Source organism: Geomonas anaerohicana, assembly GCF_016458305.1.
Lineage (GTDB): Bacteria > Desulfobacterota > Desulfuromonadia > Geobacterales > Geobacteraceae > Geomonas > Geomonas anaerohicana.
This window is the reverse complement of sequence record NZ_JAEMHL010000004.1, coordinates 283,367-339,689: the sequence shown is the minus strand read 5'-3', so window position 1 is coordinate 339,689 and position 56,323 is coordinate 283,367. Positions and strand designations below refer to the sequence as shown.

At 61.9% G+C, this 56,323-nt stretch carries 56 protein-coding genes and 2 tRNA genes (2 of these 58 cut by a window edge); 9 read left to right on the top strand and 49 right to left on the bottom strand.

All coding sequences use genetic code 11. From position 1 onward, the window contains the following. The 9 genes from hrpB to JFN91_RS10610 form a co-directional block, all read right to left on the bottom strand. On the bottom strand, positions 1-1,061 hold the start of the coding sequence (gene hrpB / locus JFN91_RS10650) for an ATP-dependent helicase HrpB (protein WP_199389183.1). Its footprint begins 1,417 nt before the window's first position; the window shows 1,061 of its 2,478 coding nt (coding positions 1-1,061); it begins with the start codon at positions 1,059-1,061; its stop codon lies beyond the left edge, outside the window. 4 nt (positions 1,062-1,065) lie between these two features. After that, positions 1,066-1,740, bottom strand: a complete 675-nt coding sequence (locus JFN91_RS10645) for an HAD family hydrolase (RefSeq protein WP_199389182.1) — start codon at positions 1,738-1,740, stop codon at positions 1,066-1,068. A gap of 233 nt (positions 1,741-1,973) precedes the next feature. After that, complete coding sequence (locus JFN91_RS10640; protein ID WP_199389181.1) at positions 1,974-2,873, bottom strand: phosphatase PAP2 family protein; 900 nt, start codon at positions 2,871-2,873, stop codon at positions 1,974-1,976. 137 nt (positions 2,874-3,010) lie between these two features. Continuing rightward, a tRNA-Glu gene (locus JFN91_RS10635) sits at positions 3,011-3,085 on the bottom strand. A gap of 38 nt (positions 3,086-3,123) precedes the next feature. Beyond that, positions 3,124-3,197 (bottom strand) — tRNA-Gln (locus tag JFN91_RS10630). A gap of 41 nt (positions 3,198-3,238) precedes the next feature. Further along, positions 3,239-3,793, bottom strand: coding sequence for a 2-oxoacid:acceptor oxidoreductase family protein (locus JFN91_RS10625; RefSeq protein WP_199389180.1), 555 nt, complete (start codon positions 3,791-3,793; stop codon positions 3,239-3,241). A 59-nt stretch (positions 3,794-3,852) separates the two neighbouring features. Then, positions 3,853-4,593, bottom strand: coding sequence for a thiamine pyrophosphate-dependent enzyme (locus tag JFN91_RS10620; RefSeq protein WP_199389179.1), 741 nt, complete (start codon positions 4,591-4,593; stop codon positions 3,853-3,855). 22 nt (positions 4,594-4,615) lie between these two features. After that, a complete protein-coding gene (locus tag JFN91_RS10615; RefSeq protein WP_199389178.1) occupies positions 4,616-5,686 on the bottom strand; it encodes a 3-methyl-2-oxobutanoate dehydrogenase subunit VorB in 1,071 nt (356 codons plus the stop codon). Between the two features lie 113 nt (positions 5,687-5,799). After that, complete coding sequence (locus JFN91_RS10610) at positions 5,800-6,003, bottom strand: 4Fe-4S binding protein (RefSeq protein ID WP_136524875.1); 204 nt, start codon at positions 6,001-6,003, stop codon at positions 5,800-5,802. Between the two features lie 193 nt (positions 6,004-6,196). On the opposite strand from JFN91_RS10610, the gene JFN91_RS10605 reads away from it, so the two are divergent. Continuing rightward, a complete protein-coding gene (locus tag JFN91_RS10605) occupies positions 6,197-6,703 on the top strand; it encodes a MucR family transcriptional regulator (RefSeq protein WP_199389177.1) in 507 nt (168 codons plus the stop codon). A gap of 193 nt (positions 6,704-6,896) precedes the next feature. Here JFN91_RS10605 and JFN91_RS10600 read toward each other — a convergent pair whose 3' ends face one another. Further along, the gene (locus JFN91_RS10600) at positions 6,897-7,685 is read right to left on the bottom strand and encodes a pseudouridine synthase (protein WP_199389176.1); all 789 of its coding nucleotides are present in this window, start codon (positions 7,683-7,685) and stop codon (positions 6,897-6,899) included. Between the two features lie 296 nt (positions 7,686-7,981). Here JFN91_RS10600 and JFN91_RS10595 point away from each other — a divergent pair, with 296 nt between their 5' ends. Continuing rightward, on the top strand, positions 7,982-8,953 hold the full coding sequence (locus JFN91_RS10595; RefSeq protein ID WP_199389175.1) for a YncE family protein: 972 nt from the start codon (positions 7,982-7,984) through the stop codon (positions 8,951-8,953). 280 nt (positions 8,954-9,233) lie between these two features. After that, positions 9,234-10,496, top strand: a complete 1,263-nt coding sequence (locus JFN91_RS10590) for a DUF445 domain-containing protein (RefSeq protein WP_199389174.1) — start codon at positions 9,234-9,236, stop codon at positions 10,494-10,496. Positions 10,497-10,655: 159 nt separating this feature from the next. Here JFN91_RS10590 and JFN91_RS10585 read toward each other — a convergent pair whose 3' ends face one another. From JFN91_RS10585 to dnaE, 3 genes are all read right to left on the bottom strand, one after another. Continuing rightward, entirely contained in the window at positions 10,656-11,462 is an 807-nt protein-coding gene (locus JFN91_RS10585) for a hypothetical protein (protein WP_199389173.1), read from the bottom strand. 589 nt (positions 11,463-12,051) lie between these two features. After that, positions 12,052-13,011, bottom strand: a complete 960-nt coding sequence (locus JFN91_RS10580) for an acetyl-CoA carboxylase carboxyltransferase subunit alpha (protein WP_199389172.1) — start codon at positions 13,009-13,011, stop codon at positions 12,052-12,054. Between the two features lie 51 nt (positions 13,012-13,062). Beyond that, positions 13,063-16,539, bottom strand: a complete 3,477-nt coding sequence (gene dnaE, locus JFN91_RS10575) for a DNA polymerase III subunit alpha (protein WP_199389171.1) — start codon at positions 16,537-16,539, stop codon at positions 13,063-13,065. 250 nt (positions 16,540-16,789) lie between these two features. On the opposite strand from dnaE, the gene JFN91_RS10570 reads away from it, so the two are divergent. Next, positions 16,790-17,488, top strand: coding sequence for a pirin family protein (locus JFN91_RS10570; protein WP_199389170.1), 699 nt, complete (start codon positions 16,790-16,792; stop codon positions 17,486-17,488). A 215-nt stretch (positions 17,489-17,703) separates the two neighbouring features. Here the strand turns inward: JFN91_RS10570 and hisS are convergent, their stop codons facing one another. The 3 genes from hisS to JFN91_RS10555 all read right to left on the bottom strand — a co-directional run bounded on the left by hisS (position 17,704) and on the right by JFN91_RS10555 (position 22,994). Beyond that, positions 17,704-18,951: a histidine--tRNA ligase gene (gene hisS, locus JFN91_RS10565; RefSeq protein WP_199389169.1), complete on the bottom strand. Its 1,248-nt coding sequence runs from the start codon at positions 18,949-18,951 to the stop codon at positions 17,704-17,706. 230 nt (positions 18,952-19,181) lie between these two features. Next, on the bottom strand, positions 19,182-20,561 hold the full coding sequence (locus tag JFN91_RS10560; RefSeq protein WP_199389168.1) for a GGDEF domain-containing response regulator: 1,380 nt from the start codon (positions 20,559-20,561) through the stop codon (positions 19,182-19,184). A gap of 75 nt (positions 20,562-20,636) precedes the next feature. Continuing rightward, positions 20,637-22,994 carry a DNA internalization-related competence protein ComEC/Rec2 gene (locus JFN91_RS10555; protein ID WP_199389167.1) on the bottom strand — a complete coding sequence of 786 codons (2,358 nt, stop codon included), beginning with the start codon at positions 22,992-22,994 and terminating at the stop codon, positions 20,637-20,639. A 370-nt stretch (positions 22,995-23,364) separates the two neighbouring features. Between JFN91_RS10555 and JFN91_RS10550 the strand changes: the two genes are divergently transcribed. Next, the gene (locus JFN91_RS10550; protein ID WP_199389166.1) at positions 23,365-23,820 is read left to right on the top strand and encodes a hypothetical protein; all 456 of its coding nucleotides are present in this window, start codon (positions 23,365-23,367) and stop codon (positions 23,818-23,820) included. A gap of 3 nt (positions 23,821-23,823) precedes the next feature. Here JFN91_RS10550 and JFN91_RS10545 read toward each other — a convergent pair whose 3' ends face one another. The 12 genes from JFN91_RS10545 to sppA form a co-directional block, all read right to left on the bottom strand. Then, entirely contained in the window at positions 23,824-24,711 is an 888-nt protein-coding gene (locus tag JFN91_RS10545; RefSeq protein ID WP_199389165.1) for a radical SAM protein, read from the bottom strand. A gap of 290 nt (positions 24,712-25,001) precedes the next feature. Continuing rightward, positions 25,002-26,249, bottom strand: a complete 1,248-nt coding sequence (gene glyA / locus JFN91_RS10540; RefSeq protein ID WP_199389164.1) for a serine hydroxymethyltransferase — start codon at positions 26,247-26,249, stop codon at positions 25,002-25,004. 129 nt (positions 26,250-26,378) lie between these two features. Further along, positions 26,379-26,825, bottom strand: a complete 447-nt coding sequence (gene rpiB / locus JFN91_RS10535) for a ribose 5-phosphate isomerase B (RefSeq protein ID WP_199389163.1) — start codon at positions 26,823-26,825, stop codon at positions 26,379-26,381. A gap of 2 nt (positions 26,826-26,827) precedes the next feature. Next, entirely contained in the window at positions 26,828-28,060 is a 1,233-nt protein-coding gene (gene fabF / locus JFN91_RS10530) for a beta-ketoacyl-ACP synthase II (protein WP_199389162.1), read from the bottom strand. 84 nt (positions 28,061-28,144) lie between these two features. Further along, entirely contained in the window at positions 28,145-28,378 is a 234-nt protein-coding gene (acpP, locus tag JFN91_RS10525; protein ID WP_012531540.1) for an acyl carrier protein, read from the bottom strand. Positions 28,379-28,515: 137 nt separating this feature from the next. After that, entirely contained in the window at positions 28,516-29,256 is a 741-nt protein-coding gene (fabG, locus tag JFN91_RS10520; protein WP_199389161.1) for a 3-oxoacyl-[acyl-carrier-protein] reductase, read from the bottom strand. Further along, entirely contained in the window at positions 29,256-30,188 is a 933-nt protein-coding gene (gene fabD / locus JFN91_RS10515; protein ID WP_199389160.1) for an ACP S-malonyltransferase, read from the bottom strand. Before fabD ends, fabG begins: the two co-directional genes overlap by 1 nt. A gap of 110 nt (positions 30,189-30,298) precedes the next feature. Continuing rightward, on the bottom strand, positions 30,299-31,279 hold the full coding sequence (locus JFN91_RS10510; RefSeq protein WP_215907350.1) for a beta-ketoacyl-ACP synthase III: 981 nt from the start codon (positions 31,277-31,279) through the stop codon (positions 30,299-30,301). After that, entirely contained in the window at positions 31,276-32,328 is a 1,053-nt protein-coding gene (gene plsX, locus JFN91_RS10505) for a phosphate acyltransferase PlsX (RefSeq protein ID WP_183347980.1), read from the bottom strand. Before plsX ends, JFN91_RS10510 begins: the two co-directional genes overlap by 4 nt. 53 nt (positions 32,329-32,381) lie before the next feature. Next, positions 32,382-32,564, bottom strand: coding sequence for a 50S ribosomal protein L32 (gene rpmF, locus JFN91_RS10500; protein WP_015721360.1), 183 nt, complete (start codon positions 32,562-32,564; stop codon positions 32,382-32,384). Between the two features lie 13 nt (positions 32,565-32,577). Next, complete coding sequence (locus JFN91_RS10495; RefSeq protein ID WP_199389159.1) at positions 32,578-33,114, bottom strand: YceD family protein; 537 nt, start codon at positions 33,112-33,114, stop codon at positions 32,578-32,580. A 148-nt stretch (positions 33,115-33,262) separates the two neighbouring features. Beyond that, complete coding sequence (sppA, locus tag JFN91_RS10490) at positions 33,263-34,144, bottom strand: signal peptide peptidase SppA (protein WP_199389158.1); 882 nt, start codon at positions 34,142-34,144, stop codon at positions 33,263-33,265. Positions 34,145-34,478: 334 nt separating this feature from the next. Here sppA and JFN91_RS10485 point away from each other — a divergent pair, with 334 nt between their 5' ends. Continuing rightward, positions 34,479-34,943, top strand: coding sequence for a metallophosphoesterase family protein (locus JFN91_RS10485; protein WP_199389157.1), 465 nt, complete (start codon positions 34,479-34,481; stop codon positions 34,941-34,943). Positions 34,944-34,953: 10 nt separating this feature from the next. On the opposite strand, the gene JFN91_RS10480 is transcribed toward JFN91_RS10485, so the two are convergent. The 12 genes from JFN91_RS10480 to JFN91_RS10425 all read right to left on the bottom strand — a co-directional run bounded on the left by JFN91_RS10480 (position 34,954) and on the right by JFN91_RS10425 (position 45,304). Beyond that, entirely contained in the window at positions 34,954-35,343 is a 390-nt protein-coding gene (locus JFN91_RS10480) for a hypothetical protein (protein ID WP_199389156.1), read from the bottom strand. Between the two features lie 219 nt (positions 35,344-35,562). Continuing rightward, a complete protein-coding gene (locus JFN91_RS10475; RefSeq protein WP_199389155.1) occupies positions 35,563-35,949 on the bottom strand; it encodes a response regulator transcription factor in 387 nt (128 codons plus the stop codon). Positions 35,950-35,965: 16 nt separating this feature from the next. Next, positions 35,966-36,931, bottom strand: a complete 966-nt coding sequence (locus JFN91_RS10470; protein WP_199389254.1) for an ABC transporter substrate-binding protein — start codon at positions 36,929-36,931, stop codon at positions 35,966-35,968. Between the two features lie 14 nt (positions 36,932-36,945). Then, a complete protein-coding gene (locus JFN91_RS10465; RefSeq protein WP_199389154.1) occupies positions 36,946-39,198 on the bottom strand; it encodes a porin family protein in 2,253 nt (750 codons plus the stop codon). Positions 39,199-39,212: 14 nt separating this feature from the next. Further along, positions 39,213-40,214, bottom strand: a complete 1,002-nt coding sequence (locus tag JFN91_RS10460) for a DmsE family decaheme c-type cytochrome (protein WP_199389153.1) — start codon at positions 40,212-40,214, stop codon at positions 39,213-39,215. Beyond that, positions 40,215-41,048 carry an ABC transporter ATP-binding protein gene (locus JFN91_RS10455; RefSeq protein WP_199389152.1) on the bottom strand — a complete coding sequence of 278 codons (834 nt, stop codon included), beginning with the start codon at positions 41,046-41,048 and terminating at the stop codon, positions 40,215-40,217. Between the two features lie 183 nt (positions 41,049-41,231). Further along, positions 41,232-41,666 (bottom strand): hypothetical protein, encoded by a 435-nt coding sequence (locus JFN91_RS10450; RefSeq protein ID WP_199389151.1) that lies wholly within the window; start codon positions 41,664-41,666, stop codon positions 41,232-41,234. Positions 41,667-41,705: 39 nt separating this feature from the next. Then, a complete protein-coding gene (locus tag JFN91_RS10445) occupies positions 41,706-42,110 on the bottom strand; it encodes a CoA-binding protein (RefSeq protein WP_199389150.1) in 405 nt (134 codons plus the stop codon). Positions 42,111-42,293: 183 nt separating this feature from the next. Beyond that, the gene (locus JFN91_RS22280; RefSeq protein ID WP_199389149.1) at positions 42,294-42,389 is read right to left on the bottom strand and encodes a twin-arginine translocase TatA/TatE family subunit; all 96 of its coding nucleotides are present in this window, start codon (positions 42,387-42,389) and stop codon (positions 42,294-42,296) included. An 8-nt stretch (positions 42,390-42,397) separates the two neighbouring features. Then, entirely contained in the window at positions 42,398-43,342 is a 945-nt protein-coding gene (locus JFN91_RS10435; protein WP_199389148.1) for a tetratricopeptide repeat protein, read from the bottom strand. Positions 43,343-43,362: 20 nt separating this feature from the next. After that, a complete protein-coding gene (locus JFN91_RS10430; RefSeq protein WP_199389147.1) occupies positions 43,363-44,169 on the bottom strand; it encodes a hypothetical protein in 807 nt (268 codons plus the stop codon). Beyond that, a complete protein-coding gene (locus tag JFN91_RS10425) occupies positions 44,147-45,304 on the bottom strand; it encodes an acetoin utilization protein AcuC (RefSeq protein WP_199389146.1) in 1,158 nt (385 codons plus the stop codon). Before JFN91_RS10425 ends, JFN91_RS10430 begins: the two co-directional genes overlap by 23 nt. Before the next feature lie 238 nt (positions 45,305-45,542). On the opposite strand from JFN91_RS10425, the gene JFN91_RS10420 reads away from it, so the two are divergent. Both JFN91_RS10420 and JFN91_RS10415 read left to right on the top strand, forming a co-directional pair. After that, positions 45,543-46,763: an ammonium transporter gene (locus JFN91_RS10420; protein ID WP_199389145.1), complete on the top strand. Its 1,221-nt coding sequence runs from the start codon at positions 45,543-45,545 to the stop codon at positions 46,761-46,763. 135 nt (positions 46,764-46,898) lie between these two features. Next, complete coding sequence (locus tag JFN91_RS10415; RefSeq protein WP_199389144.1) at positions 46,899-47,486, top strand: response regulator; 588 nt, start codon at positions 46,899-46,901, stop codon at positions 47,484-47,486. Positions 47,487-47,540: 54 nt separating this feature from the next. Here the strand turns inward: JFN91_RS10415 and JFN91_RS10410 are convergent, their stop codons facing one another. After that, entirely contained in the window at positions 47,541-48,839 is a 1,299-nt protein-coding gene (locus JFN91_RS10410; RefSeq protein WP_199389143.1) for an aspartate aminotransferase family protein, read from the bottom strand. 197 nt (positions 48,840-49,036) lie between these two features. Between JFN91_RS10410 and JFN91_RS10405 the strand changes: the two genes are divergently transcribed. Then, a complete protein-coding gene (locus JFN91_RS10405) occupies positions 49,037-49,309 on the top strand; it encodes a PilZ domain-containing protein (RefSeq protein WP_199389142.1) in 273 nt (90 codons plus the stop codon). Positions 49,310-49,363: 54 nt separating this feature from the next. On the opposite strand, the gene hypE is transcribed toward JFN91_RS10405, so the two are convergent. The 8 genes from hypE to JFN91_RS10365 all read right to left on the bottom strand — a co-directional run. Next, entirely contained in the window at positions 49,364-50,374 is a 1,011-nt protein-coding gene (gene hypE / locus JFN91_RS10400; protein WP_199389141.1) for a hydrogenase expression/formation protein HypE, read from the bottom strand. Between the two features lie 84 nt (positions 50,375-50,458). Continuing rightward, positions 50,459-51,550 carry a hydrogenase formation protein HypD gene (gene hypD / locus JFN91_RS10395; protein ID WP_199389140.1) on the bottom strand — a complete coding sequence of 364 codons (1,092 nt, stop codon included), beginning with the start codon at positions 51,548-51,550 and terminating at the stop codon, positions 50,459-50,461. Further along, a complete protein-coding gene (locus tag JFN91_RS10390) occupies positions 51,547-51,777 on the bottom strand; it encodes a HypC/HybG/HupF family hydrogenase formation chaperone (RefSeq protein ID WP_183347946.1) in 231 nt (76 codons plus the stop codon). The genes hypD and JFN91_RS10390 overlap by 4 nt, the downstream gene beginning before the upstream one ends. Before the next feature lie 177 nt (positions 51,778-51,954). After that, a complete protein-coding gene (gene hypF / locus JFN91_RS10385; RefSeq protein ID WP_199389139.1) occupies positions 51,955-54,228 on the bottom strand; it encodes a carbamoyltransferase HypF in 2,274 nt (757 codons plus the stop codon). A 21-nt stretch (positions 54,229-54,249) separates the two neighbouring features. Beyond that, positions 54,250-55,107, bottom strand: coding sequence for a hydrogenase nickel incorporation protein HypB (gene hypB, locus JFN91_RS10380; protein ID WP_199389138.1), 858 nt, complete (start codon positions 55,105-55,107; stop codon positions 54,250-54,252). Between the two features lie 15 nt (positions 55,108-55,122). After that, on the bottom strand, positions 55,123-55,296 hold the full coding sequence (locus JFN91_RS10375) for a twin-arginine translocase TatA/TatE family subunit (RefSeq protein ID WP_199389137.1): 174 nt from the start codon (positions 55,294-55,296) through the stop codon (positions 55,123-55,125). A 36-nt stretch (positions 55,297-55,332) separates the two neighbouring features. Beyond that, positions 55,333-55,818, bottom strand: a complete 486-nt coding sequence (locus JFN91_RS10370; RefSeq protein ID WP_199389136.1) for a HyaD/HybD family hydrogenase maturation endopeptidase — start codon at positions 55,816-55,818, stop codon at positions 55,333-55,335. Positions 55,819-56,107: 289 nt separating this feature from the next. Further along, positions 56,108-56,323, bottom strand: partial view of a nickel-dependent hydrogenase large subunit gene (locus JFN91_RS10365; RefSeq protein ID WP_199389135.1) — the 3' portion only. It continues 1,464 nt past the right edge of the window; only the last 216 of its 1,680 coding nucleotides appear in the window; its start codon lies beyond the right edge, outside the window; the stop codon is at positions 56,108-56,110.

Genomic DNA, 56,323 nt, shown 5'->3' with positions numbered 1-56,323 from the left:
GAAACCTTGATCTCGGGCGGAGTGAAAGGAAGGAGAGTGTTCTGGGTGTGCTCGGTCCAGAGGCGGTAGCAGACGCCGGGGGCAACCCTGCCGGCGCGACCGGCACGCTGCTGCGCGGAGGCGGCCGAGATGCGCATGGTATCGAGGCGGTTCAGCCCGGTTGAGGGATCGTAGCGAAGCTGACGGGAATAGCCGGCATCGACCACCACCCGCACCCCTTCGATGGTGAGGCTGGTCTCGGCAATGTTGGTGGCAAGGACCACCTTGCGGCGCTCGCCGGGGAGGATGGCCCGCTCCTGTGCCGCAAAGGGGAGGTCCCCATAGAGGACCGCGATCATCACCTGCGAGCCGAGTTGCCCCTGCAGGATGCTTTCGCAGCGCCTGATGTCCCCCGCGCCGGGCAGGAAGACCAGGACATCCCCTTCGGTCTCCGCCAGCGCCGTGATCACCCCGGCACAGGTCGTTTCGGCGAGCCTGGTCGCGGGCTCGGTCTTCAGATAACGGACGTCGACGGGAAACTGGCGGCCTGCGCTGGTAACCAGCGGGGCGCCCCCAAGGAGTCTCGCTACCGGCTCGGCGTCCAGCGTCGCCGACATGACCAGCAGGCGCAGATCCTCGCGCAGCCCGAGTTGAACGTCGCGGCAGAGGGCAAGGGAGAGATCGCAGGTGAGGCTTCGTTCGTGGAACTCGTCGAAGATCACCGCCGCCACACCTTCCAGCAGCGGGTCGCTCTGCAGGCGGCGGGCCAGTATCCCCTCGGTCACCACCTCGATGCGGGTGGCCTTGGAGACCTTGCGCTCGAAGCGGATGCTGTAGCCGACCGTTTTCCCCACCTCTTCACCGAGGCACTGGGCCATGTAGCGGGCGGCGTTCACGGCGGCCAAGCGGCGCGGCTCCAGCATGATGATCCGCCCGGCCAGTCGGGGCGCGTCGAGCAGTGCCAGCGGCACGCGGGTAGTCTTGCCCGCACCGGGGGGCGCCTGCAGCACGGCGACGTTCCCCTCTTGCAGCACCGCAAGCAGGTCCGGGAGTATGGTGTCGATGACGGCCGGTTTCAGCATGGGATCAGACGAGCAGGCGCAGACCCTCGAGGTCGACGCCGGCCAGCGTCTCCACCACGCGGCAGGCACCGGTCAGCCGCTCGCCGGGGTAGCTGTTGGTGACGGCCAGGACCTTCAGGCCGGCGCCGGTCGCCGAGGCGATGCCGGCCGGGGTGTCCTCGACGGCGATGGAGCCCGACGCGTCGACCTGGCCGGGGAAACGCTCCTGCAGCCGCTGCACGGCAAGACGGTAGCTTTCGGGATCGGGCTTGCTCGCCGCGACCTCGTCGGCGGTCACCTTGACGTCGAAGGCTTCGGTGAGGTCCAGTTGGGAGAGGATGGGCTCGATATCGCTACTGAGGGCGCCGCTGCAAAGGGCAAGCGGGAGGTTGCCGGAGATGGAACGGATCAGCTCAACCACGCCGGGGTACGGCGCGACGCCACCCGACACGATCTTCAGGAACGCCTCCGCCTTCCCCTTGATGAGCTCCTTGAGTTCCTGGTCGGAAAGCGCCCGGCCATGGACCCGGAAAGCCTCCCGGAAGGCGTCACGGTCGTCGAAGCCGATGTAGAGATCGAGGTACTCCTGCCAGGAATAGCCCAGGCCCAGCGGCACCAGCAGTTCCTGGAACGCCTTGTAGTGCAACGGCTCGGTGTCCACGATGATCCCGTCGAAATCGAAAACTACTGCCTTCAGCATGCGAAGCTCCTTAGCTATACCTGCGGATTGTAATAAATATGCGGAACAGTGACATCCCGCTGGCAAAAGTCCCCCTTGTCAGAGGGGGATTTAGGCGGATTTTCTTTTTTTTGGCGAAAGACCCCCCCCCTGCCCCCCTTTGACAAGGGGGGAGCGGCAGGTAGCGGAAGATTATCTCTAATCAGCCTCGTCCTCAGCCCCAGCGGACAGGGGCGAGGTTCGGGGGGCCAAGTCTAGAATTTCCCGAGCAGCGCCAGTGCGGGTGCGCCCTCGATGGACATGGGCGCCAGGGTCACGCTTCCGGCAGGGGCGTTACGATACCTCGTGACTGCGGCGCCGGCCAACTCACCGATGGCCGCTCCCAGCACCACGTCGCTGGCCCAGTGCTTGGTCTGGTACACCCGAGAAAATCCGGCCAGACCGGCGGCGGCATAGCAGGCCGCCTTGCCGTAGAAGTTGTCCGTCTTGTCGGCAACGACGTGGGCCAGGGCAAACGAGCTAGCCGTGTGCATCGAGGGAAGCGAATCATAGCCGTCCTTGAACTGGAACGGGCGATAGCTCGAACTGCTGTCGACCTGGTAGGGACGCCCCCGCCCGATCACCCCCTTGAGCAGAAAAGTGGCGCCGTCGGCCAACAGCAGCGCCTCCCCCATCTCCTCGCCCAGTTGCATGACCTTGGTCTGGTCGGTCACGGCACCGGCGCCGTAGAAGGCGGCGGCGACACCGAGGTGGAGCAGCGGGTTACCGACCGCGTTGCCGGCATCGGTAATGCCTCTCATCACCCCGTGATGCGAGCCGGCAAACTCATCGCGGATCTTCTCGTCGAAAAGGTAGGTCAGGCCGAACAGCCCGGCGGTCACGACGGTTCCGGTGAGATAAGGATCAACCGGCCCCTTCAGAAAGAGCTTCCCCTCTCCCGCAAAGCGCACCGCCTCTTCCTTGATGGCGGTCGTGCTGGTGAAGACGCTGTCGGCGGCATGAAGCGGCGTGACCAGCGCCAGTTGGCAGATGGTCAGCATGGCGAGAAGCAAAATGGGTAGACCGGCCAGGGGACGGCGGGAAATGCTGAGGATGGTGGGTGCAGACTGCTGCGTTGGCGAGGTTGTTTCTGAAACGGTCACTGTCTTGGTCATCGACCTTCTCCGTCCTATGTTATTTATCTCACTCTTCGAGCAACTCCCGGGAGGCAACGGCGACGACCACTGACCTGCGGCAGCACCGGCACAGCTTAAAAAAAAACAGCGCCCTGCTTCTGGCGCTGTTTTTAAGGTGGTGATCCCAAGGGGACTTGAACCCCTGTTACCGACGTGAAAGGCCGGTGTCCTAACCACTAGACGATGGGACCTGACTATGTAGCAGCTTGCAATGAAGCTGTGGTTGGTATGGCTGGGGTACAAGGATTCGAACCTTGGATGACGGAGTCAGAGTCCGTTGCCTTACCGCTTGGCGATACCCCATCGCGAGAGACCAGTTAAATACCAGAACTGGGATGCCAAAGTCAAGCTTCTTTTTTTGCCCTGGCCGCCTCGGCCCCGGTTTCTATCGCCTTGATGTTGGCGGGGATGAACTTGTGGTTGCGCTCGGGGAGCGCTTGGGACAGCGCGGCCGCAAGGGACGGGAGCTTGACCGCATCGGTGAGGGCGACGTAGGCACCGACCGCCACCATGTTCACCATGCGGAGATCACCCAGGTCGGTGGCGATCTCGTTCATGGGGACCGGCACGATCTGTATATCGGTCCGCCCCAGAGCAGAGACGTCGACCAGGGACGAGTTGACGATGAGGACGCCGCCGGGGCGCACCCGGGCGCCGAAACGCTCCAGCGATGCCTGGTTCAGCACCACCAGCACCGAGGGCTGCCCCACCACAGGGGACCCGACCGCGCCGTCGGCGATCACCACCGTGCAGGTGGCGGAACCGCCGCGCTTCTCGACGCCGTAGGCGGGAAAGTAACTGACGTTCTTACCTTCATCTATCGCTGCATAGGAAAGCAGGTTGCCGGCCAAAAGAACCCCCTGGCCACCGAACCCTGCTATCAAGACATCTTTACGCATCCGCGTCCCTCCGAAAACATCAGAACCTGTTCTATGTTCTACGTTCTAAGTTACCTGCGCTACGCCTCTTCCTTCTTGAACACGCCCAGCGGGAAGTAGGGGATCATCTCCTCACCTATCCTTGCGTTGGCCTTGAGGGGGTTCATGCCCCAGTTGGTCGGGCAGGCGGAGAGTACCTCGACGAAGGAGAACCCTTTGCCCTGGGCCTGGTAGCCGAAGGCCTCACGCATCACCTTCTTGGCCTCCAGGACGTGCTTGGGCGAATCCACGGCCACCCGCGCGGAGTAGGCGACGCCGCCCAACTGCGCCATCAACTCCGCCATCTTGATGGGGGAGCCGTCCTTGGACTTGTCACGACCGTAGGGGGAAGTGGAGGTCTTCTGCCCCACCAGCGTGGTCGGGGCCATCTGGCCGCCGGTCATGCCGTAGGTGGTGTTGTTGACGAAGACGACGGTGATGTCCTCGCCGCGGTTGGCGGCGTGAATGATCTCGGCGGTGCCGATGGCGGCCAAGTCGCCATCACCCTGGTAGGTGAAGACGAAGCTGTCGGGCCTGGCGCGCTTGACGCCGGTGGCCACGGCGGGAGCCCTGCCGTGGGGAGCCTCGACCACGTCGATGTCGAAATAGCCGTACAGGAAGACTGAGCATCCTACCGACGCCACACCGATGGTCCGGTCCTGCACCCCGTAAAGGTCCATGGCATCGGCCACCAGGCGGTGGATGGTGCCGTGATGGCAGCCGGGGCAGAAATGGGTCTGCACGTCCTTCAAACTCTGCGGTCTTTTAAAAACCTGTTGCATATCGATCAACCCCTTTCCCGGCCTAGCGCGCCGTCTCCTCGTAGTTCTTCCTGATCACTTCGAGCAGCTCCTCCGGTGACGGCAGGGAGCCGGCTCCCGGCGGCCTGCCGTAGAAGGAGACCTGCGCCGCGGCGCCTACGCTGAGACGTACGTCCTCGACCATCTGTCCGGTGTTGAGTTCCACCACCAGCACCTTGCCGGCCCTGGCCGCGGCCTGCGCCAGCGCCTTTTCGGGGAACGGGAACAGGGTGACGGGACGGAACAGCCCCACCTTCATCCCCTCGGCACGCGCCATGGTCACGGCCGTGTGGGCGATGCGGGACACGGAACCGAAACCGGCCACGATCAGGCGGGCATCGGCGGTCTCGTATTCCTCGGAGATGCACTCCTTCTCTTTCATGACCTGGTACTTGGCGTGCAGATGCCAGTTGTGGGCCTCCAGCTCGCCGTCGCCCAGGAACAGGGACTTGACCACGCGCTGCTCGGCGCCGCTCTTGCCGCGGACCGCCCACCCCTTGGCCGGGAGCTCGCGCACCGGTCGCGGGTTGGGGATGAGCGCCTCCTTCATCTGCCCGATGACGGAATCACCCAGGAGCATGACCGGGGTGCGGTACAGGTCGGCCAGGTCGAAGGCGTGCATGGTGAGGTCGTACATCTCCTGGACGGAGTTGGGGGCGAGCACCGGGATGTGGTAGCCGCCGTGGCCGCCGCCTTTCACGCACTGGAAGTAGTCGGACTGGGAGGCGTCGATGCCGCCCAGGCCCGGGCCGGAACGGGAGATGTTGATGATGACGCCCGGGAGCTCGGCTCCGGCCATGTAGGAGATCCCCTCCTGCTTCAAGGAGATGCCGGGGCTCGAGGAGGAGGTCATGGCGCGCGCACCGGTAGCGGAGGCGCCCAGGAGCATGTTGATCGCCCCGATCTCGCTCTCGGCCTGGATGAACTCGCCGTTCAGCGGCGGAAGTTCGCGCGAAAGGTATTCCGGGATATCGCTTTGCGGGGTGATGGGATAACCGAAGTAGTAGCGGCAACCGGCTTCGACCGCGCCCATGGCGGCGGCCTCGTTCCCCTTGACAAAAAGCCGTTTAGACAATTGACCCTCCCACAGATCCTGCCGTCCGAGGTACACCTCGGGCTGTCGACGCGGTCCGGGCCTGGGCCGGCCCGGGTCGAGCAATCAGCAGGCGACACTTTTTCAGTGTTAAATTACTTGAAGACAGTTATGGCAACATCAGGACAGATTTCGGCGCAGAGAGCACAGCCGGTGCACTGCTCCAGATTGGGAGCCTCAGCCGGTGCATATCCCTGGATGTTGACCTTCTCGCATAGCCTGATCAGCTTCTTTGGGCAAGCAATGGTGCAGATACCGCAGCCCTTGCAGCGCATTTCGTCTATTACAATTCTACCCATGCCTTATGTCCCCTCATTGTCTCGCGGCCTGCTCAGGCCATGCAATCAGCGCTGGAAACTAGCAGAAATTTGTGAAGCCAGTCAACTTTTTTGTTTACACATGTCATTTATCACTTGCTTTTAAACCTGTGTATAGTTTAATAATAAGCGTCTCATTTACGCACTCTAAAACTCTAAAAGGAGGAGCGAAACGATGGCATCATCACTGCTCGAATTGACGGCGACCATTGTCTCTTCACATGCCTCGGTTACAGAGATGTCAGGCGAAGATTTGCTTCTTGAACTGCAGAAGGTGCATGGCGCCCTGCAGAAGCTCGAAGTGGAGACCGGCGAGGGGGTGGAAAGGGGCGAAGGCAAAGGCCCGGCCGTTACCCTGAAGAAGGCCTTCCAGCCCGACCAGATAAGCTGCATGCTGTGCGGCAAGAGCGGCATGAAGACCCTCGCACGCCACCTGGCCCAGGTTCATGGCATCAAGCCCGGCGAGTACCGCAAGCAGTTCGGTATTCCCAGCAACCAGGCCCTGACCGCGAAGAACTTCTCCGAGGCGCGCAGAAGGATGGCGCAGGAGAAGGGACTGGCGGACAACCTGGCGAAGGCGCGCGCCGTACGGGCGGCGAAGTTGGCGGCCAAAGGCGGTGCTGAAAAAAAGCCCGCGAAGGCGCCGCGCGTGCCGAAACAGAAGCAGCAGATGAGCGCGTAACCCCAAATGTGATGATACCTATCTGCTTCCAGTGGGACGGCTCCGGCTTTCCGGAGCCCGCGCAGGACGATTGCGACGAGAACTCCTCCGCCTCGGCCTGAGTCCCATCACTGCGTGCAGGTTTAATATACCTATAAAAAAAGCCGCCCTCGGGCGGCTTTTCTTGTTTGCGCTGGCGGCACCCGGTGCAGGATTACCTGCGCGGTGCGATCTTTCTCCTTGCCACTACTCCGGTCTTTCTCGGCCCGCGGCCGGTACCGCTGGGAACCGTCTTCCGCTTCAGTTTCGCCACCTCCTCGGAGGTGAGGTGCCTGAATTCACCCGGCTTCATCTCGCCGATCTCCAGGAAGTCGTAGCGCGATCTCTTCAGACGCACGACGTTCAGCCCCACCGCCTCGCACATACGGCGCACCTGGCGGTAGCGTCCCTCGTGGATGGTGATGGAGATCCAGGAGTTGTTGTCGCTTTCGCTTACCGGAAGGACCTTGGCCGGGGCGGTCATGCCGTCCTCCAGCTTCACCCCTTCGGCCAGCTTCTGAATCTGAGCCGGCGAGACGTGTCCGCTCACCCGCACCAGGTAGCCCTTGTCCACTTCGTGACTCGGGTGCATCAGCATGTTGGCGAAAGCCCCGTCGTTGGTCAAAAGCAGCAACCCTTCGGTGTTGTAGTCCAGGCGGCCGACCGGGTAGACCCGCTCCTGCACACCCTTCAACAGGTCGGAAACGATGGGACGCCCCTCCGGGTCCTTCATGGTGGTCATGTAGCCGACCGGCTTGTAAAGGAGCAGGTAGACCCGCTTCTCGCCAACCGTGATCGGCTTGCCGTCCACGGTGATGGTATCGGTGTCGGTATCGGCCTTGGTGCCCAGCTCGGTAACCACGACGCCGTTCACGGACACCCGCCCGGCAGCGATGATGGTTTCCGACTCGCGGCGTGAGGCGATTCCCGCCTGTGAAAGTATCTTCTGCAAACGTTCCTGCATCTATTCTCCTTACCCGGATCTCCCCGGTTCTCTGAACGATGCTACTCATAACATGCTGCTGTAGCAACCGCAAGCTTTAACCCAACTCCGGCAGGTTGAGCCGGCAGCACCGGGCAAAAAGTAAATCCCCCCTGTCCCCCCTTTCACAAGGGGGGAACGTCAGGCCTCGCGCAGCGCTTCTTGGGCCTACCCATCGCCAGTATTATAGATTTCCAATCACACTCTGATACCCTTGGTTGGTTCCAAACCAGTGCCGCCGCAGCGCGGTGCCCTACCCCCACTAAAGGAGTTCTCACATGACCAATCCCCACAGAAGGAACGGACAACAGTACCTCTACTTTTCACAGAAAACCGGCGATAGCGTCTCGGTCATAGACATAGGCAAAGACAAGCCCAAAGAGGTGGAGACCATCAAGGTGGGCATTCAGCCGGAACAACTGGTGACCAACAGGAGCAAGACACGGCTCTTTGTCATCAACAGGGGGTCGGACAGCATCAGCATAATAGATACAACGACTGCTCCCATGGAAGTGATCGCCACCGTCGCGCTGGGAGCCGAGCCCTACGCAATAGCGGTTGATCCCGAACAGACGAGGGTCTTCGTCAGTTGCGGCCCGATGGACGCGGGCAGCATCAAGATCATCGATCTCACCGCCACCACGCCGGTGCTGCAAAGCTCCACCCCGGTGCGCGGCCTGTTGTTCAGGGGACTGGCGATATCACCCGACAGCAAGCGCCTGTTCGTGACCGGCGGCCCCAAGGAGGATACCATCAACGACAGCCTCTCCGTGTACGACATCACCGCCAGTGCACCGGTCCTGCTTGCCGCGGTGGAGGGGCAGAATGAAAGCCCCGAATTCGTCTGTGTCAATCAGGCAGGAACCTTTGCCATCGCGAGCTTCCGGCAGGGAGGCATCAACGTCTTCGACGCGGCCGCCACCCCGCCGGTGCTGCTTTCGACGGTGGGGAGCGGCGAGGTCAACGGCTCGGCCCTCAGCCCCGACGGCAGCCTCCTTGTCATGGGGTACGCCGAGCCCTCGGGGGGAGAGGGTAACTACGGCATTTACGACGTCTCGGCCATCCCGCTCGGCACCGGCCTCTTTTTTACCAGCAGCTATGCGCCCGGCCCAATGACCTTCAGCCCTGACGGGGCACGGCTGTACATGATGAGCGGCAATGAACTGGTCGCTTTCGACATGACCATGCACCCTCCTGAGGTAGCAGACCATGTCACAGTCACCGGACCTGCCGGCGGCATCACGTTATGATTGGCGACAATCTTCCGCTAGTCCCTCTCCCGGAGGGAGAGGGTGCCCAACGGGCGGGTGAGGGCTCTGCCGGCTCAGATAATCTGTTCTCGGCACCCCCCTCACCCTAGCCCTCTCCCGGAGGGAGAGGGGATATAAAAGCATGTGGCGGAAGATCATGGCCTAATCAGGTTTATTGAGCGACGCCATCTGGATATTGCCTTGTTTCAGGCAACCTGATAAAAAGGTGGGCCGCCGTCTATGGCAACAGACACGCCAGGAAACAAGGAGTAGAAGCTAGATGGATACCAGACAAGCAGCACTTACCAAGAACAAGACCATTGCCGGCACACTGCTGGTCGGCGCAGCCCTGCTTTTCATCGTGGCCCGCCTTAACCATGGCACCGGGGCCTGGGGCTGGATCGCCGCCTTCGCGGAGGCCGCCATGGTGGGCGCGCTCGCCGACTGGTTTGCCGTGGTCGCCCTGTTCCGGCACCCGCTGGGACTCCCCATCCCGCACACGGCCATCGTCGCGGAAAAGAAGGAGAGCATCGCCGACAACATGGGGCGCTTCATCCAGGAGAAGTTTCTCGCCACCGAGGTCCTGGTGGAGCGGATGCGCCAGTTCGATCCCGCCCGGCACCTGTGCAACTACCTGCTCTCCCGCGACAACGCCGAAGGGCTGGCGAGGGGGATCACCCGCGTCATCTCCGAGTCCATCGAATTCCTCGAGGACGAGCGGGTCAGCAAGGTAGTGAGCGCGGCACTTGCTGATCGCATCGACAGGTTCGACGCGGCAACCTCGGCAGGAAACCTGCTGGAAAGCCTGAGGAAAGAGAACCGGCACCAGGCGGTGCTGGACGAACTGCTGAAGCGCCTGGGTGGCTGGCTGGCGACCCCGCAATCGCAGGAGAAGGTGGCGCAGGCCCTCGACAACTGGGTGGACACGGAATTTCCGCTACTGAGCAAATTCATCCCGAACCGTCCCCAGTTCTCCCGTAACGCCGGCGAAAAAATCGTCGGGAAAGTGAGCGCGTTCCTGGACGCGGTCAACGCCGATCAGAGCCACGAACTGCGGCACGAATTCGACCGGGTGGTAGGTGACTTCATCCTCAAACTTAAAGAGGACGACGGGATGCGGGCCAAAGTGGCGCAACTGAAGCAGGAACTGGTCAACAACCAGCAGCTTGCCGACTACGCCAAGGGATTGGTCAGCGACCTGAAGTACTGGGTGGTGCAGGACCTGGGTCAGGACTACTCCAACATCCAGAGAAAGATTGCCGACGCGGCCGTTGCGCTGGGCAACACCCTCTCCCGTAGCGGCGAATTGAGCGATTCCATCAACGAGCATCTGGAAGACGTGGTGAGAAGGTACGCCGGCGACCTGAGGAGCGGGCTGGCCAAGCATATCTCCGGCACAGTGAAAGAGTGGGAGAACGAGGAATTCATCAACGAGATCGAATTGAGTATCGGGTCCGACCTGCAGTTCATCCGCATGAACGGCACCCTGGTCGGCGGCATGATCGGCATCCTGCTGCACGCAGCGTCCCTGCTGCTGGGGTAAAGGGGGAGCTGCCCACGGCCGACGAGAGATCGGCAGCAATCAGTAGCCAGCTTTAGTTCGACAAAAAAAGGGGGCATGGCCATCAAGGCCATGCCCCCACTTCATTTCATCTCGTCTCTCTACTTGCCGCACCTCATGCTTTGAGCATGACGGCGTAGCTTACTGCGGGAGAGGAATGTTGACGTTGCTCGGGGCCATGACAGAAGTCGAAAGGTTGCCGAAGGTAACGCTGGGAGCGTAGAACGCCCAGCTCTTAGCAGTTTCAGTGCCCATGAGCAGGTTCGGTTTTACCGTGAATACACCTTGGTAGTAGAGTTTCACCGCGGTCGTCTCGCCGATGATGATCGGAGCGGTCACACCGTGAGCAGAACCGTACTTGAAGGCACTGGTGCTATTGGCAAAGGTTACATACGGAGCCCTTTGCGGGGTCGGCAGGTACCAGAAGTTTTGCAGCGGAGTAACGGAGCGCCCGCCCATCGTGGACAGGTTCGCCATTACAGAGAATTTGGCACCTTGAGTCACAACGCCAGGAGCGCTCATCACTGCGGCAGTCGGATTCAGGGCCAGGGACACCGAGTTGTTATCCGGACGGGTGATGGAAACGCCCGTAGAAATAGCGTAGTCGGCAGGAACTTTGAAGCCGTCGGCGTTGGTGTTGTAGGTAAGAGCTTCGAAAACGTAGCCATTAGCCAGCGGAAGGGCAAAGCTGAAGGGAGCGCCGCCGGAAGGATGGTCGGCAACGACCCTGAAAGGCTGGCCGTTCAACCTGAGGTTCGGGTTGGTGATGACCACACGCACGTTCTCATAGGTCTGCAGTGCGGTGGTTTTCGCAGCCGCGCCATCAACAAATTTAACTGACACAACGCCGGTCGGAGTCCCGCTGTTAACGTCGGTTACCGAGCTACCGCCACCACCACCACAAGCTGCCAACATCAAGGCCACGACCAACAACATAAACTTCTTCATAAATACTCCTCCTCTTTAATGTATTTACAACAAGAATTACAGTCAGACATCGAGCAACAGAATCAGTAGGGGCTCCACCTCCTTTTCTAATTAGTAGTCAACAATAATACATAACAGCATTAGCACGCGCCTATGGTCCCTCGCCGCCTATCGGCACAGAGGAATCCCCGTCGAACTGGGTGCGCGGAAAGACCCACTAACTAATGATGCGGACAATCAGGTGCTTGCACAGTGGCAGGAAGAACCAACGCAAGATGTTCAGAGATTAACATGTTGGCCGCTGAGTGAACTGACCCGGGCAGCGCCATATCGCGGCAGGGAAGCGCGATATGACCACACTCTAATACTCCGACGTATACGACCCCTTCTGATATCAGTATCTTAGTAACTGAGATCACAAATACTGCAAGATCCATACAAAAAAGTAAGCGCGTGGTTAAAAGTGACCAATTGAAAAAAAACAGAATTGGTCTGACAACCGGGTGAAGAAATGGGAAGAGGCTGGCTAGTGGCGGGCGCAGACAAAAAGAAGGGGACATGACTTACAGCCATGCCCCCTTCACTTAATGCTTCTGACTTTTAGTTGCTTCTATTCGGCGAAGCGGCTCATCTTCCTGAACTTCTGGTAGCGCTGCTCGATCAGTTCGTCTGCAGCAATCGCTTTCAACTCCTTCAGGTTCCTGGAGAGCGCCTCGTGCAGGTTCTTCGCCATGGCCTCGTGGTCGCGGTGCGCGCCACCGGCCGGCTCGGGAACGATCTCGTCGATGACGTCGAGTTCCTTGATGTCCTTGGCTGTGAGTTTGAGCGCCTCGGCAGCCTGGGCCCCTTTGGTGCCGTCGGACCAGAGGATCGCGGCGCACCCTTCCGGGGAGATGACGGCGTACACGGAGTGCTGCAGCATGAGGATCCGGTCGCCCACGGCGATGGCAAGCGCACCGCCGGACCCCCCCTCGCCGGTGATGACAACGATGATGGGTACGGTGAGGCGGGACATCTCCCTCAGGTTACGGGCAATCGCTTCGGCCTGGCCGCGCTCCTCGGCGCCGATACCGGGGAACGCACCCGGGGTGTCGACGAAGGTGATGATGGGAAGCTTGAAGCGCTCGGCCATCTCCATCAGACGCAGCGCCTTCCGGTACCCTTCCGGGTTGGGCATGCCGAAGTTGCGGAACACCTTCTCCTTGGTGTCGCGCCCCTTCTGGTGACCGATGACCATGACCGGCTCGCCGTCGAGCCTGGCCAGGCCGCCCACGATGGCGTGGTCATCGCCGAAGTTGCGGTCGCCGTGCAGTTCCACGAACTCGGTGAAGATGAGGCTCAGGTAGTCGAGGGTGAAGGGACGGTTGATATGGCGGGCCACCTGGGCCGTCTGCCAGCGGGAAAGGTTGGCGAACATCTCTTCGCGCATCTTCTCGGCTTTCTCCTCAAGTTTGGCGACCTCGCTGGAGAGATCGACCCCCTCGGTGGAAAATGCGAGCAGTTCCTGGATCTTCTTGTCCAGTTCCGCCAGCGGCTTCTCAAAATCCAGATAGCTTTGCTGCAATGCCATATATCTCTATCTCCTTGCTTTCACATAAAAATAAACACAACCGTCCTGAGGCTACTCGAAGGACACGGCATTATAGCCGAAGAGGTTACTCACTTCCACTGTTAATTCTTCACTGGCCGCCACTTTGTATACATCGGAGAGCCGAATGGTGACTCGTGAACTGTTCTCTATGTCAAGGTGCAGGAAGCTGCGACAGATTCCCTGGTAGCGCGAGATGATGTCTTTGAGGGTCTTGAGCTTGCCGGGATCTGCTTCCTTGGCGTCGATGGTGAAGTTCACCCTGCGCGTCTCGCGCTCCACCAGGTCGCGCAGGAGCACGATGTCGCTGGCCATGATCTTGGCCCCCTTCTCGCCGTGCTCGACCGTGCCGGTGATGTGCACCGGGTCGTCGCCCTTGAGAAACTCGGAGCAGCGCGCGTAGACGTCGGAGAAGACCACCACCTCCAGCGAGCCGACCAGGTCCTCCAGGGTGACGAAGCCCATCCGGTCACCCTTCTTGGTCATGATCTCCTTGAGGCTCGCGGGAACGCCGCAGATCTTCACCTCGCTCTTGTCCTTGGCCTCGTTGATCGAGGAGCAGTCGACGTTGGAGAAGCGGCGCATGTCGGCCACGTAGCGGTCCAGGGGGTGGCCGGTGATGAAGAAGCCGATCGCCTCCTTCTCGCAGCCCAGCCGGTATTTCTCGTCCCACTCCGGGATGTCGGGGAGGCGGTTGCCGGAGCCGTTGGAACCGCGCTGGATCTCGGCCATGCCGAACAGCGATACCTGCGCGCTCTCGCGCTCCTGCTGCACGCGCTGTCCCTGGGCGGCGGCATCCTCCAGAACGGCCATGAGTTGAGAGCGTTTCGCCTTGGTGCAGTCGAAGGCGCCGCTTTTGATGAGCGCCTCGATCACCCTCTTGTTGCAGCGGCGCAGGTCGACCCTTTCGCAGAAGTCGAAGATGTCCTTGAAGGGCTCATCGCCACGGGCCTCCAGGATGGCCTCGATGGCCCCCTCCCCCACGTTCTTCACGGCGCCGAGGCCAAAGCGCATGGCGGTGTCGAGCACGCGGAAGGAGCGCAGCGACTCGTTGATGTCCGGCGGCAGCACCTCGATGCCCATCTCGCGGCAATCGCCGATGCTCTTGATCACCTTGTCGGTGTTGCTCATGTCCTCGGTGAGGAGGGCGGCCATGAACTCGACCGGGTAGTGTGCCTTCAGGTAGGCGGTCTGGTAAGCGACGAGGGCGTAGGCCGCGGAGTGCGACTTGTTGAAGCCGTACTCGGCGAACTTAGCCATGAGGTCGAAGATGGCGGCGCACTTCTTGGAGTCGAGTCCCAGCTTCTCGGACCCTTCCATGAACTTCAGGCGTTCTTTCGCCATCTGTTCGGCGTCCTTCTTACCCATGGCGCGGCGCAAGAGGTCCGCGCCACCGAGCGAATAGCCTGCCAGGGAACGGGAAATCTGCATAACCTGTTCCTGGTAGACAATGACGCCGTAGGTGTCCTTGAGGACGGGCTCCAGCTGCGGCAGGTCGTAAACCGTCTGTTTGCGACCGTGCTTTCTTTCGATGAAGTCATCGACCATGCCGGAGCCGAGCGGACCCGGACGGTAGAGGGCGCAAACCGCGATGATGTCCTCGAAGCAGGACGGCTTCAGCTTGACCAGAAGCTCCTTCATGCCGCTCGACTCGAGCTGGAAGACGCCGGTGGTGTTGCCGGCCTGCAGCAGCTTGTAGGTTTCCGGATCGTCATCGGTCAGGAGCGTGATGTCGAAGTTGGGATCCTTGCCGTTACGGATGTGCTTGCAGGCGTTGTCGATGACGGTGAGGTTCTTGAGGCCGAGGAAGTCGAACTTCACCAGGCCGACCTTCTCCACGTACTTCATGGAGTATTGGGTGGTCAGCGAGCCGGTCTTCTGGTCCTTGTAGACCGGGCAGAAATCTTCCATCTGCCTGGGCGCGACCACGAGGCCCGCGGCGTGGGTCGAGATGTGGCGGGCAAGCCCCTCCAGGCGCAGCGCGACGGTCATGACCTCGTTCACCTTCGGGTCGGCCGCCATCAGCTCCTTGAGTTTAGGCTCCTGCTCGATGGCCTTGTCGAGCGTAATACCCAAGACCTCGGGGACCAGCTTGGCGATCTTGTCCACGTCGGCAAAGGTGAGGTCCAGCGCGCGCCCGACGTCGCGGATGACGCCGCGGGCGGCCATGGTACCGAACGCCGCGATCTGGCAGACCTTCTCCCTGCCGTAGCGCTCGACCATGTACTGGATCACCTCTTCGCGGCGGTCCTGGCAGAAGTCGACGTCGATATCCGGCATGGAGATACGTTCCGGGTTCAGGAATCGCTCGAATAGCAGGTTGTACGGCATCGGATCGATGTCGGTGATCCTGATGCAGAAGGCGACCAGCGAGCCGGCCGCCGAGCCCCTGCCCGGCCCGACGGGGATGCCGTGGTCCTTGGCCCAGTTGATGAAGTCCGCAACGATGAGGAAATAGCCCGGGAACCCCATGTGCCTGATGCAGTCCAGCTCGATGCGCAGGCGGTCGTGGTAAGCCTGCTCCTGTTCCGGGGTCAGGTCCGGGTACTTGATCTTGATCTTCTCGAGACGCAGCTTGAGCCCCTCGATGGACTCGCGCTCCAGCTGATCATCCAGGGTTTCGCCCGGCGGCGCCTCGTAAGCCGGGAAGTGATAGGTCTTGAAATCGAACTCGTAGTGGCAGCGTTCGGCGATCTTGACCGTATTTTCCAGCGCCTCCGGGCAGTAGTGGAAGTCCCGCGCCATCTCCTCCGGGCTCTTCACGTAGAAGGCCTCGGTGGTGAAGCGCATCCGGTTCGGGTCGCTCATGGTCTTGCCGGTCTGGATGCAGAGCAGGATCTCGTGCGCCTTGGCGTCTTCCTTGTTGAGGTAGTGACAGTCGTTGGTGGCGACCAGCGGCAGGTTCAGCTCGCGCGCGATCTCCATCACCCGCCTGTTGGCGATGGTCTGCTCGGGGAGCCCGTTCTCCTGGATCTCCAGGTAGTAGCTCCCGGGGAACATGTCGGCGTACCAGATGGCGGCAGCCTTGGCCTCCTCCATCTTGTTCCTGCCGGCGAGATAGGCGATCTCTCCCTGCAGGCAGGCGGAGAGGCAGATAAGACCTTCCCGGTGCTTCTCCAGCAGTTCCTTGTCGATGCGGGGGCGGCGGTAGAACCCCTCCTTGTAGCCGGCTGAGCTGAGGTAGCAGAGGTTCTTGAAACCGGTCATGTTCTCGGCCAGCAGGATGAGGTGGTAGCTGGTGACCGGGTCTGCGGCGGTGGGGGCCTTCTTGTCGAGACGGGAGCCGGGAGCGATGTAGACCTCACAGCCAAGGATCGGTTTGACCCCCTTGTCCTGGGCCTTCAGATAGAACTCGAGGGAGCCGAACATGTTGCCGTGGTCGGTGACCGCCACCGCCGGCATGTGGTACTCCTTCGCCTTCTTGACCAGGTCGCCGATGCGGATGGCGCCGTCCAGCAGGGAGTACTGGGAGTGCAGATGAAGATGTACGAAATTGGCAGGTGAATCCATAAATCCGAGGCCCTAACGAGAAACCGAAACTGATTGAATAGAAAAGACAAAAGGAGCCGTGGCTCAGCGGGCTCCAGTTGCTGATGAGAATAAAAATAAGGGAAGTTTTAGCACTAGGGGGCTGCCGATGTAAAGGCCAAAGTATGACACACCGTTGACAAACCGAAGCCATATACTTTAATATCAAATCATACAAGGTCAAACGGTTTGGCTTTCGTAACGATTCGTGAAACTTAGGCAGGAGGACGCCATGATCACCGTCAGAAGAGCAAACGACAGGGGCCATGCCGATCACGGCTGGCTCAACACCTACCACACCTTTTCCTTCGCCGACTATTACGATCCGCGCCACATGGGTTTCAGGGACCTGCGGGTCATCAACGAGGACCGCGTGCAGCCGGGGGTGGGCTTCCCCACTCACCCGCACCGCAACATGGAGATCATCTCCTACGTGCTGGAAGGCGCGCTCGCGCACCGCGACAGCATGAGAACCGGCTCCGTCATTCGTCCCGGGGACGTGCAGCGTATGAGTGCCGGCACCGGCATTACCCACAGCGAGTTCAACGACAGCAAGGTTGACCCGCTGCACTTTTTCCAGATCTGGATTCTGCCAGAGCGGACCGGGATCACCCCGAGCTACGAGCAGAAATTTTTCCCGGACCAGGAAAAGCGTGGCCGCCTGCGCCTGATCGCTTCCCCGGACGGGCGTGACGACTCGGTTACCATCCACCAGGACGTGAAATTATACGCAACGCTCCTGGACCCGGGCGAGGAGATCGTGCATCACGTCCCGGCGGGACAGCATGCCTGGGTGCAGGTGGCGCGGGGCAAGCTGCTCGTGAACGGCCATCTTCTGGAGACAGGGGACGGGGCGGCAGTCAGCAACGAAGACCTGCTGCGCCTGACGGCGAAAGAAGCGGCCGAGGCGCTGGTGTTCGAACTGCCGTAAGCGGTCTGCAGATAAAAAGGGGACAGGCTACTTTACGGTAAAAAAGTAGCCTGTCCCTTTTTTGATGTGAGCGGTGACACTCCTCCCCCCGGAGGGGGGAGGTCGGGAGGGGGGAAAGGTTGTAGCTATCGCTCCCCCTCCCTAACCCTCCCCCTCCGGGGGAGGGGACTGTTACTCAATCCTCTGTACGAACCGCTCAGGTTTCAGAACTAAATTTACGCGTTGATTGCTGAACGAATGGCCTCTGCCTTCAGGTCAACCTCGTCCTGGGTGCCGCCGTCCATATTCTTCAAGGGGGCGGTGCCGCGGGCCATCTCGTCGCCGCCAATGATGAGCGTGAACCGGGAGTTGAACTTGTCGGCACGCCTCATCTGGCTCTTCAGGCTCTTCCCTTCGTAGTCGATCTCCACGGCGAGACCCAGGCGCTGCAGGGCGCTCATCAGACGGAAGGCCTCGGCATGAGCCTCATCACCTAGGGCGGCGATGAAGAGATCCGGCCTGCGGGAGAAATCTTTCTCAGCCAACAGCAGCGCCACGCGCTCGACACCCATGGCAAAACCGATACCGGGGATCTGCGGCCCGCCGATCGAGGAGATCAGGCCGTCGTAACGGCCACCGGCGGCGACGGCGCTCTGGGCGCCCAGCATGGTGGTGACCATCTCGAAGGTGGTTCTGGTGTAGTAGTCGAGGCCGCGCACCATGCGCTGGTTGATGCTGTACGGGGTGCCGACCAGTTCCAGGTGCTTGCGGGTCTTGTCGAAGTGATCGCTGCACTCGGCGCAGAGGTGGTCCAGCATCGAAGGGGCGCCCTGGGTGGCCTCCTGGCAGCCGGCGGACTTGCAGTCCAATGCACGCAGCGGGTTGGTATCGTAGCGACGCTTGCAGTCATCGCACAGTTGGTCGATGCGATCGAGCAGGAACTTCTTGAGCGCCTCGCGGTAGGCGGGACGGCAGCAGGGGCAGCCCAGCGAGTTGATCTGCAGCGACGGCTCGGTGAGCCCCAGTTCCTGGAAGAAATGGGTCAGCATGGTGAGCACCTGGGCATCGACCGTGGGAGCGGCAACGCCGGTGATCTCGGCACCGATCTGGTGGAACTGGCGGTAGCGCCCCTTCTGCGGGCGCTCGTAGCGGAACATCGGCCCCATGTAGTACAGGCGCGCCACCGGGTCCAGGGCGTGCATCTTGTGCTCGACGTAGGCGCGCATCACCGACGCGGTCCCCTCCGGGCGCATGGTGACCTTGTTACCCCCCTTGTCTTCGAAGGAGTACATCTCCTTCTCCACGATGTCGGTGGCATCGCCAATGGAGCGGCAGAACAGCTCGGTCTTCTCCAGGATCGGGATCCTGATCTCGGAAAGCCCGTAAAGCTCAAAAACCCGGCGTGCCGTGGCCTCGATGTGCTGCCACTTCTCGACCTCGCCCGGGAGGATGTCGTTGAAACCTTTGATGCCGGTGATTGCCACGGTTAACCCCTCTCCTCATTCACGAAATAAAAACCGAACAACTTAACGCAAAGCCGCGAAGGCGCTAAGCCGCAAAGAAAAACTGAAGCTGGGGGAAAAGCAAACCTGAAAGCCTTCGGTTTACCTTTGCGCCTCTGCGCCCCCGCGCCTTTGCGTTGAGGCTTTAAAAACAAAAAAACCGGCGTGACTACTGTCCGGTCTGTTGCAACGTAGTGTCAGCCCTTGCCCGGTCAGGGAGGGGTGACCAGCCTTTCGGCGTGGAAGGCACGGTTCTTACCGGCGCTCTTGCCGCGGTACATGGCCTGGTCCGCCATCTCCAGCAACTCGGCCTTGGTGGTGGCATCGTCGGGCGCGCAGGCGAAACCAAGGCTCACAGTGAGCCTGATGGCAAGGCCGTCGGCCTTGGCGAAGGTGTGCCCCTCGATGGTCTTCCTGATGCGCTCGGCAACGATAGCCGCCCCGTCCATCCCGGTTTCGACCAACACGATGGTATACTCGTCGCCGCCGTAACGGATCACCGCGTCGACGTCGCGCACGCTTTTTCTGACCAGCGAGCCGACCTCGCGCAGGACGCGACTGCCGATCAGGTGCCCGAAGTTGTCGTTCACCGACTTGAACAGGTCGATGTCAAGGAAGAGGATGCCTAAGTTGGAGCCGTAGCGCTCGCAGCGCTTTAGTTCCCGCTCCAGCACCACGTCCAAATAGCGGTAGTTGTACAGGCCGGTCAACTCGTCTATGTAGAGGAGGTCCTTGGCGATGTTGTAACGTGCGGCGTTGTCCAGGGCCAGCGACCCCTGGTCGAGCAGGAAAGAGATATGTTTGCGGTTGATGTCTCTGGGCAAGAGGGTGCCCGGATCGTTGAACAGGATGATCACCCCCTGCAGCTCCGCCTTCTGCCGCAGGTACACGCACAGTGCCTCGGTGACTCCGTTGCCGTAATCGGCATCGTCCGGGAGGAAGTTCCGCAGGAATACCAGGTGGGAGCTGCCGTCATCGCGCAGGTCACATTCGCTGATCACGGCCTGTCCCAGCAGGTGCGCGTTCAACTCCTCGATCCCCTTCAGTTCGCGCAGCATGAGCTGGCCGTTGTCACTGAAGTAACCAAGCGCGCGGGTGACACCTACTTCCTTGACCACGGCGTCGGTGAGCATCGAATATATGCGTTCGAGTTCCAGGCAGTTGGCGATGTTCTGGCTCACTTGGAACAGGTTGACCAGCCCCTTCAGCTCCAGGTTCTCGTCGAGAAGCCTGCGCTGTTCCATACAATGGGCGACTATGTGGCGGAACTCGTCCTGGTTGATTGGCTTGATGAGATAATCCGTGGCGCCGTTTTTGAGGGCGTAAATGGCGGTCTCCACGTTGGCGTGGCCGGTGACCATGATCACCGCGGTGGCAGGATCCAGCCTCTTGACCTCTGACAGAATGTCGAGGCCTGACACATCGCGCATCACCAGGTCGGTGACGACCAGGTGGTACCCTCCCCTACTGATCATTTCCAGCGCCTCCTCTCCGGAAGCGGCCACTTCGACGCTATAGCCATCTTCCTTGAGCAGGTCGGTATAGACCTCTCGGAAAAAGCTATCGTCTTCGACTAAAAGAATCTTTTCCATGCAAAGAATCTCCTGGATGGTCGGGTGATACAGGGGGCAATGCCAGCATAAACTAGCAGATAGAACTCTTGAGTGTCAATTAAAATGCCCATAAGGAGCCGATAATATGAGAACACCATCCGCTTTGCAGACCACCTCGATGGTTCCTTCCAGGTCGGTGCGGTAGATTCTGACGCCGTGACGTTGCAGTCTGTCCAGGGTCTCCGCCGCTGGGAGGCGAAAGGCGTTACGGTATCCTGCGGAGATGATCGCGACAGCCGGCCGCACCGCTGCCACAAAGGGTTCGCTGGAAGAATACCGGCTACCGTGATGCGCCACCTTCAACAGGTTGCTTCGCTGCAGAATACCCCGTTCAAGAAGTTCCCGCTCTTCACGCACGCCGATATCACCGGTGAAGAGAACGGAACTTTTGCCGTGGACCAGACGGAATACCAGGGAGCCCCCGTTCGTGTCCGCCTCCGGTGCCTGCCCGGCAACCGGCCACAGCGGTTCGAGCTGCGCGCCTCCCACCTGCAGTGGCGTCAGCTCCCCTCCAAGTTGCTGCACCGGAACGCCACGTGCGGTTGCAACCCATTTCAACTGCTGCAACTCAGGGGCAGCCAGGGTCTGGTGGTGGACGACCAACTCCCCCACCTCGAAATTGGCCGCCAGGTACACCCCCCCTTGCAGGTGGTCCGGATGGCCGTGTGACAGGACCAGGTAATCGATGCGCCGTACCGAGAGGGCTCGCAAGGCAGGGAGCAACAGGCGTGCCCCCACTTTCATGTCGCTGTCCGTGGCATTGCCGCCGCCGTCGACCAGCATCCACTTTCCGTCCGGCAAATGCACCAGCGCGGCGTCCCCCTGCCCCACGCTCAGAAAGTACAACCGCATGATGCCGTCGTTAGCCTGGGCAGCGGGCACCGCGCGCACAACCAGTGCTACCACCAGCGCGAACACGGTCGCATGACGCCATCCTCGCAACTTGATGAACGTCACTGCACAGAGCACCAGGCACGCCAGCAGAAGGTCCAGGCGATCCGGGACGTAAGCTGTAAAAACTGGGGCGCGGGATAATTGCTCTACCACCCGATCCGACCAGCGCACCAGGGTGGCCGCTAGGTGCAGCAGCACGGTGGCAGGCGTTTCCCACAGGCAGCCCAGGACCAGGGCACTGAAACCAAGAACTACTGCGCCGTAGCCCATGAGCGGCACCACCAGGAGATTGGCGACCAGCCCAACCAACGATATCCGTTGGAAGTAATAGGCAACATGGACAGAGGTGGCGACTATGGCTGCCACTGAAGCGATAAAAAGCAGCACCACCCACCGGATCACTTTCCCAGCCTTATCCTGCGCTTTGGACAGAGTCGGCGTCAGGACGGACAGCCCCCAGATAGCCAGGAAGGAGAGCTGAAAAGAGACGTCGAATGCCAGTTGCGGTGCCACAGACAGGATGGCGCAGGCGGCCAGCATGATGGTGTGCACGGGGTCTACTTCCCGTTTCATTTGCAGCGCGGCCACGACCACGCAGATCATCAGCACGCTGCGCAGCGTGGCGGGTGCCTGCCCGGAAAGGAACAGGTAGAAGACCACCATGGGCAGGGAGGCCAGCATGACCAGCGGTCTCAGTTTGAGGTGCAGGGCGAGCCATTCGGAGCGCCGGGCCAGGTAGTAGAGGAACTGGCACAGAGACAGGAACACGATGCCGACGTGGAAGCCGGAAATGGAAAGGATGTGGTTCACTCCGCTGCGGGCAAAAGCCTCCTGCAACTGCTCCGGCACGTCGCCCCGGTCGCCAAGGAGCAGTGCCTTCAGGACTCCACCCTCTGGCCCCGGTTCCACCCTGGTGATGAAACGCCCGAGCCTCTCAGCCAGCAGGTCGATGTCGTGCAGCCGCCCCTCGCCCGCTCGCAGCAGCACCAGGTCATCAGCCGTCAGCACAAATCCGGTGACATGCACCTGTTGATAGGCCAGCCTGCGCACCCAGTCGGACTCACCGGGCAGCCCCAGGTTGCGCGGTACACGGATCCGGGAAGAAAATCGTATCCTGTCCCCGATACGCAGTCCCGCACGTCCCTCTTTCACGAATACCAGCAGCCGCCCCGACGCCCCCTGTTCTCTCCCCTCATTGCTGACCCGCTCGACCTGCACATAGACCCGGCTCCCCCCTGTCGCGCCGGGTTCCGCCCGCGCGTCCAGCACCCCCTCGATCACCACCGGCCGGTCCGAGGCGAACCGCTCCAATCCCGGTAGCGGCAGCAGAAACGGCTGCAACGATAACTGGCCCCACGCGAAGAAGAGCAAGGTTAAAGCCAGCAGGAAGGGGGATCGCGAACGGGTGAAGGTGGCTGCCAGGGTAACGACAAGCAAGGCTGGCAGGGACCAGGTGGGGGGAAAGGTTTCAGACAGGTGGGTGGTGGCCAGACCTGCGATCAACGCGGCCAGCGGCACCAGCAGTGGTCTCTCCAGAGGTCACCTCCCCGCTTCCGAGTTGTGAGCGCCATCACCAAAACGATTAAAAACAACACACGTTATAGCAGATGGCAAAGGTTGCACAACGCCGTCTGTGCATTCCCATACTGCTGTTCAGAGTTCGCAATGCGCTCAACACCTCGATATTCCAGCACAAATCAAACATCGAACAAGCTCGTTGTGCAGGTTTAGCACAGACAAGCCCTTTCCGAGCCCATCGGGCACAGACCGAAACATCATCATTTTACATAATAAAATCAGACAGTTACGGCATACGCTCCACCACGGTCAGTTTTGGTACGCCAGTTGTAAAAGAAGGGGAAAACGGCACAACATCCGGGAGGACATCATGGCATACAGAGATCGCAGCACCAATGAAAGGTCTGGCTCTTACGCTTATACCATTATGGAAGTACGCCTGAGGAAGAAGGGGGCACCGGAAGGGACCAAGGACGACCTGCGCTACATGTCCGTGGACAGCCACTGGGACACCCTGCGCTTCGTGCAGGACAACATGGACCAGTGCGTGGGGAACGTGGTGCGACTCAAGCGGACCGAACCGGTGCGCCACACCGTGAACGAGAGCGCCGAACTGTTCCAGAGAAACCTGGAGCCCCTGGTCTCCACCCTGGCAGCAAACCAAGGGCAGGGCGTCATGGACAAGCTCTCCGCCTCACTGAAAAAAGCCCTGCTGCTGATGGTGATGGAGCGCTACCAGAGCGACCGCGAGAAGGCCTGCCGCGTACTCGGCATCTCCCGGGAGAAGTTGGAGAGCGAACTGAGGCTCTGCGGCGTGGCGAGATAGAACCTAGTAGTATTCCTCTTGATAAGAAGGGATCTCCGCGTACCAGCGGGGGTCCCTTTTTGCTTCCAGCAGAGCGGCGTCCACCGTATCGATGAGACGCTGCCGGTCCTTCGGATAGCTCCCGGCCAAGCTAAGGAAATTTGAGACGTGGTTGGAGCGCAGGATCGTTCCTTGCGGGGCCAGCCGCTCCAGCAGCGCGCGGGTCTCCAGCAGAATTTCTCCGTGGCTCAGCGGCTCGATCAGCTTCAGGAAGTCGTCGTTGTGGCGCTGGAACATGGTGAGCAGGGAAAAGTATTCCGGCGACAGCGCCGTGATCCACTCCGCGGTGGCGGCAGCATGCTCGGCGCTGCGCTTTCTCCCCGCAAGCCCAAGGATGGCGGTTATGGAAAGCTTCATCCCGGCAGCCTTTGCTTTGCGGCACTGCTCCAGCATCTGGTCCGGTTCGAATCCCTTGTCGATCAGCCGCAGGGTTTCCGCGTCGCCGCTCTCCAGCCCGTAGTACAGGATGCGGAGCTTTTTGGCCCGCAGGGCAGACAGATCCTCCTCGCTCTTGAGGTTCAAGCTGTTCGGGGAGGCGTAGGCTCCCACCCGGGTGAGGGAAGGAAAGACCACGGCAAGTTCATCGAGTATCCGCTCCAGTCCCTGCTGCGGGTAGATCAGGGCGTCACCGTCGGCCAGAAACACGCGCCGCACGCCCGGGCGGTAGCGCGGCGGGATGGACCTGATCTCCGCGAAGATCTCATCCAGCGAGCGGATCCGGAACTGCTTCATCTTGTACATGCCGCAGAATTTGCACCGGTTCTGGGAGCAGCCGATGGTGATCTGGAAGATGAGACTGCCGGCCTCGGAGGGCGGGCGAAAGAGCGGTTCGTGGTAGTTAAAAAAGTGCATCCTCGTCCCCCTGCTGAAGCATCAGGAGCCGGTTGGAACCGGCCGCGTCAACCATACCGGATTCCCCTCCACATTTTCCAGCTAAAACTCGCGGTCTCTTCCTTCACGACAGATATGGCCGAACAGAGTCCCCGCCCCCGGAGGGGGAGGGACAGGGAGGGGGCGCGCAGCGTCACGGTGGGGCTTCCCCCCTCCCAGCCTCCCCCCTCCGGGGGGAGGTGACCTATCCGGGAATAAAAAAGGGGGGTGCCTGAAGGCACCCCCCTTCCCTTTCAATTATGGCCGGCTCCTTACTTCAGGCGGTCGGCGTAGAGCGGGAAGCGCTTCATCAGCGCGTTCACCTGGGTCTTCACCGCGGCGAGTTTGGCCTCGTCATTGACGTTGCCGAGGACCTCGGCGATGAAGCCTGCCACCTGCTCCATCTCGGCTTCTTTCAGGCCGTGGCTGGTGGCTGCCGGGGTGCCGATGCGGATACCGGAGGTGATGAACGGCGAGCGGGTGTCGAAGGGTATGCCGTTCTTGTTGACGGTGATGCCGGCGCGGTCGAGTGCCTCCTCGGCTACCTTGCCGGTCAGCTCGGTCTGGGACAGGTCCACCAGCATCAGGTGGTTGTCGGTACCGCCGGAGGTGAGCTTAAAGCCGCGGCTCATGAGGCCGGCGGCGAGCGCCTGGGCGTTCTTCACAATCTGCTGCTGGTACTGCTTGAACTCGGGGGAGAGCGCTTCCTTGAACGCCACGGCCTTGGCGGCGATGACGTGCATGAGCGGGCCGCCCTGGATGCCCGGGAAGATGTTGGAGTTCAGGGTCTTGGCCCACTCCTCGCGGCACATGATCATGCCGCCGCGCGGTCCGCGCAGGGTCTTATGGGTGGTGGTGGTCACGAACTCGGCGTAGGGAACCGGGCTCGGGTGCAGGCCCGCGGCAACGAGGCCGGCGATGTGGGCCATGTCCACCATGACCACGGCGCCCACCTTGTCGGCGATGCGACGGAAGGCCTCGAAGTCGATGATGCGCGGGTACGCGGAGGCGCCCACGACGATCATCTTCGGCTTGTGCTCGACGGCGAGACGCTCGCACTCCTCGTAGTCGATGGTCTGGGTCTCCTGGGAGACGCCGTAGGGAACGATGTTGAAGAGCTTGCCGGAGAAGTTGACCGGGGAGCCATGGGTCAGATGGCCGCCGTGGGCGAGGTTCATGCCCAGCACGGTGTCGCCCGGCTTCAGCACGGAGAAGTAGACCGCCATGTTGGCCTGGGAACCGGAGTGCGGCTGGACGTTGACATGATCGGCGCCGAACAGTTCCTTGGCGCGCTCGATGGCCAGGTTCTCGACCTTGTCCACCTCGTGGCAGCCACCGTAGTAACGCTTGCCGGGATACCCCTCGGCGTACTTGTTGGTAAGAACCGATCCCTGCGCCTCGAGCACGGCCGGGGAAACGAAGTTCTCCGAGGCGATCAGTTCGAGGTTGTACTCCTGGCGCTCAGTCTCGTGCCTGATGACTTCCGCCACTGCCGGGTCGAATGTTTCCAGTACTGACATGTCTGACTCTCCTAGTGAAAAAGTGCTGTTGAAATGAGAAAACGGGACTCTGGGAGTCCCGTTCCGTGCTTTAGAATCGTTTGTCTTACCAGTGCCGCTGTGCTGACCCGCTCGCTTTTGGGTGATGCATCATCCCTTGAGTTCGCGCTCCACTTCGGCGATCTTGTCCAGCCGCTTCTGGTGCCTGCCCGCGGCGAACTCGGTGTCGAGCCAGGCCGCCACCATCTCGCGGGCCTTCTCGGTCTCCAGCACGCGGCCGCCCAGCACCAGGATGTTGGCGTTGTTGTGCTCCTTGGCCATGGTCGCCATGAAGACGTCGGTGGCCAGCGCCGCACGGATGCCGGGGAACTTGTTGGCCACGATGGACATGCCGATGCCGGTGCCGCAGACCAGGATCCCCTTCTCGGCGCTCCCCTCGGAGACGCGGCGGGATACCGCTATCCCGAAATCGGGGTAGTCGACGGAATCGCCGTTGTGGGTACCGAGGTCTTCGCAGGGAAGACCGCGCGCCTCGAGCATCTTCCTGATCTCGTTCTTGAGATCCAGCCCGCCGTGATCGCTACCGAGAACTATCATGACTAGACCCTCTTGAAGAGCAGCGACGCGTTGGTGCCGCCGAAGCCGAAGGAGTTGCTCATGGCGTACTCGAGCTTCGCCTCGCGTGCCGTGTTGGGCACGTAGTCGAGATCGCACTCAGGATCCGGATCGGTGTAGTTGATGGTCGGAGGCACTACCGAGTTCTGCATCGCCATCAGGGAGAAGACAGCCTCGACGCCGCCGGCAGCACCGAGCAGGTGGCCGGTCATCGACTTGGTAGAGGAAACCATCAGCTTGTAGGCGTGATCGCCGAAGACGGTCTTGATCGCGGTGGTCTCGCCGACGTCCCCGAACGGGGTCGAGGTGCCGTGGGCGTTGATGTAGTCGACCTGCTCCGGGTTGATGCCCGCAGTGCGCAGCGCCATCTTCATGCAGCGCGCCGCGCCCTCGCCGCCCGGGGCAGGAGAGGTCAGGTGGTAGGCGTCGCCGGACAGACCGTAGCCCACGACTTCACCGTAGATCTTGGCGCCGCGTGCCTTGGCCGCCTCGTACTCCTCGAGCACGACGATGCCGGCACCCTCGGAGAGGACGAAACCGTCCCTGCCCAGGTCGAACGGACGCGAAGCGCCGGCCGGGTTGTCGTTGTTGGTGGAGAGCGCCTTCATCACCGAGAAGCCGCCGATACCGAGCGGGGTCACGGTGGACTCGGTGCCGCCCGCGATCATGGCGTCGGCGTCGCCGCGCTGGATCATATGGTACGCGTCACCGATGGAGTGGGTGCCGGTAGCGCAGGCGGAAACGGAGGAGACGTTCGGGCCTTTCGCGCCGTACTTGATAGAGATGTGCCCCGGAGCGAGGTTGATGATCAGCATCGGGATGAAGAACGGGGAGACCTTCTTGTATCCCCCCTCCAGCAGCGCCGAATGGTAACGCTCGATGGCGGGAAGCCCGCCCAGGCCGGCGCCCACCAGGACGCCCACGCGCTCGGCATTTTCCTCGGTGATCTGCAGGCCGGAGTCTTCCATGGCGAAGTGGGCCGCAGCCAGCGCGTACTGGATAAAGAGATCCATCTTCTTGATCTCTTTCTTGTCGATGAAATCTTCAGCAACGAAATCCTTCACCTCGCCGGCGATTTTCACCGGCAGGTCGGAGGCATCAAAACGGGTAATGGGAGCGATGCCGGACGTGCCGGATACCAGTGCATCCCAGTTCTTGCCGTTCCCGGTCCCCAGCGGGGAAACCACGCCTACCCCCGTGACAACAACTCTTCTCATACTCTGAACTCTCCTTAGGTACTGTTGACTCATGGCCGCCCGGAGGCGGCATGAAAAAGGGGAAGCATAACTCCCCCCTCTCTACTAGGTGTGATCAGTGATGTAGTCGATTGCGTCCTGTACCGACTGGATCTTCTCGGCGTCCTCGTCGGAGATCTCGATTTCGAACTCTTCCTCAAGCGCCATCACCAGTTCTACGGTATCCAGGGAGTCGGCGCCCAGGTCGTCCATGAAGGAGGACTCGTTGGTCACCTGAGCCTCGTCAACACCAAGCTGCTCAGCGACTATCTCTTTAATGCGTTTCTCGATCGAAGCCATTCAATTACCTCCATTTGATTGTAACGTTAGACGTTATTTGATTTGTTGTGCCCAAGACTGCTATTTCATAGCATGAAAAGTAGAATTTGCAAAAGGTATTTTTGGCGCTGAAAGTAAAAACAACGCCGTCAGGCGACTCACATGTACATGCCGCCGTTCACCGAAAGAACGTGCCCGGTGACGTATGCCGCGGCGTCGGAAACGAGGAACAAGACCGCCCCCGCTATGTCATCCGCACTGCCGAGTCTGCCCATGGGAATCTGCTCCTGGAGCGCCTCCCTGGTCTTTTCGGAGAGCTCGGAGGTCATGTCGGTCTCGATGAAGCCCGGGGTGACCGCGTTGACGGTGACGTTTCTGCGGGCGAGTTCCTTGGCCACCGACTTGGTGAGGCCGATCATGCCCGCCTTGGAGGCGCAGTAGTTGGCCTGGCCGGGGTTGCCCATCTCGCCCACGACGGAGGAGACGTTGACGATCCTGCCGAAGCGCGCCTTGGACATCAGCTTCGCGGCCTCGCGGGTGCAGTTGAAGCAACCCTTCAGGTTGATGTCGAGCACCGCGTCCCAGTCCTCTTCCTTCATCCTGAGGAGCAGGCCGTCCTTGGTGATGCCGGCGTTGTTGACCAGGATGTCAACCTTGCCGAAGGCCTCCACTGACTGCTTGAAGAGGCTCTCAACCTCGGCGGCGACCGAAACGTCGACCTTGACCGCGAGAGCCTTGCCACCCGCGGCGACGATCTCGTCGGCGGTCCTGGCGGCGCCCTGCTCGGTGGTGGCGGTCACCACCACGGCGGCGCCCTCTTGCGCGAGTTTGAGGGCGATGGCCCGGCCGATGCCGCGGGAGGCACCGGTGACGACTGCTACCTGTCCGTTCAGGCTCATTACGCCACCTCCGTGATTGCTTTTACGCCTGCCGCGTCCTGCACGTTCACGCAGGCCGCTTCCTTGTCGATCCTCTTGACGAGGCCGGCCAGCACCTTGCCCGGGCCGATCTCGACGAAGTTGGTGACGCCGGCGGCGACGATGTTCTGGATGATCTGCTCCCAAAGGACCGGTGCACAGACCTGCTCCACGAGGAGCGGCTTGACGCGGGCCGCGTCGGAGTTCGGCTTCGCCTCGACGTTACTGACCACCGGGGCGGTCAGCGCGTGCACCTGCACAGCTTCCAGCGTCTGGGCCAGCCTGTCGGCGGCGGGCTTCATCAGCGCGCAGTGGAAGGGTGCGGATACCGGCAGCAGCATGGCCTTCCTGAACCCCTTGGCCTTGGCGATCTCGATGGCGCGGTTCACGGCGCCGGTGTGCCCGGCGACCACGATCTGGCCGGGAGAGTTGAAGTTGGCCGGGGATACCACCTGGCCCTGTGCCGCCTCGGCGCAGATCTCTTTGAGCACGTCCGCCTCGGCGCCGAGGATGGCGGCCATGGCCCCTACCCCGACCGGGACGGCGTCCTGCATGTAGCTGCCGCGGGCCCTGACGGTCCGGAGCGCATCGGCGAAGTCGAGCGCGCCTGCAGCGACCAGTGCGGAGTATTCGCCCAGCGAGTGGCCGGCCACGAAGGAGGGGACCAGCGGCGACTCCTCCTTGAGCACGCGGAATGCCGCGACACTGGCGGCCAGGATGGCCGGCTGGGTGTTCGCGGTGAGTTTCAGGTCCTCCTCGGGCCCCTCGAAGCAGAGTTTCGAAAGGGAGAAGCCGAGCGCGTCGTCGGCCTCCTCGAAGGCGACCTTGGCGGTCTTGAAGTTATCCGCCAGATCCTTCCCCATCCCGGCGTGCTGGGAACCCTGCCCCGGGAAGATGAATGCATAGGATTGCATAGGTAACCTCTTTTTTTCTTGTAATAGAGCGGCGGCATGCGGGCATCTACTCAGGAGCTGCCGACGCCCACACCCCTACCCCTCTCCCGGAGGGCGAGGGGACGAAGCACTTACCAGCGAACGAGCGCGGAGCCCCAGGTGAGGCCGCCGCCGAAGGCGTCGAGCAGCAGCAGGTCGCCCTCTTTCAGGCGGCCGGCACGCACAGCCTCGTCCAGCGCGATCGGGATCGACGCCGCCGAGGTGTTGCCGTAGCGGTCCAGATTGACGAAAACGCGGTCGCCGGTAATGCCGAGGCGCTTGCCGACGGAGTCGACGATCCTCTGGTTGGCCTGGTGCGGAATGAACAGGTTGACGTCGGCGGCGGTGAGACCGTTGGCCTCGAGTGCCTCCATGGCCACTTCGCCCATGGAACGGACGGCCAGCTTGAACACCTCGTTGCCTTGCATGGTCAGGTAGACCAGCCCCTCGTCCACGTTCTTGTGGCTGGCGGGGTTGCGGCTGCCGGCGCCTTTCTGGTACAGGATCTCCCAGTAGTTGCCGTCGCTGTGCATGTGGGTGGAAAGGATGCCGCTCTCCCCTTCCTGCGCCTCGAGCACCACCGCGCCGGCACCGTCGCCGAACAGCAGGCAGGTGTTGCGGTCGTTCCAATCCACGATGCGAGACAGCACCTCTGCGCCGATCACCAGGGCCTTCTTCACCTGTCCTGAGACGATGAACTTCTGTGCGGTGGAGAGGGCGTAGATGAAACCGGAGCAGGCGGCGGAGAGGTCGAAGCAGAAAGCGTTGGTGGCCTTGAGGGCCTGCTGCACGATGCAGGCGGTGGCGGGGAACGGAAAGTCCGGAGTGAGCGTGCCCACCACGATCATGTCGATTTCCTCCGCCTTCACCCCGGCGGCTGCCAGCGCCCGCTCTGCGGCGGCGATGGCGAAGGTCGAGGTGTATTCTCCCTCGGCGGCGATGCGGCGTTCCCGGATACCGGTCCTGGTGACGATCCACTCGTCGGTGGTGTCCACCATCTTCTCCAGGTCGAAATTGGTCAGCACTTTCTCCGGCACTGCGGAACCGGTGCCGGTGATTCTCGGTCTAATCATGAAGCAACCCTTTCTGTGGCGTCCGGGTTCTGGCCGGTACGCTCGCGAGTCTCGCCGGGGAAGCTCTCGTTGAGCTTTTCGGCCATGCGGCCATTGACCCCTTTGAGTGCGTATTCATGGGCAAAGCGGATCGCGTTCTTGATTGCCTTGGTGTTCGAGCCGCCGTGGCAGATCATGCCCACGCCGTTGATCCCAAGCAGAGGCGCGCCGCCGTACTCGGCGTAGTCTACGGTCTTCTTGAAATTGTTGAAAGCCTTGCGGCTTAGCAGGTAGCCGATCTGGGACAGGAAGCTGCGCTTGATCTCGGCCTTGAGCATCTTGCCCACCGCCTCGGCAAGCCCCTCGGAAAGTTTCAGCGCAACATTGCCGACGAAGCCGTCACAAACCACGACGTCGACCGAGCCATTGAAGATGTCACGACCTTCCACGTAACCGATGTAGTTGATGGGCTTGTCGCGCAGGAGGGCGCTGGTTTCCCGGGTGAGTTCGTTCCCCTTGCTGTCCTCCTCTCCGTTGGAGAGCAGGCCAACCCTGGGCTTGTCGACGCCCATGACGAACTTGGCGTACACTTCGCCCATGACGGCGAACTGGACCAGGTGGATGGGCTTGCAGTCGACGTTGCCGCCGACATCGAGAACGAGGGTCTTACCGGTAACGGTGGGAAAGAGTTGGGCGATTGCGGCGCGGTCGATGCCCTTCATCCGTTTCAGGACGAACATGCCGGCCGCCATGGTGGCGCCGGAGTTGCCGGCGCTTACCACTGCGACGGCCTCGCCACCCTTAACCAGCTCGAAGGCGACGCGGATGGAGGAGTCCTTCTTCTTGCGCACCGCATCGGAAGCGGAGTCGTGCATGCCCACGACTTCAGAGGCATGCCAGAGTTCGATGTCCAGCCCCTTGCAGTCGTGGCGGGCCAGTTCGGCCTGCACCTTTTCTACGTCGCCGACCAGAGTTACCGGGATGCCGAACTCTCTGGCGGCGGCTACCGCACCTTCTACTTCAACATGAGGGGCGTTGTCGCCCCCCATTACATCGACAGCAACTCTCATATTTCCCCTAGGGAGCGGATTCCGAACAGTCACGGCTTAGGTGAGACGAAATCCTAGAGCTCTTCAGCCTTGAGCACCTGACGTCCTTTGTAGGTACCGCAGGACGGGCAGACGCAATGCGGCAGTTTCGGGGCCTTGCACTGCGGGCAGGTCGAAACGGTCGGAGCGGTGAGGAAATCGTGTGCACGCCTCATGTTTTTGCGCGACTTGGAGGTCTTCTTCTTAGGTACAGCCATGGTGTTCTCCTTTTTACTTTTCTATCTTGATCTTCTTCAGGGCGGCCATTTTCAGGTTTATCTCGCCGCGATCACAGCCACATTCTCCGGCGTTCAGGTCAGCTCCGCACTCGGGGCACAGCCCGCGGCACGACTCGCTGCATAACGGTTTATATGGTACTTCCAGCGCGACCTGCTCGGCGATTTCGGGATCCATGTCGATCTCGTCGCCGCTGTAGGTGGCCGAAATGAGCTCCTCGTCGGAAAGCTCGACTTCCTCGTCCAGTTCCTCACCCTTGCTCTGGGTGTAGAAGATGGTGAAGTCGGAGGAGATCGGGTAATCGTACTCGGCCAGGCAGCGGGAACAGGTGAGGCGCACAGCACTCTCCACCTTGCCGGCGGCCCTTACGTGGTCGTACTCCCAGATCGCCGCGACCTGGGCGTTCACCGGAGCGGTGAAGACACACTCACCCGCTTTTTCCATCTCTACCAGCGCCGAGTAGTGTGAGGCAGGCTCCGACTCCGTAAGGTCGAGCTGCTTCTTTTTCACCTTATCTATCTCTATCTTCAAAGGAAGATCTCCCCTTTTTCAAAGTTTCCCAGTATATAGATGGCGGTTTTTTTGTCAAGGTAAATCTAAAGAGAGCGGAGGGGCCACAGGCAAGGGCTCAGCCACTGTCAGAAGCGGCACTAACGCGTGCTGTTTGCCTGCCGGACCACTACCAACCGAGACGATAATCGACGCTGACCCCGCTCTCCGAATCGGAGAGGACGCCGATGCGCTGGGCCGCGCTTTCCACCAGGTAATCGAGAGCACGCCCCTTCTTCTTGGGCAGGCGGATCAGCCTCGGCTCCCCCTTGACGCCGCCCAGGCGCGCCGCCTCGTCGATGGCGTCCTGCATGGAGCCGATGCGGTCCACGAGCTTCAAGGCAAGCGCCTGCTCGCCGGAGAAGATCCTGCCGTCGGCGATGCTCCTGACCTGCTCTTCCGGGAGCCTCCTCCCCTGCGCCACTGCCTTCACGAACTGGCCGTGGGTGGAGTCGATCACCCCCTGCAGCATCGCCTTTTCCTCGTCGGTCATGGTGCGCGAGGGGGAACCGGTGTCCTTGAACTTGCCGGTCTTGATGGTGAAGGCCTTCATGCCGACCTTGTCCATCAGCCCCTCGAGGTTGGAGAACTTCATCAAGACGCCGATGCTCCCGGTGATGGTGCCGGGGTTGGCATAGATGAGGCTGGCCGGTGCCGAGACGTAGTAACCGCCCGAGGCCGCGACGCTCCCCATGGAGACCACCACCTTCTTGCTCTTGGCCAGGTCCTTTACCGCCGCGTAGATCTCCTGCGACGGGCCGACAACTCCGCCGGGGGAATCCACCCGGAACACCACGGCCTTGGCATGGTTGTCCTTCTTCATGGCCCGCAACTGGCGAATGGTTTCCTGCCCGTCGACGATGACCCCTTTCAGTTCCACGACGCCGACCCCGTCTCCGCCGGAGAGGGTATCTTCGTCGCGTACCAGCGAGGTGACCACGGCGACGCAGGCGCTGAAAAGAAGGAACAGGCCGACAACGAAGGCGGCGATCCACAGCAGCATTTTTTTCATCGATACCTCCGTCTCGTTCAAATGCAGACATGTCCCCCCTCCCGTCAAGGGAGGGGGAGCACTTTACTCAAGTCACCAGCACCACAAACTGTATGTGACACTATGCCAAGAAAGGCGAATATTATTACCCCCTACAGGGTCAAACGTTTACAGCTTATTTTGCTTGTCTTTTACCGAGACTCTGTCCTATATCTGAACAGTAGGGTGACATAAAGCATTGCGCGCGACGCCAACAACTCTACACTATGCAGGGCACGGCGCAAAACCAAATATCCCGCGGCAGGGTCTCGGCTGAGTATCCTGCTGTCGTAGAAGAGATACGGGAAGAGGAACTATGAGAGTACTGGTAATCTCCGACAGCCACGGCAACTATGCCCATGCCTTCAGGGCCCACGAACTTGCCGGCCCGGTGGATCACATCGTTCATCTAGGGGATGGCTGCGATGATGCTCGCATGATGGAGGAGGTGCTGGAGGTGCCGGTGCACCGGGTGGCCGGCAACTGCGACCTGGACCGGCAGGTTCCGGCGGAACTCACCCTGGAACTGGGTGAATGCCGATTCCTGCTGACCCACGGCTACCGTCAGCATGTGAAGAGCGGCCTTTCTCACCTGATCGGGCGGGGGGTACAACTGGGAGCGTCGGTGGTGCTCTACGGCCACACCCACCTGGCCGACGTGCAGTCGGCGGACGGGATGCTGCTGGTGAACCCGGGCGCCCTCAAGGAGGGACTACCCGGGAGCTACGCCATCGTCACCGTCGAGGGGGCCACGGCAAAGGCCGAGATCTTCCCTCTCTAGTTTTCCCTCTCTAGCAGCCGCAACCGCAGTTGTGGCAGACCTTGCGGTTCTCGTCATCGGGAGCCACGGTCTCCGGTGCGAACGCGATGCGGTTCACCGCGCGCCGGATGTCCTCCTGAAGGTCAAGCCGCGGGCTCTGGCCGATCACATGCCCGATGCAGATGTTGCTGATGCCGTCCGACGGCGAGGCGATGCGAATCGAATTCAAAAGATCGCCGTAGCCATTCACCTCGATCACCTGCCCGGGGTCCTCCCCCAGTTCCAGGGTGATGCCGAAGCGCTGCAGTTCCTGCGCAAGCTCAGCGAAAAAGATATCAAAGGTAAATCCCGAAAGGATCGATTCCCACTCCGGTTTGCTCTTGCTGCGTCCGTAACAGGTAAGTCTCATCTGCTTTGCCATGCTATGTAACTCCTAAAAAAAAACCAGGGGCTAGGGGCTGGGGGCTAGGGGCTGGTAAAATCCGCCCGCGCCATCAGCAACGCCCGTCCCTGTAGTCAATTTCCTATCGATTCGCCAGTCCCCAGTCCCCAGTCCCCAGTCCCCAGTCCCCAGTCCCCAGTCCCCAGTCCCCAGTCCCCTAGCCCCTAGCCCCTAGTCCCTAGTCCCTAGCCCCTGCCTTTAACTTGCCGCGGCTTTTCTCTGCATCGAGCTGAAGATCATGTCCAGCACCGCCTTCTGCTTCGCCTCGTACTTGTTCAGTACCGCCAGACAGGTCCCCATGGGAAACTGCTCGTGCAGGTAGTCCGAGTCACGCCCGGAAAGGATCACGATGCGGTTCTTGTCGATACCGACCGAGAGGGCATAGCTGAAGATCTTGGAGCCATCCAGGGTCGGCATCTCCAGATCCACCAGCAACAGGTCCACCATCCCCTGCCTCAGTATGGTCAACGCCAGCAGCGGCTCCGTGCAGGTTATCACGTCCAGCAGCGGGTAGAGCGCCTGGATCTTGTCCTTGAGCGCTCCTACGAAAGCCGCATCGTCATCAACGATCAAAATTCTTCCCATCAATACCTCGATGTATCTACTTAAGCACCCGGGTCGCCGCGCTGAGCACCGGGAAGGGAACGTTCAGGTCAAGCAGCCGCGCCGCTTTCAGGTTGACGATCAGATCCACCCGTTTCGGCGTGACCACCGGCAGTTGCGACGGCTTCTTACCGCTCAGGATGCGCGCCACGTATTCGGCAGCCAGCTGCCCCTGTTCGACAGGGTCCGCCTCCAGGGACATCACAGCCCCCTTGTGTGCCGCGCCCGGCATCTGCGATATCACCGGTATCTTCAGCTCGTTGCAGCGGTGCACGATCTTTTCGAAGGAACGGCTCCCGGCGGTGCATTCCGTAACGTAAACGCAGTCGACCCTGGTGGCATAGAGGGTGGCCAAGGCTCCATCCAGGGCGCCAACCGAGCCGACGTTGGTTTCCACCAGGACGATCCCCGCTTGCGCGGCAATTTTGCGTGCCTCCTTAAGCTGCACCAGCGCCCCTTCCTCACGGTTGGCGCTGATGATGCCCAGGGTCTTGATCGGTTTGAGTTCGGTGGCGGTCTTGATCAGCGTGACCAGGGGGACCTTGGAACTCACCCCGGCACTGTTGCGCCCGCTGGAGGTCATGTTCCTGGCCACCCCGGTCTCCACGGGACCGTAGACGTCGGCGTAAACAACGGGAATATCCTGCGACTCGCGCAGGGCAGCAAGGGTGGCGGAGGTGCCGTAGGTGACGATGACGTCGGCGCCGATGGCGTTGAACTTCCGGACGCTGTTGGACCAGGAGATGAGGTCCGGGTTAGGGGTCTGGGTGATCACCTCGACGTTACTCTGATCGTACCCTTTCTGCACCAGCGCCTTCACGAACGCCTTGTGGGCCTCGCGGTAGCGCGGCAGGTCGCAGGTCAAGAGAGCCGCAACCAGCTTTCCGGCCGCACGGGAGTCCGCCGCGGGGATCACCGCGCCAAGCAGCAGGAGCAGAACTATGGAACGTAGCAGTGTCTTGATACGTTACCCCTTGGTCACCACTTGGCCGCGAGGCCGGCGACGATGGTGTGGACGGTGCCGTTGTAATTCTGGTAGGCGGACTTCAACTCGTTGTAGTCGTTCCACGTATATTCAAGCGTGGTGGAAAGCGCGCTCGTGAAGCGGTACTCGCCGCGTGCCGAAAGCGAACTGATCACGGTGTTCTGTTGGCTGATCTCCTTGATGCCGTCGGTGCTACTGGTGAGCGAAAATGTGGTGTCCGTCGGCGTGAAAGCGGCAGCAGATCTGATCTGCTGTGCCGCCACCGCCAGGTCGCTCTTTTCGCTGAGCGCATAGGAGACGTTGACGCCATAGACGTGGGATCTGCTGGAAAACTGGGAGGCGGCCTCGCTGCCGATGCGCACCCCCGTGAAGAGGATGCCCTGCTCGACCTCCTGGTGCAGGTACGAGTAGGTCGCCCCTAGCGTAAGCCCCCGGAACGGCACCCACCAGGCACCGATGTTGGCGTTCTCACTGTTGGTGCTCCGGGAGGTCAAAGGGGCCAGGGAGAAGGAGAGCGGCTCAAACGGGTAGTTCACCAGGTACTTGCGCACCTCGTCGTTCTGGTCGCGGCGTAGGATGGCGTGGCTGGTGAGCCCCCAGCGGTTGTTGACCGTGTAGGTGGCCAGCAGCTTCGCCTCGTGGCGCTGCTCGAAAGAGGCGCCGTAGGCGGGGTGGTCGGTGCTGGCATAGCTGTAGGTGGCGCTGGTCCTCAGTCCCTTCACCGGACGATAGTAGGCGGAGAGCGACCCGGTGTGGGTCGAGGTGCTCTCCGGCAGTCCCCAGGTCGTCTCCGACGGCAGGTCGGTCACGTTGTTCCTGCGCAGGAAATCGCCCCGGTACTCGCCCACCAGTGCGAGATGCAGCGTAGGGCGGTAGGAGACCGTACCGGTGACCAGGTCGCGGGTCGACTCACTGGGTGTCTTGGCGACTACCACCGGGTCGGCAAAGGCGCTGTTGCTGAAAGGCCCGCGCTTGTTGTGATCGATCTCCTGGCGCCGGTACTTTACGGCGAAGGTGTACTCCCGGGTGGGGGTATAGACCAGGTCCCCGGCGGCGTTTTGCAGGTAGCTCTTCATGTGCCGGGCGCCGCTGGTGTCGCTCAACTCGGAAAGGTTCTCGCGCTGCTCGAAGCTGTACGAGCCGGAGCCGACCAGGCCGCCCGCCAGCGAGGTGTGCAGCTTGACGGTGTGGGAAAAGAAGCTGCTGTCCGGGTTTTCGTTATGCTGCCGCGCACCGCCGGCAAAGTCGGCCGCGCCGTTGAAGTGGTTGCGGGGCTCGTAGGTCTGCACCGGGGTCGGCAGCCGGTCCTCGAAGTAGCGCACCTTGAAGTCGTAGACCAAGTCAACCGGGCCCAGGTGGGAGTCGAGCCCCACGTGCCCTTCCTGGACCTGCTGATCGACGGCGCGGCGCTGGGCGTAGATGGTGTTGGTGGCCCCTTCGAAGGCGGTATCGGCGAAGCGCTGCTGGATGGTCCCTTCTTTGACGTAGCGCCAGTAACCCAGGTTCACGTGCAGAGGGAAATTGTGCAGCCGGTAGCGAAAGTCCGCCCGATCCTGCACCACGCTCACCCCGTAGTTCGCCACCGGGTCCTGTACCGCCGTGTAGGTGGCAGGGGTGCGGGCATCGGTGCGGCCAGTGGTGAAGGAGGGGGAGAACAGGATCTCCCGGTCCAGGTTGTGATACAGGGACTCGGTCCGCAGATGGAGGCGGTAATCCCCCTTGTAGTCCATGAGCAGGTCGGCGTGGTAATCGTTCTCGTTCAGGTAGAACCCATCCAGCTCCAGGTTGGTATCCTTCTCCATGTGACGGTAGAAGAGCCCGCCGCTGCGGCTGGACTCGAGAAAGCCGTACTCCATCGCACGCCCGCGGTATCCCTCTCCGAAGACGAAGTTGTAGCCGAGCGATCCCCCCTTTTGCTCCAGCACCTCCACCTGGCGCTCGTCCTCCGGCAGCGGCACTCCCTCGATCTGCGGCTGGGCCGGGGGCACCTCGACTGCCGGGGGGGGCTCGGTGCCAACGGCAGGCGGCTGTTCCGTGGTGGCGGGAGGGGTCACGTCCGCGGGCTGCTCCTCGTCCGGGACGGTGCCGGCAGGTACTTCGGCGGGAGCATCCTTTTCCGTAGCGGCGGGCGCCTCCTGGTTCGCGGCCGGAAGCGGCTCCAGGTCCGCTGCAGCCACTCCCCCGGCGGCCAGCAACAGCAGCAGCAGAGGCGAGACGACGGTTTTTATGAGTGGTTTTTCCACCATCCGGCTCCTTTCTGTTACTGGCGTAGCGTGCCCCTGCCGGTTATGGCCGGGGACGGGGTATCGGTGCCGTGCACCTGGGAATGACAGTCCGTGCAACGGTTGACGAAGAGTTGCTTCAGCCCGGGCGTGTTGGTGGCCAGGTGCCCGGTATGGCACTGCAGGCACAGAAACGGCATCGCGGCGTTCAGGAGGTTGTTGTTGATCGACCCGTGCGGCGTGTGGCAGTTCATGCAGTTCTCGGTGACGTCACCGTGCTCGAAGGCGAAGGGGCCCTGCTTCTCCATATGGCACCTGGTGCAGGTCTCCTTGGGGGTGTTGCCCCGGAGCAGGCGGTCCTGCGTCGAGCCGTGCACCTCGTGGCAGTCCACGCAGAACATCTTCTTCTCCCTAAGCGGATGATGCGCGAACAGGGAGTTTTCCGCCTGCACCTCGGGGTGGCAGCTGAAGCACATCTCCGACATCTGCTGCCGGCTCACCTTCTGCTGCGGTCCCTGGTGCAGCTTGTGGCAATCGAAACAACTCACGTCGTGCAGCGCGTGCGGCCCGGCGTTCCAGTGGGACAGTACCGGCATGGATGCCGCCGAGTGACACTTCAGGCAGATCAGGGATTGGGCCTGGGGCGGGAGGTGCATGATGTCCAGGAAGGTCGAGGTGTCGCACTTCTTCTTGAGGCGGGTGTTCTCCTCGCGGTCGTCGCTCAGGTGCGCGATGGCGAGACTGCCGGGACCGTGGCACGACTCGCAGTTGACCAGCGGCAGCCCGGTTTCGGGCTTGATCTGTTCACCGTGGATGCTGTGGCTGAAGTCATCGGTGATCTTGTCGTGGGCGTGGCACTTGGAGACACAGTTGTTGGTGCCGACGTACTCGGCGTCGAGGCGGCCTACGATCATCTTCTCGTAGTCGCGGATGGGCAGGATGGGTTTGCTCTGCTTCAGATCGGCGCAGGAAACCGAAAGAAGGGGGAAAAGCGCCATGAGGATCACGAATTTGCCGCGGCGCAGAAAACGTGCTGCCATCTATTCCCCCCTTATCCCCTTGGTCGTGGTGTAGATGAAACCGCGCACGATGGGATTGTCGCTTTTCTTGATCTCGCGCGGCGTGCCGACCTCGACCACCGAGCCGCCGTGCATCATGGCGATCCGGTCCGAGATGTACAGCGCGAAGTTCAGGTCGTGGGTCACGATCACGGTGGTGTTCCTGGTGCTCTCCTTGAGCTTCAGGATGGTGTTGGCCAGTTCGTCCGTGGTGACCGGGTCGAGCTCGGCAGTCGGCTCGTCGTAAAGGATCAGGTCCGGGTTCATCGCCAGCGAGCGCGCGATGGCGACGCGCTTTTTCATGCCGCCGGAGAGCTCCGAGGTACGCAGCTCCTCCTTCCCGACCAGCCCGACCATTTCCAGCTTCTGCTTGATGATCTCCCGGACCTGCAGCTCCTTGCACACCCTCTTCTCACGGAGCCACAACCCCACGTTCTCCCCCACGGTGAGGGAGTTGAACAGGGCCGAGGACTGGAACACCATGCTGTAGCGGTAGTCGTGAGCCGTGGGCTTGGCGCCCTCACCGAAGATCGGGAGCTCGTCGATGTAGATCTCGCCGCTGTCCGGGGTCTCCAGCTTCACGATGTGTTTCAACAGGACACTCTTGCCGGTGCCCGAAGGACCGATGATGCTGAAGGTCTCCCCGGCCTTGATCTCGAGGTTGACGTCCTTGAGCACGTGGTTGGGCCCGAAGGATTTGTTCAACTGCTCGATCCTGATCCCCACGCCCCTGGTGTCATGCAGGTTCACGGCCTGGTGGCCGTTCTCTGCGTGAAAGAAAGAGCCGGGGAGGCCGTGCTTAAGCTTCTCGAACATCGGTATCCTTTTGAGAAAGAAGTGTCACGCCGACCACCGTGATAAGACCGGCTTTGCCAGTAAATTCTGTCACCTGCCGTTGCAAAGAAGCGCGCACATACTACCAGAGTTGTAAGCCCGCTGGCAAGGGGGAATATTTGAGGACACTTAACGTTTACACAATCTTCGCGGGACTGGTCTCAGTCAGAAAAGATAGGGAGAAGGATTGTCGAACTCCCGCCTCACCCTGAAGATGTAGATGTTCATCAGGATCAGGGCGATGGAGGCGAGCAGCGTTGAGGAAAGGAGGTCTCCCTCGGGGACGGGAGCATCGGCCAGGCGCGCGTACTCGGCCGCGGGGATCAGGGTGAGGTTGACCCAGGCATTGCAGATGTCGAGCAGGTTGTAACCGATCAGCAGCCAGACGGTGAGACGCTGCCGCTTGAGCACCCCGAGCAGCAGGTACAGCGAGATGAGACTGTCGCCGAAGACGAAGCGCTGCGCGGTTCCCCCTTGGTAAAGGGTCCCCATGAAGGGGAAGGGGTTGCCGTAACTGGAGAAGCAGAGCAGCAGCGAGAACGAGGTGAGCAGGACCAGGGGCCACAGCGAGGCGGGGCGCCTGCCGCTTTCATCGGGCATGGGGCACCCCGCCGTTTTTCCTGCCAACATGCAGCAGTATCAACGTTTCACCCACTTGACGTGTTCCTTCAACATGCAGCGGTCCATGACCACCTCGAGCCCGGCCTCGCGGGCGCGCCGCGCGGCGTCCTCGTGGACCACCCCTTCCTGCAGCCAGACCACCTTGGCTCCCTTGGCAATCGCCTGCTCCACGATCTCCGGGACGAACTCGGAGCGGCGGAAGACGTCGACGATCTCCACCGGCTCCGGAATCTCGGCGATGGTCGGATAGCTCTTCTCGCCGAAGACTTCGGCCACCGCCGGGTTGACCGGGATGATCCGGTAGCCGGCCCGCTTGAGATAAGCGGCGACCTCGTGACTGGGCTTGCCGGCGTCGGGGGAGAGCCCCACCACGGCGACGGTACGATACTTGGTCAGTATCTCTTTGATGTCAGGAACTTGCATAAGCACCTCCTTGAGACCAGCGTCAGATGCGTTGTTGTGACTGGTGTTTTCTCGGTGGGAAAGCGCACCTCCCCCTGGAGGGGGGAGGCTGGGAGGGGGAAACCGGATCGAGCCGCTACGTCCCCCCTCCCTGTCCCTCCCCCTCCGGGGGCGGGAACGCGTCGGCAACTTTCTCAGAAGCGATCACCGTTTGCGCATGCCGCTTATGGCGACGAAGAAGAAGATTACCACCATTACGCCGGCGATGAAGATCCAATCTGCCGGGCTGAATCCGAACATGACTCCTCCTACTGTTCCAGTTGCTGCAGTGTGGCCTTGGCCTCTTCAAACTCGGGATTGATCTTCAGGGCCTGGCGCAGGTAAAAACGGGCATCACCGGCGGCGCCCAGGTCCTTGCAGCAGAGCGCCAGCAGATACGGGATCTCGGCCATCGGGAACTCCAGGGCGAACCAGGCGTCGGCCATGACGTCGTTCAGGATGGCGGTCGCCTCCTGGTAGCCGCCGTCCTCACGCAGGGCCATGGCGCCCGCGATCGCCTCCAGGTAGTCGACCGCAGGTACCCGGGGCACCTCGCCCCGCTCGATCCTCTCCAGGCGCGCCCTCAGTTCGGCTTGGGCGGTCACCTCGACCTGCGGCAGCAAGAGGCTCCAGAGCGAGGCGGCCTTGTCGTACTTGCCCAACAGGAAGGAGACTTCGGCCAGGGTGGTGAGGCAGCGGGGCTGGTCGCCGCCCAGTTCACGGGCGCGCTCCAGGTAGCCTTGCGCCTTGAACAGGGTGACCGTGGAGAGGTGCAGCGCCGAGAAGCGGCAGGCCTGCTCCAGCAAAGTCGCCCCGATCTCCAGCGGGAAGTGCGCGTTCTCCGGCTCCATCAGGGCGAAGATGCGCAACAGCTTCACCCGCCGCTCCAGGTAGGGAACCTCGACGTCCTTCTCCCCGAGCATCAGGATGTGGCTGGCCAGCTCGGACACGTAGTGCGGATACCCCTTGAGCATCTCCGCGTAGAGTTCGCAGTAGCGGCAGCCCGGGTCCGTGCGCAGGGCCTGGTAGATGCCGCGCCCGACGGCGTCGTAGCCGGGAAGCTGTCCCTCCAGTGCCTGGTAATCGTCGTCCAGCAGCGGGATCGGCTCCGGCCCGACCGTGAAGACGACTTTGCCGTCCAGCCCGCTTATCTCGGTCCCCTGGGGGGGGCGGTAATAGGTTATCCCCGCGAGGGGGGTCATCTCTCTTTCCATGCAACGCACTCCTTTTTCCGCTAACGCTCCCGTCCCGGGAACGTGTTGACACCGGCGTGCACGCCGATGGTCTTGTAGATGCGCACCTCGTCCCAGGGCTCGTCGAGGATACCGTCGTGGATGGCCCAACTGCGCCCCTGCACGCTCTTTTCCATGCCCGGCCGCCGGAACGGGGTGGAGCCGTCCAGCCTCCGGTACAGGATGCCGCCAGGTGCGAAGCCGGCGTCGATCTCCTGCATCAGCCTCTTGCCCACCACATAGTCGAAACCGTACCCCTCGTAGCGGATGGCGTTGTCGTAGCTGAGCGGCTCGGCCACGATGAGCTGCATGCCCAGGCCTGCCACCAGGCGCTCCAGGCGCGGCAGGAACTCACCGAACATCCTCAGGCCGCGGCGGGTCTGGTTGGGAAAGAGCCCCGCCTCCATGGCGCGCTCTTCCTCCGCGAGGTTGCGCCCCAGGGTGGCAAACACGTTGTTTTTCCCATGCTCGTCCAGGTCGACGTCGAAGCGCGGCGCCGCCGGATCGGCAATGGTGCAGTAGGAGAGCTCCATCTGGCCGTGGTGCGTGTCGCACAGATCCAGCACGAAGGCGGGATCGACCTCGCCGGGGGTGCAGCGGGCGACCAGGCGCAGGAAGCGGTGCCCCTCCGGGGCGATCACCTCGACGCCCCCTCCCCCCTCCCCGACCATGGCCAGTAGGCGCGCGGGGAGCAGTGACCGGTAGATCGCCTCCTTCTCGGCGGCGGGCAACCGGTTGATGTCGTACAGGGAGAAGAGCTGCCTCCCCCCGCTGTCTTTCAATACCTCATGTCCGGTATCGTTTGCCATAGTCGCCGATCAGGACCGGGAAGATGTGGTCGCGCACGTAAGCGATGCTTTTTTCCACCGCATCGAGCGCCCGGTTGCGGTCGTCCTCCTCGGCCCAGTGCATGGCGTCGAGGAGCATCCGGTGCGGGTAGCCAAGCTGCGAGATCAAATCGACAAACGGGGCGGGGAGCCGCGGGGCAAGTTCCCGGTCGTTCATGATGCCCCAGGCGATGGTCCAGGCCCGCGCCACGTTCATCTGGTCGTACCCCCCTCCTCCCACAGCGACCCAGGGGATTTCCAGGGCGCGCAGCTTTCTCATTATATACGAGTAGGCGTGGGTGGTCACCTCGAGACGGGTGAGCGGGTCGGTCCTGAAGGTATCGGCGCCGAGCTGGGTGAAGAGGACGTCCGGGTCGAAAGCGGCGATCAGGGGAAAAGCGACCTCGTCGAAGGCCTTCATGAACAAGGCGTCGTCGGTGTGGGCCAGAAGGGGGAGGTTCACCGTGTAGCCCTGACCCGCACCTTCGCCGGTCTCGTTCTCGAAACCGGTGCCGGGAAAAAAGTAGACCCCGCTTTCGTGCAGGGAGATGGTCAGCACCCGGTCGTCGCCGTAGAAGGCGTTCTGCACGCCGTCGCCGTGATGGGCGTCCAGGTCCAGGTAGACCACCGTCTTGCCCTGCTCCAGGAGGTAGTTGATGGCGACGACGGCGTCGTTGAGGTACGAGAATCCCGAGGCGCGCCCGGCCTGGGCATGGTGGTAGCCGCCCAGCGGGTTGAAGGCGGCGGCGAAGCCATCCTCGGCAACCAGCCGTGCCGCCTCCAGCGTGCCGGAGACCCCGAGGCAGGCCCAATCGTAGACACCGGGGAAGACGGGGTTTTCCACATCCCCCAGCCCATAGCGGAAGTCCGCCCTCGGTTCCTCTGCCGCACTGAACTCCCGCAGCCGGTCCAGGTAGTCGGCGCGGTGCGCCCCCAAAAGCTGCGGCTCGCTCACCGGACGGGGCCGCACCTCGGACATGGAGGGGAGGCTCACAAGCCCGTAAGCGTCCATCAGGTCGCGCGCCAGGCGGTAACGCTGCACCTTGAAAGGGTGCTGGTCACCATAGCAGTACCCGGACAGGTCGGTACAGGCGATAAGTGCGGTTTTGCGCGACAACGGGCAACCTCCGGCGAAAGTGTGCACAAATTTACCCGTTGGCCGTTTGCAGGTCAACCTTTAAATCCTGCACACGCCTTAGGCATCGCTGCCTGTTTTCCAGGCACTTTTCCGCGACCCTCTCATTAGCAAAAAAGAGGCACCCATGTCATTTCAAAGAGATAGCGGCTTGGCAGAGTGCTTGCTAGGGCGTGGTGTTCTCCAACGACGGGGAGCGATATACCAACGGAGGTAGCAAATGAACGGGATGTCAACGATGACGACTCTGGCCAACAGCAGCGATGTACTTTTCCTGATGCTCGGCGCGGTCATGGTGTTCGCCATGCACGCTGGATTCGCCTTTCTCGAAGTGGGAACGGTACGCCAGAAGAACCAGGTAAACGCCTTCGTGAAGATCCTGACCGACTGGTCGGTATCGACCGTGGTCTACTTCCTGGTCGGCTTCCCCATCGCCTACGGCATCAGCTTTCTGAAGCCGGTAAAGGAGCTGCTGGGACCCAACCAGGGCTATGACATCACCCACTACTTCTTCCTGCTCTGCTTCGCGGCCTGCATCCCGGCCATCATCTCCGGGGGCATCGCCGAGCGCGCCAAGTTCTGGCCGCAGGTAATTGCGGGCGCCATCTTCGCCGGCCTCACCTATCCCCTCTTCGAATCCCTGATCTGGGGGCAAAACTGCTCCTCCTTGCAGGGGCTCTTCAAGCAGTTCGGCGGTGCCGAGTTCCACGACTACGCCGGTTCGGTGGTGGTGCACTCCATCGGCGGCTGGCTTGCACTTCCCGCCGTCCTCATCCTCGGGCCGCGCATGGGGCGTTACGTCAAGGGAAAATCCCACCCGCTCCCGATCAGCAACATCCCCTTCCTGGCCCTGGGCTCCTGGATCCTCGCGGTCGGGTGGTTCGGCTTCAACGTGATGAGCGCCGGGCACCTGGACAAGATCTCAGGCATCGTGGCGGTCAACTCGCTCATGGCCATGGTGGGCGGTGTGCTGGCAGCCCTTATCGCCGGCAAGAACGACCCGGGCTTCGTGCACAACGGCGCGCTGGCCGGCCTCATCGCCGTCTGCGCCGGCTCCGACATCATGCACCCCCTCTTCGCCTTCGTTACCGGCGCCATCGCCTCGGTGATCTTCGTGTACGGCTTCCACATCGAGCAGGAGAAGCTCAAGATCGACGACGTCCTCGGCGTCTGGCCGCTGCACGGCATCATCGGCTCCTGGGGCGGCATCGCCGCCGGTCTCTTCGGCAGCGAGGCGCTGGGCGGCATGGGCGGCGTCACCTTCGTCTCCCAGTTGCTCGGTTCGCTCTCCGCGATCGTTTTTGCACTGGTCAACGGCTTCATCGTCTACGGCATCCTCGCCAAGACCGTCGGAATAAGGTTGAGCCAGGAAGAGGAGTTCGCCGGCGCCGACATCTCCATCCACAGCATCGGCGCCTACCCGGAGCAGCATATCCGTTAACCCGCCGTCACCCTTTACGCAGCACCAAGGAGGCCCCGAAACCGGGGCCTCTTTTTTTATTTTGTATTTTTTTCAGAAGTATGTATTATTTCCGAGGTTAACAATTTCTCATTACCGTAAAAGGCGTACCTTATCATGAAGATACCCTTGGGACAGTTGCTGGTTCAGTCCGGCATCATAACGGTAAAAACACTGGATCGCGCCCTGGTCCGGCAGCAAAGCTGCGGCCTGACGCTTGGTGAAGTGCTTCTGGAAATGGGAGTGGCCACCGAGGAGGAATTGCGCGAGGCACTGGCCCAGCAGGCCCAGGCACTGGCAGAGATGAAGATACTGCTGGTGGACGATCCTGCCGCCATGAACTGCGACGTGGAAGGTGCCCTTAAGAAGGAGGGTTACCAGGTTTTCATAGCGCGGGACGGGGTGGAGGGTCTGAAGATCGCCTTTTCGCAGAAACCCGACCTGATCCTGTGCGATGCCAGTTCCCCCAGGATGGACGGCTACGCCCTGATGCGCGCCATCAAGGCCAACCCCGCCAGTGCCGGAACGCCGATGATCCTGCTCACCTCCAAGGCATCCCCCGAGGAGGAGCACCGCGCGCTCAAGGCGGGCTTTCACGACTTCATCGCCAAACCGGTGATGACCATCCGCGTGGTTTCACGCGTCAAGCGCGCCTTCGAGATCATGGACAAGTACCGCGAAAACCAGGTCGCTCCCCCCGCCTGATCTCTTCGTTCTTGTACCCGGCAGCACACCTGTGGCTGCCGGGCTCCTTTGCTGTCAGCTCTTTCTCCTGGTCAGTTCTACCAACGCATCGGAAAAGATCCCCAGCGCCTGCTTCAGTTCGGCATCGCTCACGTTCAAGGGGGGTATCAGGCGCACCACGTTGCGTTTCAAGCCGCAGCCGATCAGGATCACCCCTTTGGCCAGGCACTCGTCGATCAGGTTCTGACAGAGCCTGCCGTCGGCGGCTCCCGCCTCGTCTACGAACTCCACTCCGATCATGCACCCCATCCCCCTGACCTCGCCGATGCTCGGGTTTTGCATGGCCACCTCCTGCAGGTAGGAAACCATCTTGGCGCCCGCCACGCAGGCCCGGTCCAGGAGCCCTTCTTCCTTGATCGCCTGCAGGGTCGCCAGGGCCGCCGCACAGGCGACGGGGTTCCCGCCGAACGTAGAGCCGTGGGAGGGGGAGTCCCATTTCTTCATGAGCTGTGTCGACGCAATCACCGCCCCCAGCGGGAGACCGGAAGCGACCGCCTTGGCGGTCACCAGAATGTCGGGCTTGACCCCGGCATGCTCGCAGCAAAACCACTTCCCGGTCCGGCCGATCCCCGACTGCACCTCGTCGAAGATGAGCAGGATGCCGTACTCATCGCAGATCTTGCGCAGCCCCTTCAGGTAGGTCCTCGGTGCCGGATAATAACCACCTTCCCCCAAAAACGGCTCTACGATAATGGCCGCGACCTCCTCCGGCGGCACCTGGCGCTGGAAAAGGCGCTCGATCTCCTCCAGGCACTTTCCGCCGCACGCCTCCGCGTTCATGCCGCAGGAGCAGATGAAGCAGGCAGGGTAGCTGACGTGGTAGATGGAGGGAACCAGCGGGTGGTAGCGCCGGCGATAGGCGGAGGAGCTGCTGGTGAGAGAGAGGGCGCCCATGGTGCGGCCGTGGAAGCCCCCGGTGCACGCGATGATGGCCTGGCGGCCGCTGGTATAGCGGGCCAGTTTCAGAGCCCCTTCGACCGCCTCGGTCCCTGAATTGCCGAAGAACAGCATGTCCAGCCCGTCGGGTGTGACCGAGGTCAGCTCCTCGGCCGCCGTGACGGTGGCTTCACTGTAGTAGATGCCGCCGGCATGGAGGTAATGGTCCGCCTGTTTCTTGACCGCCTGGATCACCTTGGGATGGTTGTGCCCCAGGTTCAGGACAGCGAGCCCGGAGGAGAAGTCGAGAAACCGCCTGCCGTCGATGGATACCACTTCCGTCCCTTTGCCATGGGCGATGGTGATCGGGTAATAGTGATGCGCCGGCGGGGCTATGACTGCAAATGCCCGTTGGACCAACCTGTCGTCTTCGGTCATGGTGCACCCCCACATACATTAACCACTCCACATGAAGGGTAGATGATATCAGAGTCATGAGAGTGCGCAAGACGACCGCTAATGCTCCCGGAGAAGTTTTTTTCCGGTTGTTGCAAATAAAAAAGATTAGACTACACTAACGTCTGTGCCGAAAACGCCGGTCAAAAAACCAATGAAGGACAAAAAAAGGAGGGGCGATGTACAAGGAAAAAAGAAACTTCGCCAGGCTGGCCTTACACGCGAAAGCGAACCTCCACCAGGGCGACCGCACCATCGAGGGAGAGGTCGAGAACCTCAGTATGAAGGGGGTCTTCGTGACGGCGGCACGGAAGCTGGAGCTCAACGACACGGTAGCCGTAACCATCTACCACACGCTGACGCCGCAGGTATTGTGCGACCTGAAGGCAAAGGTGGTCAGAATCACTGACCAGGGGATGGGACTGCAATTTGAAAAGACCCTTCTCGACTGAGAAGGGTCCTGGGTATCCTGCCACAACGGGGAGTTGGTCGAGGCCGGCGAGGCCTTAACAGATGCGGGGGAGTTGCTCCCCAGCCAGCATCTCCACTCCCCTCACTCCACCAACCAGAGTTTCCATCTGCACCTTGCCGGCAGAGGCCCCGGTGACCTCGCCGATGATGGCGGCATCCTTCCCCAGCGGGTGCCGGCGCATCCGCGCCAGGGCCGCTTCAGCCTGATCCGGTGCCACGAATGCCAGCAGTTTCCCCTCGTTTGCCACATAGAGCGGGTCGAGTCCGAGGATCGAGCAGACCCCCTTCACCCCCGGGTTGACGGGGAGGCTCTTCTCGTCCAGCGTGATGGTCACGCCCGACTGCAGGGCGATCTCCTTCAGGGTTGTGGCGACCCCGCCGCGGGTCGGATCGCGCAGCACGTGGAGCGCGGGGCCAAGCGGCAACAGGTCCGCCACCAGCCCGTTCAGGGGAGCCGAGTCGCTCTGGATGCCGCTGTCGATCTCCAGCCCTTCGCGTGCCGAGAGGACCGCAATGCCATGGTCGCCGATGGTGCCGTTGACGATAACCTTGTCGCCTACCCGCGCCGAGGCGCCGTCGATATGCAGGTTGTGCTCGACCGCACCGATACCGGAGGTGTTGATGAAGATGCGGTCCCCCTTCCCTTTCGGCACCACCTTGGTGTCTCCGGTGACGATGGCGACCCCGGCAGCGTCAGCGGCTTCCCGCATGGAAGCCAGGATCCTGGCGAGTTCGGCCTTGGAAAAACCTTCCTCGAGGATGAAGCCGACGGAGAGGCACAAGGGGCGGGCGCCCATCATGGCGAGGTCGTTGACCGTGCCGTTGATGGCGAGGTCGCCGATGTTGCCGCCGGGAAAGAAGACGGGATCGACCACGTAGGAGTCGGTGCTGAAGGCGAGCCTGATGCCGCCGACATTGAGCAGGGCCGCGTCGTTCTGGCCGGCGACCGGCACGCTGGAGAGCTGGGGGATGATCAGCTCGTCGAGGAGCTGGTGCGAAAGCCTCCCGCCGCTGCCGTGGCCCAGGAGGATGAGGTCGTTATTCAAAAGTCTGCTCCTTTTTTGTCTGACCAGTCAGACTGGTCGGACTGGTCGGACCGGTCTGACCGGTCGGACGGATTTTGATTTTGCTTACCGGCCGTACTTGAAGGCCGCGGCGCAGGTCCCCTCGGAGGAGACCATGCAGGCGCCTACCGGGGACTCGGGGGTGCACTTGCCGCCGAAGAGCGGGCAGTCGAAGGGAGAAACCTTCCCCTTCAGGATCTCTCCGCACAGGCATCCCTTGTGCTCCTTGAGTTCCTCCACCTCGACCGGAATCGCCAGTTCGGCGTCGAACTCGGCGTACCTGTCGGCGATCCTCAGCCCGCTGCCGGGGAGCACGCCGATACCGCGCCAGGGGGCGTCGAAAGGGGTGAAGACGTCGGCCAGCATCGCCTGCGCCTTGGCGTTTCCTTCCCAGCGCACCACGCGTGAGTACTGGATCTCCACCTTGCTCTCGCCGGCCAGCGCCTGGCGCACCAGCATCTCCACGCCCTGCAGCACGTCGGTCGGCTCGAATCCGGTCACCACGCAGGGGACCTTGTACTCCTCACACAGGAAACGGTAGGCATCGGCGCCGATGATGGCGCTGACGTGGGCCGGACAGATGTAGCCGTCCACCTGCAAATCAGGATCGGCGGACAGGATCGCCATTGGCTGCGGCATGGTCTTGTGCGAGGCGAGCACAAAGTAGTTGGTCAGTCCCTGGGCCTTGGCCGCCAGGATGCTTCCGGCGATGGTAGGGGCGGTGGTTTCGAAGCCAACCCCAAGGAACACAACGCGCTTCGAAGGGTTCCTGGCGGCGAGCTGCACGGCGTCGAGCGGCGAGTACACCACGCGGATATCGGCACCTTTGGCCCGCTCTTCCATGAGCGAGGAGCTGGAACCAGGCACGCGGAGCATGTCGCCGAAGCTGGTGATGATCACGTCCGGGAGGCGGCACAGGGCGATGGCCCGATCGAGATAGCTGTTGGGGGTGACGCAGACCGGACACCCGGGGCCCGAGATCAGCTTCACCTCGGGGGGGAGCAGGCTTCTCAGGCCGAACTGGTAGATGGCCATGGTGTGGGTGCCGCAGACTTCCATGAAGACCAGCGGTTTGCTCAGGCCCTTGGTGAGATCGGCGATGCGCCGCGCCAGCCCCTGTACCAGTTCTTTGTCGCGAAAGCTGTCCGAGTAGTTCATCCCATCAACTCCGGCGAATATACTTCACGCATCAGTTCCAGGGTCGCCTTGGCATCTTCCTCGTCCAGCTTGGAGATGGCGAAGCCGGCGTGAACGATAACGAAATCGCCGACCTTGATCTCCTGGTCCAGCATCATCAGGCTCGCCTCGCGCTTCACGCCATCGACCTCGGTCATGGCGAAATCGCCGTCAATGCTGATCACCTGCATCGGTACACCTACACACATCTTTGGACTCCTTTACACTCTCGGTGTTCGTATCCGTTTCGTCGTCTCGAGGTTTGCCTGCGTCCCCGCCCCCGGAGGGGGAGGGATAGGGAGGGGGCGCGTAGCGGCTGTGGAAAACAGCTCCCCCCTCCCAACCTCCCCCCTCCGGGGGGAGGAGCGAGAAAAGTCCTCGGGCATTTACTTTCTCCGAAAAATCCTGCCGGCGATGACCGCCTGCCCCAAGGCAAGACCGCCGTCATTGGGCGGCACCAGCCGGTGGCAATAAACTCTAAACTCCTCGGCGGTAAGCTGATCCGCCACGTCCTCCGTCAGTAGCCGGTTCTGGAACACGCCGCCCGAAAGGACCACACGGTCCAAGCCGCTTGCCGTTCTGATTCGCCCACAGACATCCACGATACCGGCAGCAACGGTGCGATGTAAACCGCGGGCTATATCGGCGCGGCTTCTGCCCGCGGCAATGTCGGCGCAGATGGCGGCTATGGCCGGGCCGAAGTCCAGCACACCCCCCGCCTCCCCTGTCACCAGGTACGGGTACGGCTCGCTCGCACTCCCGGCCTCTGCCAGCGCCTCCAATTCGATGGCGGCCTGCCCCTCGTAGCTGATCCGGTGCCGCACCGAAAGCAACGCCGAGACGGCATCGAACAGCCTGCCGCAGCTCGAAGTGAGCGGGGCATTGATCCCCTTCTCCAGCATCTTCAAAAAGAGCGGGCGGTCCGCTTCCTGGACCTCGGCACACACGGCCAACGGCTGCCGGAACAACTGGTCGCCGTGCAACCGGTGCAGCGCCGAGAGCGCCATGCGGAACGGTTCCTTCACCGCCGCGTCGCCGCCAGGCATGCGTAGCTGGGCGAAGTGGCCATGCCGTCCAAAGTCTCCGTAGCCACCGACCAGGAACTCGCCCCCCCAGATGGTGCCGTCGCTGCCGTAGCCGGTGCCGTCGAGGATCACTCCGATCACGTCCCCGTCCAGACCGTTCTCAGCCATGCAGGAAGCCATATGGGCGTGGTGGTGCTGCACTGCGACGCAGGGGAGCCCCAACTCCTGCCCGTACACGGTGGAGAGGTAATCCGGGTGCAGGTCGTGGGCAACCACGTCGGGGGTGATTTCCAGAAGGCGCTGCAAGTGCCCGGCGCTTTCCTCCAGCGACGCCATCGTGGCTGCGTTTTTCAAGTCGCCGATGTGCTGGCTGAGGAAGCCTTGGGCTCCGCGGGTAAGACAGAGGGTGGCTTTCAGTTCCGCACCCAGCGCCAGCACGCTGGCCTGCTCGCCAGGCAACGCCAGCGCCCGCGGCACGTAGCCGCGCGAACGGCGTAGAAAGAGCGGCTCGCCCCGGTACAGGCGGATAACGGAATCGTCGGTCCGGGTGTGGATCTCGCGGTCGTTGGCGAGGAACAGGTCCGCGATCCCGGAAAGCATCCGCAGCGCCTCGTCGTCGCGATAGGCGATGGGCTCATCCGATAGGTTGCCGCTGGTCATCACCAGGGGGCCGCCGAAGCCGCGCGCCAAGAGGTGCTGCAGCGGGTTGCCGGGGAGCATGAAACCGAACCAGCCGTTGCCGGGGGCCACCAACTCCGCAACCGGCGTCTGCGGCAGCCTCCTCATCAACACGATGGGGCGCTCCACCCCGGCGAGAAGCCGTCCTTCCAGGTCCGAGCACTGCACGTAACGCCGCACGGCATCCAGGTCGGCGGCCAGCATGGCGAAGGGCTTCTCGTCCCGCTTCTTGCGCCGGCGCAACAGCCCGACGGCCGTTTCGCTGCAGGCATCTACCGCCAAGTGGTACCCGCCCACCCCTTTGACGGCAACGATGGCGCCGTCTTTCAATGCCTCGATCGTCTGTCGCAACGGATCCCCAGTTACGGCGACTCCCTCGCGATCGAAAAGGCTCAGGCGCGGGCCGCAAACCGGGCAGGCGTTGGGTTGGGCGTGGAAGCGGCGGTTCAGCGGATCGTGGTACTCGGCCAGGCAGTCATCGCACATGGCGAAGCCGGCCATGGTGGTGGCGGGGCGGTCGTAGGGGATGCCGGTAATGATGGAATAGCGCGGGCCGCAGTTGGTGCAGTTGATGAACGGGTAGAGGTAGCGGCGGTTATCCGGGTCGAAAAGTTCGGCGAGGCAGTCGTCGCAGACCTCGCAGTCTGGGGATATCTCGCCCCCCTTCCCCGCCTTGGCGCTGTCCAGGATGACGAACCCCTCGTCACCGGCGGGTTCGATCTTCTCGAACCTGAGCGCCCCGATCACGGCCAGCGGAGGCGCCTCCTCGCGCAGGGCGTGGCTGAAGGCAAGGAGGTTATCCCCGTCCCCCTCGGCCTCGATCTGCACGCCCTTGCCGGTGTTGCGCACCCAGCCGGAGAGTCCGAAACGCAGGGCGAGACGATACACGAAGGGGCGGAAACCCACCCCTTGCACGATGCCATCGATCTCCAGGCTGGCGCGCTCGCGTGAGGTCATCTCGTCACCGAAAGGTCCGGACTAGGCCTTGGACCGCTCCATCCCTTTCTTGAGCCAGGCGTACCACTCGTCCATGCCCTGGCCGGTCTTGCTGGAGACTTCGAGAATATGGATGCCCGGGGAGACCCGGCGCGCCATTTCCTTGCACTTCTCCACGTCAAAGTCGAGGTAGGGGAGCAGATCAACTTTGTTGAGCAGCATGATATCCGCGGCGTGGAACATCTGCGGGTACTTGAGCGGCTTGTCTTCGCCTTCGGTGACGCTCAGAACCACCACCTTGTGGTGTTCGCCCAGGTCGAAGGAGGCGGGGCAGACGAGGTTCCCGACGTTCTCGATCAGGAGCAGGTCCAGGTTGTCCAGGTCGAAGCTTTCCGTGGCGTGCAGCACCATGTGCGCGTCGAGGTGGCAGCCGGCGCCGGTATTCACCTGCTTCACCGGCACGCCGGTGGCGGCGATGCGCATGGCGTCGTTATCGGTCTGCTGGTCACCCTCGACCACCGCGCAGCGGCAGGTCTCGGCCAGATCCTTGAGCGTCCGCTCCAGGATGGTGGTCTTGCCCGAACCGGGGGAGGAAACCAGGTTCAGCACGAACAGCCCCTTTTCGCGGAACAGGGCGCGGTTGCCCGATGCCATCCTGTTGTTCTTGGCCAGGATGTCGGTCTCGATCACCACCTTCCGGGCAGGCTTCTCCTCGGCGGAATGCTCGTGGTGATGGTGGTGCTTATGCCCCTCTCCGTGGTGATGGCCATGGTCATGGTCGTGACCGTGATGGTGGTCGTGACCGTGGTGGTGCCCATGGTGGTGTCCGTGATGGTCGTGGTCATGATCATGCTCGTGATCGTGGTCGTGGTTCGGGCCGCAGCCGCAGTCTACACACATAGCTTAAACCTCCGGCTAGTCTTGCTTCTTCTCGTTGATCTGGACCACGTCGTCGCCGTTCATGGCTTTCTTGAAGCCCCTGATGCTGCTCCCCAGCGCCTGGCCGAACTGCGGCAGTTTGCTGGGACCGGCCACCACCAGCAGGATGACGGCTACGATGATCAACTCGGGCAAACCAAATCCAAACATATCGTTCTCCTTTGCAATGCTGCCCCGCTGACGGGATCAGGCATCTTTCCTTTTGAGTTCCACGCCGACCTTGGCCAGTTCCTCGACAACGAGCCCGGCCACCTTTTCGAGCCCGGCCTGAAGCGGCGGGGTGAGCTGGTCACCCGGATCGAGCGACTGAGCCACGATACCGAAGAACGTGAGATCCGGCTTGGGCGCGTCGCGCATCTCGGAGATCAGGAGCATCTCCTGCAGCCCGATCTGGTGCGGCGACATCTTGACCGGGATGTTCTTCAGCATGATGTCTTCGCGCTCGTAGCGAAAGATGTCGCCCGGCTCGCCCTTCGCCTGCACCACGTCCACCAGGATAACCTTGTCGGCCTCCTCGAACTTGAAGTGCACCATGATGCCCAGGGTGCCGCCGTCGTAGAGCTCGACGTTTTCCGGGATCTGGTAGTGCTGTTCTAAATGTCTGACGAAATGGACGCCGAACCCCTCGTCGGAGAGGATCAGGTTGCCGGCGCCATAGATGAGGACCTGCATGTAACCTCCAGAAAAAAGAAAAGGCCGGGGGGAAAACCAGGGGCTAGGGACTAGGGACTGGGGGCTAGCAAAACCAGGCTATAAATTAAACGAGTACCGGCGGCTGCACAAGCTTTTTTCGCTGGTGCCCGCCCCTATAGCCATTCGGTTTTGCCGAATCTTTGCAGCACCCAACCCAAACATCCCTAACCGCTGTCTTCCAGTCCCGGCCCCTGATTCGGGAACGGAGGACCGGGAGCCAGGAGCCGTCTTACCAGCCCCTAGCCCCCAGCCCCTAATCCCTGCCTTTTTACAGTACCTTGACCTTGGTGATCTCTGCGCCTTCCGGGTCCACGGTGTGAACGGCGCAGGCGATGCACGGGTCGAAGGAGTGGATGGTGCGCAGCACCTCAAGCGGCTTGCTGGCGTCCGCGATCGGGTTGCCCATGAGCGATGCCTCGTAGGGACCCATCTCGCCCTTGTCGTTCCTCGGCGCCGCGTTCCAGGTGGAGGGAACGACGGCCTG

Coding starts and splice junctions, on each gene's coding strand:
- JFN91_RS10545 (WP_199389165.1), bottom strand. CDS start 24,711: ATGCACTTTTTTAACTACCACGAACCGCTCTTTCGCCCGCCCTCCGAG.
- JFN91_RS10610 (WP_136524875.1), bottom strand. CDS start 6,003: ATGGGTAGAATTGTAATAGACGAAATGCGCTGCAAGGGCTGCGGTATC.
- JFN91_RS10475 (WP_199389155.1), bottom strand. CDS start 35,949: ATGGGAAGAATTTTGATCGTTGATGACGATGCGGCTTTCGTAGGAGCG.
- JFN91_RS10465 (WP_199389154.1), bottom strand. CDS start 39,198: ATGGTGGAAAAACCACTCATAAAAACCGTCGTCTCGCCTCTGCTGCTG.
- JFN91_RS10590 (WP_199389174.1), top strand. CDS start 9,234: ATGGATACCAGACAAGCAGCACTTACCAAGAACAAGACCATTGCCGGC.
- JFN91_RS10580 (WP_199389172.1), bottom strand. CDS start 13,011: ATGGCATTGCAGCAAAGCTATCTGGATTTTGAGAAGCCGCTGGCGGAA.
- JFN91_RS10585 (WP_199389173.1), bottom strand. CDS start 11,462: ATGAAGAAGTTTATGTTGTTGGTCGTGGCCTTGATGTTGGCAGCTTGT.
- JFN91_RS10370 (WP_199389136.1), bottom strand. CDS start 55,818: ATGCAGGTCCTCATCTATGGCGCCGGCAACCTGATCCTCTCCGACGAG.
- JFN91_RS10460 (WP_199389153.1), bottom strand. CDS start 40,214: ATGGCAGCACGTTTTCTGCGCCGCGGCAAATTCGTGATCCTCATGGCG.
- JFN91_RS10600 (WP_199389176.1), bottom strand. CDS start 7,685: ATGCAGGAACGTTTGCAGAAGATACTTTCACAGGCGGGAATCGCCTCA.
- JFN91_RS10420 (WP_199389145.1), top strand. CDS start 45,543: ATGAACGGGATGTCAACGATGACGACTCTGGCCAACAGCAGCGATGTA.
- fabG (WP_199389161.1), bottom strand. CDS start 29,256: ATGAGCCTGAACGGACAGGTAGCAGTCGTCACCGGTGCCTCCCGCGGC.
- JFN91_RS10605 (WP_199389177.1), top strand. CDS start 6,197: ATGGCATCATCACTGCTCGAATTGACGGCGACCATTGTCTCTTCACAT.
- rpmF (WP_015721360.1), bottom strand. CDS start 32,564: ATGGCTGTACCTAAGAAGAAGACCTCCAAGTCGCGCAAAAACATGAGG.
- JFN91_RS10485 (WP_199389157.1), top strand. CDS start 34,479: ATGAGAGTACTGGTAATCTCCGACAGCCACGGCAACTATGCCCATGCC.
- JFN91_RS10390 (WP_183347946.1), bottom strand. CDS start 51,777: ATGTGTGTAGGTGTACCGATGCAGGTGATCAGCATTGACGGCGATTTC.
- JFN91_RS10435 (WP_199389148.1), bottom strand. CDS start 43,342: ATGGAAAGAGAGATGACCCCCCTCGCGGGGATAACCTATTACCGCCCC.
- JFN91_RS10450 (WP_199389151.1), bottom strand. CDS start 41,666: ATGCCCGATGAAAGCGGCAGGCGCCCCGCCTCGCTGTGGCCCCTGGTC.
- acpP (WP_012531540.1), bottom strand. CDS start 28,378: ATGGCTTCGATCGAGAAACGCATTAAAGAGATAGTCGCTGAGCAGCTT.
- plsX (WP_183347980.1), bottom strand. CDS start 32,328: ATGAGAGTTGCTGTCGATGTAATGGGGGGCGACAACGCCCCTCATGTT.
- JFN91_RS10480 (WP_199389156.1), bottom strand. CDS start 35,343: ATGGCAAAGCAGATGAGACTTACCTGTTACGGACGCAGCAAGAGCAAA.
- JFN91_RS10410 (WP_199389143.1), bottom strand. CDS start 48,839: ATGACCGAAGACGACAGGTTGGTCCAACGGGCATTTGCAGTCATAGCC.
- JFN91_RS10560 (WP_199389168.1), bottom strand. CDS start 20,561: ATGGAAAAGATTCTTTTAGTCGAAGACGATAGCTTTTTCCGAGAGGTC.
- JFN91_RS10430 (WP_199389147.1), bottom strand. CDS start 44,169: ATGGCAAACGATACCGGACATGAGGTATTGAAAGACAGCGGGGGGAGG.
- fabD (WP_199389160.1), bottom strand. CDS start 30,188: ATGCAATCCTATGCATTCATCTTCCCGGGGCAGGGTTCCCAGCACGCC.
- glyA (WP_199389164.1), bottom strand. CDS start 26,249: ATGTCAGTACTGGAAACATTCGACCCGGCAGTGGCGGAAGTCATCAGG.
- rpiB (WP_199389163.1), bottom strand. CDS start 26,825: ATGATAGTTCTCGGTAGCGATCACGGCGGGCTGGATCTCAAGAACGAG.
- JFN91_RS22280 (WP_199389149.1), bottom strand. CDS start 42,389: ATGTTCGGATTCAGCCCGGCAGATTGGATCTTCATCGCCGGCGTAATG.
- JFN91_RS10645 (WP_199389182.1), bottom strand. CDS start 1,740: ATGCTGAAGGCAGTAGTTTTCGATTTCGACGGGATCATCGTGGACACC.
- hypB (WP_199389138.1), bottom strand. CDS start 55,107: ATGTGTGTAGACTGCGGCTGCGGCCCGAACCACGACCACGATCACGAG.
- JFN91_RS10445 (WP_199389150.1), bottom strand. CDS start 42,110: ATGCAAGTTCCTGACATCAAAGAGATACTGACCAAGTATCGTACCGTC.
- hypF (WP_199389139.1), bottom strand. CDS start 54,228: ATGACCTCACGCGAGCGCGCCAGCCTGGAGATCGATGGCATCGTGCAA.
- fabF (WP_199389162.1), bottom strand. CDS start 28,060: ATGAGAAGAGTTGTTGTCACGGGGGTAGGCGTGGTTTCCCCGCTGGGG.
- sppA (WP_199389158.1), bottom strand. CDS start 34,144: ATGAAAAAAATGCTGCTGTGGATCGCCGCCTTCGTTGTCGGCCTGTTC.
- hypD (WP_199389140.1), bottom strand. CDS start 51,550: ATGAACTACTCGGACAGCTTTCGCGACAAAGAACTGGTACAGGGGCTG.
- dnaE (WP_199389171.1), bottom strand. CDS start 16,539: ATGGATTCACCTGCCAATTTCGTACATCTTCATCTGCACTCCCAGTAC.
- JFN91_RS10640 (WP_199389181.1), bottom strand. CDS start 2,873: ATGACCAAGACAGTGACCGTTTCAGAAACAACCTCGCCAACGCAGCAG.
- JFN91_RS10405 (WP_199389142.1), top strand. CDS start 49,037: ATGTACAAGGAAAAAAGAAACTTCGCCAGGCTGGCCTTACACGCGAAA.
- JFN91_RS10375 (WP_199389137.1), bottom strand. CDS start 55,296: ATGTTTGGATTTGGTTTGCCCGAGTTGATCATCGTAGCCGTCATCCTG.
- JFN91_RS10570 (WP_199389170.1), top strand. CDS start 16,790: ATGATCACCGTCAGAAGAGCAAACGACAGGGGCCATGCCGATCACGGC.
- JFN91_RS10550 (WP_199389166.1), top strand. CDS start 23,365: ATGGCATACAGAGATCGCAGCACCAATGAAAGGTCTGGCTCTTACGCT.
- JFN91_RS10415 (WP_199389144.1), top strand. CDS start 46,899: ATGAAGATACCCTTGGGACAGTTGCTGGTTCAGTCCGGCATCATAACG.
- JFN91_RS10620 (WP_199389179.1), bottom strand. CDS start 4,593: ATGCAACAGGTTTTTAAAAGACCGCAGAGTTTGAAGGACGTGCAGACC.
- JFN91_RS10625 (WP_199389180.1), bottom strand. CDS start 3,793: ATGCGTAAAGATGTCTTGATAGCAGGGTTCGGTGGCCAGGGGGTTCTT.
- JFN91_RS10510 (WP_215907350.1), bottom strand. CDS start 31,279: ATGATTAGACCGAGAATCACCGGCACCGGTTCCGCAGTGCCGGAGAAA.
- JFN91_RS10595 (WP_199389175.1), top strand. CDS start 7,982: ATGACCAATCCCCACAGAAGGAACGGACAACAGTACCTCTACTTTTCA.
- JFN91_RS10455 (WP_199389152.1), bottom strand. CDS start 41,048: ATGTTCGAGAAGCTTAAGCACGGCCTCCCCGGCTCTTTCTTTCACGCA.